Below are 56,104 nucleotides of genomic sequence, written 5' to 3' on the forward strand. Positions count from 1 at the left end.
CCCCTTCCTGATCCATCTGGCCCAAGTCCGCGGCGTCTTTTGATCCACCACGGATTATTCAAGCGGTACAGCAAGTTCCCATATTGACACTCTATGGCATCCCATAGACCAATTGGTTCAGGGAGGGACGAGCCATGCCGTACAGCACCGTGACACCCGAGACCGTATTTCGCGTAAGGCCAACCTCGCCAGCGGCCTCGGCCTTCAGCTTTGGAGAGCCTGCGCCTCGCCTTTCCGAGCAGGAGCAGTACAAGCGCCTGATCGATGCTGAAGCCGCGAAACAGGGACTGGCGCTGGCCCATCTCGCCGATCGCATCGGCGTGGCACGGCCGCGCCTCCACAAAATCGTCCGCAAGAATGTCATGCTCCGCGATGATTTGCGCGACCGGTTGTTCGAGGCCCTCGAGATTGACTGCGTGCGTGCCAAGTTCTGCGTCGCCTTCCTCCACGATCACATAGCCTACGATGACCCCGAGGTTTTCCTCATCTGCGAAGCGATGAAGGGGTTCTACTGCGAGATCATCACCCGCCGGCGCGGCGAGATCCAGGTGAGCCTGCGTCCGCCGATCATCCACGAGGCGCTCGGCCGGGCTTATGACATGCTTCTCTCCCATCAGGAACGGGTGATGGAACACGAACGGACTTTGCAGGCGTGATGTGCATCGAAGCATGCCATGCGCCCTGAGGCGATCGCTGCCTGGATGCAGCTTTATGCTGCCGTTGGCTTGCTGGCCGGGATATGCGCGGCTTGTGCCCTTCTTCGGACCATTATTGAATTGCGGTCAGGCCTCATCGACCTGCCCGCAGGGACGAGAAAGCAGAGAATTCTCTGGCATCCACGTTTGTGGCTTCGGTTTCAGCTCAGCTACTTGAGCGGTTTTCCGTGCATCATGAGCATTGCCCTGCTCTACGCGCACTACATCGGGTTTGAGGCGTTCGACCCGTCGTAGCGGATGAGTTCGACGCCGCGGTAGCCTGAGGCGCGGACGGCCAGCATCGCCAGCTCGCCGCGGTTCGGTTCGCGCTCATTGGCGCGATCCAGATCGATCAGGCGGTCCCAGTTGGTGAGGATCGTGCGGACGTAGTGTTGGGTTTCCGGGATGGCGGGGATGCGTCCCTGTCGTAGCGAGCGGCGTTCGGGGCCGGCATTGTAAGCGGCAAGAGCGAGGTCTATTCTGCCGAAGCGGTCGATCTGCTGACGCAGATAGCGCGCTCCGGCGTGCATGTTGGAGATTGGATCAAAGGGATTGCTAAGTCCGAGGGAGCGGGCGGTGCCGGGCATGATCTGCATCATGCCCATAGCCCCGGCTTTGGAAACGCTGCCCGAGGCGAAGCCTGATTCCTGGGCGATCAGTGCGTCGAGCAGCCGGGCAGGAAGCCCATGCTGGCAGGCGATATCTTTCAATATTCGATGATAGGAAGCGCGGCGCGCCTCGGCCGCGCGGGGGAGCCACCATGTGGGCTGGTAACTTGCAGCATCGCATCCAAAGTTGGATGGCATCGGCCCATTGAGACGACTTTCCGCAAAAGTGTCTCTGCCCGAAGCAAACTGGAATTGCTCCAGCAACGGTTGCGTGACGCGGTTGGGGTGAGCGAATTCTGTCAGTCCTAGAAGCGATGGCCCGCCCCGCTCCGAGTTAGCTGGGATCTCGAACTGAAGTCTTTCGACGTCTCTGGCGATTGATTGGGAGTTGATCCCAAGAATTGTGAGAGTGATGGACAGAAGTTTGGCAAAATGCATTTCACGCACCATGAGGCACGTGCCGGTGGAGTGAACTGCGCTCAATCAATGGAGCGGATTCGGTTGTGAAGGTCAAGGTCGGCGCGATCGCTGCGGATTGCGACGACCTCACCCTATGGTGGCGTCTATCCGCGAGGGGCAGTCGCTTCATCAGGGTCGCGTCCGTCAACGTGGTGTAATTTCGGCGGTGGTCTTGGGTCATCGTCATGCGCCCTTTGCGGTAATGTGTAGGGGCTGATTTTCCTCCTCGATCATGATGGTTTAGTTGATTTCGGCCATACCTTCGATCTGCAAGTTGCAGTGCTGGAACTGCCACTCGTCGTTCTGTTCGAGGAGCACGGCGCCGACGAGGCGCACGATGCTGTCTTCGTTGGCTGCGACGTCAGCGCGTCGCTTGACCTCCTTGTTCAGCCGCTCGAGCGGATTGATCGAGTGTAACTTCGTGCGGTGCTGGGTGGGGAAACCGGTGTAGGCGAGCACGTCGGTTTCGGCTTCGTCCATGTCCTTGCACAGTTTGGAGACCGTGGACTTCGAGATGCCCGTCATGCCCATGGCCTAGATCAGTTCATCGACCCGGCCCGCAACTTGGGGATCTTGAGGTTGAGCGTGCCGACTTGGGTATCCAGCGAACGGTCACGATAGCCGTTGCGCCAGGTGGCCCGGTCACCGCTGCGTTCGTGCCGTCCGGCGCCGATCAGGCCATCGACATCGGCCTCCCGGATCAGCTGCAGGACGCTCTCGGTGATGCTACGCAAAAAATTCAGTTGGCCGCTCTTCGCAGCCAGCTCTTCGACCAGTAATCTGTCCTCGGCCATCGGGAACTCATCTTCGTCACGGTCGAAGTATGCAAATTCGTTCATAATAATGAGGCCGGTGGCAACAGATGGGGACTGTCAGGATTTCCGTGTGTGGGCGGGCGGTTAAACATTACGCCGCCATGGCCTTGATGAAGCGTTCGCCGAACAGGACGGCGAACTGGGCCTTGGCCATGGACCACTCACGCGGCGGCATCTTCCACGTTTTCTCGGACCGGTTCAAGATCAGGTACAGCAGCTTGGTCGCGGCATCGTCACTGGGGAAGTGCCCCCTGGCCCTGACCGCCCGCCGGAGCTGAGCATTCAGGGCCTCGATGGCATTCGTGGTGTAGACGATCCTGCGGACCTCGTCGGGGAACGCGAAGAAGGGGATGACCTCACTCCACGCCCGCCGCCAGCTCTGACCGATTGCAGGGTAGCGCCGCCCCCATTCGCTGTTCTCGAAGGCCGTGAGCGCCTCCTCGGCAGCCTTGGCATCGACGGCGCGGTAGATGCTCTTCAAGGCGCTCGCCAGTGGCTTACGGTCCTTCCAGGAGACGAAGTCCATCGAGTTGCGCAGCAGATGGACGATGCAGGTCTGGACGATCGCTTCCGGGAACACGGCGGTAATCGCGTCCGGGAAGCCCTTGAGGCCATCGACGACGGCTAGCATGATATCTTCCACGCCCCGGTTCTTGAGCTCGTTCATGACGCGCAGCCAGAACTTGGCACCTTCGTTCTGCTCGATCCACAGGCCCAGGACGACCTTGGTGCCATCGGCCAGCACACCCAGCGCGATGTGAATCGCCTTGTTGCGGACCATGCCTTCGTCGCGGATCTTGACCCGGATCGCGTCAAAGAAAACCAGCGGATAGGCTGGATCGAGCGGCCGGGCCTGCCAGGCGGCGACCTCCTCGAGCACGGCGTCGGTGACGGTCGATATCAGGTCTGGCGAGACGTCGATGCCATACAGCTCGCGCAGATGCCCGGTGATCTCCCGGGTGCTCATGCCGCGTGCGTACATCGACACGATCTTGTCGTCGAAGCCGGGGAAACGACGCTGGTATTTGGCGATCAGTTGCGGATCAAAGCTGCCTTGGCGATCCCGGGGCACCTCGATCTCGATCTTGCCGGTGTCGGTAACGACGGTCTTGCGGCCATAGCCATTGCGGTTGTTGCCAGCCTGGTCGTCATGCCCGAGATGATGGTCCATCTCCGCATTAAGCGCACGTTCGGCCAGTGCCTTCTTCAGCGAATCCAGCAGGCCACCCTGCTGAAGGGCCGCAGCAGCATCGCCGCCAGCCAGAAGTTGATCGAGTAAATCAGCCGGTATCACCGGTTCCTTGCGTCGGGACATAGTGGGACTCCTTCTTGCCCATTATGCCCGCCCACACACGGAAATCCTGACAGTCCCCAACAGATGATGCCCCACCCCGGAATGCACCACCACCTACACCGGACATTACACCCCGAGCGCGGAAGCTATGGTTACCCGACGCACCGCGCGAATGCATGGCGACGGCGCAATGCGCTTCGCAACGCTGTTAACGAGGCAGGTAAATGCATTGCGGCGCAAGTTCTCCCAGCGGCGCGCAAATTTGATGGAGATCAATACATCGGTACCAATGGTACCGTAAGCGATGGCCACAAGCCACGGCGGTGGGGCGAAGTACTGCCGCCGCGGTCGACCGGCAAGGTGTAAGGCAAGGCTACAGCTGAAAGCAGACATGCCCCGAGCACCCGCCAGTGCCGCACAGAGGATTTCCTTATGCCTGTTGACTATGACCCTTATTCCGACGCCGCCATGACCGATGCGACCGGGCTCTACCGCGATCTTCGCGCCGAAGGCTGCCCGCACTACATGGAAAAGTACGATGCATGGGCGCTGGCCCGCTATGCCGATGTCAAGGCAGTCAGCCTAAAGGGGCAGTGCCTTGACTTCACGCATGGGCAGACGCCGGGGCAGGTCCTGCTGGGCGAGGCCGTGCTGGAAAGCTTTTCGACCAAGAATGGCAAGGAGCATCGCCAGTGGCGCGGACTGATTGCCAATGACTTCACCCTTGCCGCGGTGGAAGCCCAGAAGCCCCGCTACCGCGAACTTGCCCGTCGCCTTTGGAGCGAACTGCGGCCCAGCGGGCGGATGGACGTCTATGGCGATCTTGCCAATCGCTTCTTCTGCATCAATGCCGGCCACAAGCTGGGCCTGCCAGCCGACGAGGCTGAAAAGTACCGTGGATTGATCGACAACCTGCTGCACCGCGAAAAAGGCCAAGTCGGTGCCACTTCGGAGCGCAACCAGCAGGCCTTCGCCCAGCTGACCCAGGAACTGGCTGCCTACATCCAGAAGATACGTGCCGATCCGTCCCTCGCCAGCGGCTATACCCGGATCTACATGGAGGCGGAAATCGACGGGCGGAAGCTGACCGACGACGAACTACTCATGTACCTGATCACCTTGATGGTGGTGGGGTCGGAGACGACGCCGATGGTAATTGCCGCCTTCTTCTATTACCTTGATCACCACCCCGCGCAGAAGCAGGCAGTGCTGGCGGATCACGGGCTGATCCGGCAGGCCTTTCTCGAGGCCGCGCGGTTCAAGCAGCCATCGAACATGCTGGCGCGCAAGGCGCTGACCGACTTTGAGGTGGGGGGGCGCCAGATCAGGCAGGGACAGGGCATCCTGTTCCTCTACGCCTCGGCCAACCGCGACGAAACGCAGTTCGAGAATGCCGACAGTTTCGACATCTTCCGCCAGGACGCCGAACCGAACATGACTTTCGGCCTAGGCTCCCACGTGTGCCTTGGCAAGCATGTCGGCATCGAGGCCGGGGTGATCATCATCGAGGAAATCCTGAAGGACATCAGCGATTACCAGATCATCCACGAAGAGGTTGTCCCGGCCTACGGCGAACACCTCGCGGGCTTCATCAGCATGCCGATGACATTCACCCTGAAAGCCTAGGTGCGGGCTCCGCCCCATTTCTGCAGGAAACCATCATGGCCATTTCATCGCTTGGATACATGGGCATAACGTCCCGCGATCCCCAGGCCTGGCTGCGGCTGGGCGTTGATCTGCTGGGCATGGTACCGGCCCATGCCCTGCCCGGCGAATACCGGGGCCTGCCGGGTGATCCCGGCAGCCCCGGCCCGGCCAGCTGCGCCAGCGGCAGCGGCCCGGACGGCTCGGTCTATCTCAAGCTGGATGACTGGGCGTGGCGCGTGGCAGTGCACCGCACGGACGGCCCCGAGGGCCTCGCCTACCTGGGCTTCGATACGAAAAACGCCCGCGGCTTCGCGCAAACCGTCGCCGCGCTGCGGGCCGAAGGCATCGCCGTTGAGATTTCAGACCGAGCCGGTGCCCGCGCCCGCTCGGTAACGCAGCTGGCGCGCCTGCAAGACCCGTCTGGCAATGCCATCGAACTGTTCTGGGGTCCGACCATTGACCGCCGGTTCCAATCGCCGCTCGGCGCCCGGTTCGTCACTGGCCCGCTGGGCTGCGGACACATCAACCTGTTCGTCGCCCAGATCGCGCCGTGCCTTGATTTCTACACGCAGGTGCTGGGCTTCGCCATTTCCGATTACCTCAACATCGACGAGGACGGCGATCTTTCCGCCAATTTCCTCTACTGCAATCCGCGCCATCACTCCGTGGCGCTGACGCGAGTGGGCGAAACGCGCGGCGTGCACCACATCATGTTCCAGCTGGAAACCATCGACCTGGTGGGTCAGGCCATGGACCGCATCCAGAAGGACGGGTGGCGCATCACAAGTTCGCTGGGCAGGCACGTCAACGACGGCATGCTGTCGTTCTATTTCCGCGGGCCTTCGGGCTTCGACATCGAGATCGGCTGCGACGGCCTGCTGATTGACGAGAACTGGACTCCGAACCAGTTCTGCGGCGGTGACGTCTGGGGCCATCACGGGCTGACCCCGCAGGCGATCGTCGCAATGGCAGACGAGATGCCGGGACGCTAGCGGCCCGGCATCTCCGCCAGAGCGGGCCTAGTCACCGCTCAGGATCAGCCCGCCGGTCGGCACGCCGGTGCCTGCCGTAACCACCACATTGCGGGTATCGGCCACCTGGTTGACCGAAGTGCCCCTGACCAGGCGAACGGCTTCGCAAACGCCGTTCATGCCGTGGATATAGCCTTCACCCAGCTGGCCGCCGTGGGTGTTGATCGGCAGGCGCCCGCCGATCTCTATAGCACCGTCGCGGATGAAGTGCCTGGCCTGCCCCGGCGCGCAGAATCCGAAAGCCTCGATCTGCGGCAGGACGAACGGGGTGAAGTGATCATAGAAGATCGCCGCCGAAACCTGGTCCGGGCCGATCCCGGCCTGGGCGTAAAGCTGATCGGCTACCAGCCGCATCTCGGGCAGGGCCGAAATATCGTCGCGGTAATAGCTGGTCATCATGTGCTGGTCCGCCGCCGCGCCCTGCGCCGCGGCCCGGATCACTGCCGGGCGCTGCTTCAGCTTGCGCGCGCGTTCCAGCGAAGTGACCACCACGGCCGCCCCGCCATCGGTTTCCTGGCAGCAGTCGAGCAGGCGCAGCGGCTCGACGATCCAGCGTGAGGCCTGGTGTTCTTCCAGCGTGATCGGCTTCTGGTAGAACCAGGCGTTGGGATTGTTGGCAGCATGCTTGCGGCAGGCCACGGTGATGCGGCCGAAATCCTCGGACGTGGCGCCATGCTCGTGCATGTAACGCTGGGCCGCGATCGCCACCCACGATGCGGGCGATACCAGGCCATAGGGCATGTACCAGGCATAGAGCGCCGCTTCGGCCGGCGTGACGGAGGGGGGCGGCGTGCCGCTGCCCAGCCGATAGGACGAACGGCAGTTGAGCGCGCGATAACAGACTACCACGTCAGCCACTCCGGCGGCCACGGCCATGGCCGCCTGCATCACCGGACCACAGGCCGCCCCCCCGCCGAAGTGGACGCGGCTGAAGAACTTCAGGTTACGCCCGCCGATGTTGCGGAACACCTCGGTCTCGTTGTTGTGGTCCATGGTGTAAGTGCTCAGGCCGTCAACCTCACCGGGATCGATCCCGGCATCGGCCAGCGCCGCAGTGACTGCCTCGACCGCAAGGCTCATTTCGGAACGGCCCGAGGCCTTGGAAAACTCGGTGGCGCCGATCCCGGCGATTGCGGCCTTGCCGCCCAGCTGGTTGCTCATCGTCCGGTCTCCTCGAATGCGATGCGCATCGTAGCGGACACGTGTTCGCCGATGCCGTTCGTGCCCTTGACGGAAATTTCCGCCTCCCGCGTTTCAGGGGAAAGCGAGGCCACTTCGCCGGTCAAGGTCATGGTATCACCGACGAAATTGGGCGCACCTAGGCGGATGCCGATCTTGCGCACGCGCGCCGCTGGGCCGGCCCATTCGGTAACGAACCGCTGGACCAGGCCATTGGTCGTCAGGATGTTCATGAAGATGCTGGGCACGCCCGATGCGGCGGCAGCGGCCGGATCGTGGTGCACCTTGGCGAAATCGTTGGTCGCGATGGCTCCCGCGATGATCGCCGAAGCCGTGACGGGGAACGTCAGGGGCGGCAGCTGCTGGCCGGGGCTGAGGTCGTCGAAAGTCATCGTCATACTCCCGAAAGGGGGCTGGATTGTCCAGAGGCAAGGGCCTGGCCGATTGCCGCTGCCATTAGGCTGGCGCCGCCAAGCGCGGATTCGATCTGCCGGGCGCGCAGGAAATAGCGGTGCAACGGATAGGTGATATCAGCGCCGATCCCCCCGTGCAGGTGCTGCGCGGTGTGGGTGATGCGGTGCCCGGCGGTGGCCGCCCAGTACTTGGCTGCGCCGATCCCGGCGTCATCGGCGCAGCCGTTGTCCAGCGCCCAGGCGGCATGCATGGTGCTGGAACGCAGTGCCTCAAGGTCGATGTAGCCGTCCGCCGCGCGCTGCTGCACCGCCTGCATCGAACCGATCGGCCGACCGAACTGGATTCGCTCGCTGGTGTAGGCGGCGGTGCGGTGCAGGGCTGATCCGGTCACCCCAAGCTGCATAGCGGCAAGGCCCACCCGGCCATGCCGGATGACCGTGCGCACCACGTCCGCCCCCTGCCCCGGCCGCCCCAGAACATCCTCGGCGTGGAGTTCCACCCCGAAAAAGGTCACCTCGGCATGGGGTTCGGCGCCGGTGGTCTTCTGTTCGCCCACGCTGATGCCAGCGCGGTTCGGGGACAGCAGAACCGCGCTCGGCCCGCGCCCCTCAAGCTCCACGATGACTAGGATCAGCCCGGCCTGCGCGCCATAGGGAACAGCGGTCTTGCTGCCGTCCAGCAGCCAGCCATCGCCTTGGGCCCGGCCCTTTACCGCAGGGCATTCGGGCCAGGCATTGGCCGTCTCCTCTATAGCTGCCGTGGCGATCAGGTCGCCGCTAGCGATGCGCGGCAGCCAGAGCTGGCGCTGCGCATCGGTGCCCCACAACGCCAGCGGCCGGGCGACGAGCGCGAGCGTGGCATGGAGCGGCACCGGGGCCAGGAAGCGCCCCTGTTCTTCCATCAGCAGGCCGATCTCGGCCATGCCGAAGCCGGTGCCGCCATCGGCCTCGGCAATGCCAAGCCCCAGCAGGCCCGCCTCCGCCAACAGCGCCCACAGTGCCGGATCGTGCGATTGGCCGGATTCGGCGAACTGGCGAATGCTTTCGTCAGAACAGGTATCGGCAAAGATCTGCGCGGCAAGGCCCTGCAGGCTCTGCTGGTCTTCACTCCAGGAAAAGTCCATCACTGCCCCCCATCGTCAAGGCGGAAGACGGGCAGCACGAAGTCGGGGGTGATCTCCCGGAAATCGAGCACGACCTTGCGGCCGACCGCGACCTCGGCATTGTCCGCCACGACCAGGTTGGCGAGCAGCCGAACCCCCTCTTCCAGGTCGACCAGCACAACCGGCAGCGGATATTCGAAACCGGGCAGCTTCGGCTGATGGATCAGGGCAAAGCTGTGAATAACGCCGCGCCCTACCGCCGGGAGGGTGTGCCATTTCATCGAACGGCAATGCGGGCACATCGGAGTGGGCGGATGGCGCAATTCGTTGCAGTCGGAGCATTGCTGGATCAGCACCTGACGATCAATCAGGCCCTTCCAGAAGTGCTTGGTATCGGGCGTGGTGATCGGTCGGGGCGGTTCGGCGGGGGGCTGTTCCGGCTTTTCTTCGCGCGGCTGCCCGGCACCGGCGACGCGCGGCTTGAACTTGAGCAGGCGGAAACTCATCCGGCCCACCGGGGCGCCGTGCTGATCGGTGAATTCATACCACAGCGTAACGAAGTGCCCATCGCCCAGCCCGGTGCGCTTTTCGTCCGAAACATCGGCCACGCGCACGGTCATCGAAACCAGGTCGCCAGGGGCGAGATAGCGATCATATTCCTGTTCGACGTTGGTCGCGACGATCCTGGTGAAGCCGTATTCCTCCAGCACGGCGAAGACCGGATGATCGCCCACCCGCTCGACCAGGGGGTTGTAGGGCTCCATCGTCCAGACATCGAGCATGGCCGGCGGCGAGACGACATCGTCGAGGCCGGCCTGCTGCGCAGCTTCGCGGTGCTGGTAAAGCGGGTTCGCATCGCCCATCGCCTCGCACCAGCGCCGGATCATGGGCTGGTTTACGGGGTCGCGGGCGGTAACCACGGGGCTGGGGCCGGCGGCCACGAAGGCCCGCGCCCTGGCCAGGGCTTCCTGTTGAACAGTCATCCTGTGTCCTCTCTTAACGTAGGGCCCGGGGCATCCCGAGGCCGACCTGCGCCACCATGTCGCGCAGGACTTCCGCGGTACCGCCCCCGAAGGTGTTGATCTGGCATTTGCGGAATTCGTGCTCGGTACGCCCGGCAAGGACCGCGCCCGGCGAACCTTCCTGGAGCAGGCCGACCGGCCCCATGACATCGAGCAGCAGGCGCATCACCTTGATCACGCCTTCTGTGCCGAAAACCTTCATCGCGCTGGCAAGATCGGGGCGGGTCAGGCCGTTGGAAACTTCCCAGGCCACCCGGTCACCCATCAGGGTGATGCTGTGCAGCAGGGCATAGCATTCCCCCAGCGCCGACTGGACCCAGCCTTGATCGATGACCCGCGCGCCTTCTGGGGTGCGGGTATCGCGCGCCCAGTCCACCACCAGGTCGAAACAGACGTTGCCGCCATAGGCCATGGCCGCCAGCCCGATGCGCTCGTGGTTGAGCTGTTCGGTGATCATCTTCCACCCGCCGTTGAGCGGGCCGATCAGCATCGAGGCCGGAACGCGGACATTGTCGTAATAGGTCACGTTGGTGCGCATGCCGCCAACCGTCCAGATCGGACTGACCGAGAAGCCCGGCAGGCTGGTATCCACCATGAGGATGGAAATGCCCTTGTGCGCCGGCGCGTCAGGATCGGTCCTAACCGCAAGGAACACGTAGTCAGCCCCTTCCGCCCCGCTGGTGAATATCTTCTGTCCATTGATCACGAAGTCGTCACCATCGCGATCGGCGCGGGTTTTCAACGCCGCCAGATCGGTACCGGCGCCCGGTTCGGAATAGCCGATGGCGAAGATCAGGTCCCCGCGCGAGATCGGCTCGAGGATCGCTTTCTTCTGCTCCTCGCTACCCAGCTTGATCAGCGCCGGACCGACCGTATTGACGGTTACGAAGGGGAACGGAGCCTCGGCCCGGATAAGTTCTTCCAGCAGGATCTTCTGCAGGACGGGGTCAAGCCCCTGCCCGCCGTATTCAACCGGCCAGCCCGGCGTCAGCCAGCCATCACTGCCGAACTGACGGATGACACGGCGGTACACCTCGCCGCTTTCGGCATGGCGCGTGTTTTCGCGCACATCCGGTGTGATCAGATCATCTAGGTAGGCGCGAAAGCGCGCCCGGAAATCCTTGGCCTCTCGGGAATGGTCAACGTACACGGGGGTTGCCTCCAGCATCGGGACGCAGGAACGGCGCGATCCCCAGTCGTCGCAGCGACGCATCGGTCAGCGGCACGTAGGTTTCCTGTTCCTGGTCAAGCACATACAGCGCGTCGGTACCGACGGCCGCGGGATCGTAGCCTTCGCGCTGCAGATCGATCTTGCGCAGCTTGAAGGTGGTGGTGATTTCGGAAGCCGTCGAAACCCGGACGAACACGGGCACTGCGTAGTGCGGCAACCTTTCGCGGGCATAGGCGTGGAAGGCCGCGGGATCGAACTGGGCCAGCTGGCCGTAGGTCAGGGCAACCATGCCCGCACGCCCTTCGGCGCCGGGAATCTCCACGCCATAGACGTTGACCAGCTCTGGCCCAGCAAAGCCCCCGAGTACCAGCGCGACCTCCTCAGTCGACACGTTCTCGCTCTTCCAGCGGAACGTGTCGCCGACGCGGTCGACGAAGTAGAAATAGTCATCCTCGTCAAACCGGACGAGATCGCCCGAACGGAACCAGATGTCACCGGGTTCGAACAGGTCGCGCAGCAGCTTGGCCTCGCTGGCGGCGGGATCGGTATAGCCTTCGAAGAAGCCCGCGCCGTCCGGCCCGGGAAGAACCTGGGCCACCAGTTCGCCCACTTCGCCGGCCACGGCCAGGCGCGGCGCGCCCGAGGGGGTGGCGAAGTAGCCCTGGCTGTCGAAATCATAGGCGAGCACGCGCACCGTCGACTGTTCGGGATAGGGCAGCCGCCCCACCGATCCGATCCGGCCATCAACATTGAGCAGGCTGTAATTGCACTCGGTGCCGCCCAGCCCCTCGAATATCTCGGTCACGCCGAAGCGTTCGCTGAAGCGTCGCCAGATATCGGCCTTCAGGCCCGCGCCGATCAGGCGGCGCAGCGGATGGTTGCGGTCATCGGGCGAAGGCGGGGCATTGAGCAGATAACGGCACACCTCGCCGATGTATTGGACCGTCGTAATCCCGTGTTCACGCACATCATCCCAGAAGGCGCTGACGCTGAAGCGGCGGCGCAGGACAAAGGGAATGGCGAAGGCCAGCGCCACGGAAACCACCGCCATGCCGCCCGCGCCATGATAGACCGGCAGGACGCAGTAATGGACATCGTCCGGGCCGATACCCATCAGGCCGCCCTGGGTTTCCCCTGCCCCGACAAACCGCAGGTGGCTCATCCGGGCGGCCTTGGGCAGGCCGGTCGTGCCCGATGTGAAGATGAGGTAGAGCGGATCGCCCATGACGATTCCGGCGCGCGCGGCAGGATCAGGATCGGCGGCAGGGGCCCGGTCGCACGCGGCGTAGAAATCCAGCGCACCGTGCACAGCCGCAGCTGCCCCATGTTCGGCATCGCAGAGCAGCAAGGGCGGCAGGGCTTCGCGCGGCAGATCGGCTACCGAATCGCGCAGGGCGTCGTCAAGGATCAACGCCGCAGGGGCGATCTGGGCTAGCGCGTGAACCAAGGCCGTCCCCGTGGCGCTGGTGTTCAGCAGCCCGGTGACGATCCCAACCTTGGCAAGACCCAGCCATATCAGCACGAAATCGGGCCGGTTGCTCATCAGCAGGGCAACAACATCGCCGCGCTTCAGGCCCATGGCCAGGGCTGCATGCGCAATACGGTTGGCCCGCGCGTTCGCTTCGGCGAAGGTCAGCGTGCGACCCTCGAAAATGATGAAAGACCTGTCGCCGCTGTCGCGCGCGCGCTCTTCCAGACGGTCTGCCACGGTATACGGCGTGTCGCGACGAAACGCGGCTACCCGGCTATAACCGCGCATCAGCCGGCTCATCGATTCCTCTCGACTGGGCACTTGCTCAGACACCTTTTTCTGCACCTTCTGCACGTGTGGGCAGCCATGCTATGCAGCTGCCAGATCGTTCATGACGGCACTTTGCATGAACATGATATCAGTGTCAAGTTGACTCATGCAAGGCGTGGCGTAATGAAAGTCGGCCTTTCTTAGAAAATCTTACACCCCGTCGGCGGCAAACGCGGGATAATCCGCGGGAAATCACGAAGGGAACCGGGGGCTAAATCCACTGCCAATCTTTACAAAGCTCGATCATGCCATAATTGAGCGTTCAACCGCACGCTGTCTCATCGGCCCGATCGACGGTCGGCGCTGCCTGTCGCTATTCCGGTCTGACCGCGTTTGCCCACCCAGGAGGTGACCATCAACAAGTCTCGCGCGCATAAGGGGATCGTCACCGAACCAGCCACCGAGCGGGGCCGCGCGGCGCGACAGCGGTTGGTGGCGGCGGCGGAAACCCTGCTCAATCGCGTGCCCTACGGAAAAGTCCGGGTGGCAGATATCACCGGCGAGGCCGGATCGGCATTCGGCCTGTTCTACCGCTATTTCCCCGACATCAAGTCTCTGGTGATCGAGATCAGCGTGAAGATGATGCGCCGCTTCGATCCCATTCTTGAATTGCCCACCGATGCCTCTGACGAAGCCCTGCTGCAGCGGATCAGGGCCTACCAGCGGATCAACGTCCAGAACCACATCGATCATCCCGGCCTGATCCGCGCCGCGCCGGAACTGGCCATGGAAGACGCGGCCTTCCGTAAGCTGGTGCGATCGCTGCACATGCAGTTCATCGAACACATGATCGGCGAAAGCCTGGATGGCTGGGCGGCAGACTCGGATGAACCGGCTAAGGCCTATCGCCGGATGCAGGTGCTGGCCGTGCAGGGTGTTTCGCTAACCTCGCTGCAGGATTACTACGTCTGGAAAACATCGGGCCTGCGCAATCTCAAGATCTCGCCCGATGAGATGACCGACTGGCTCAGCATCCTCTGCTTCCGCATCCTGACGGGCAAGAACCCCGAGCTGACCCAGTTCGCGACCTTCGAGCGCATCAGGGCGTTGATTCGCCTTTGACAGACAAAAAAGCCCCGCTTCGGCGGGGCTTTTCCGTTTCGCTTGTGTGTGCGCTTCAAAGCTTGCCAGTCAGCTCCGGCACGGCGCTGAACAGGTCGGCGACGAGGCCGATGTCGGCGACCTGGAAGATCGGCGCGTCTTCGTCCTTGTTGATGGCGATGATGGTCTTGGAGTCCTTCATGCCGGCCAGATGCTGGATGGCGCCCGAGATGCCGACCGCGATGTAGACTTCGGGCGCCACGATCTTGCCGGTCTGGCCGACCTGGTAATCGTTTGGCACGTAACCGGCGTCGACTGCGGCGCGGCTGGCGCCGACGGCGGCGCCCAGCTTGTCGGCCAGCGGGAAGATGACCTGCTGGAACGTGTCCGCATCCTTGAGCGCGCGACCGCCCGAGACGATGATCTTGGCCGAGGTCAGTTCCGGACGCTCCGACTTGGCGATTTCCGCGCCGACGAAGCTGGAGAGGCCAGCATCGGCCGCGCCTGCAGCGGCTTCCACCGCACCCGAACCGCCTTCCGTGGCCGCCTTGGCAAAGGCGGTGCCGCGCACGGTGATCACCAGCTTGGCGTCGGAACTTTCCACCGTGGCGATGGCGTTGCCCGCGTAAGTGGGCCGGGTGAAGGTCTTCGGACCTTCGATCGAGAGGATATCCGATACCTGCATCACGTCGAGCAGGGCAGCGACGCGCGGCGCGATGTTCTTACCATTCGACGTGGCGGGCGCGACGAAGGCGTCGTGGCTGGCCATCAGCGAGGCCACCAGCGGCGCGACGTTTTCGGCCAGCGCATTGGCATAGGCGGCGTCATCAGCCAGGTGCACCTTGCCGACGCCCGCGATCTTCGCGGCCTGTTCGGCCACTGCCGCACAGCCGGACCCGGCGACGAGCAGGTGAACCTCGCCCAGCTGCGAAGCGGCGGTCACGGCAGCGAGAGTCGCGTCCTTGACCGAGGTGTTGTCGTGTTCGACCCAGACGAGCGTCTTCATCAGGCGACTCCCATTTCCTTGAGCTTGGCGACCAGCGTGTCGACATCGGGCACCTTGATGCCCGCCGAACGCACCGGCGGTTCGGCAACCTTGAGCGTCTTGAGCCGCGGCGTGGTATCGACGCCGTAGTCAGCCGGAGCCTTGGTGGCGAGCGGCTTGGACTTGGCCTTCATGATGTTGGGCAGCGAGGCATAGCGCGGCTCGTTGAGGCGCAGGTCCGTGGTGACGATGGCTGGCAGGACCAGCTTTACCGTTTCCAGGCCGCCATCGACTTCGCGGGTGACGGTGACCGTATCGCCCTCGACCGTGACGGCCGAGGCGAAGGTACCCTGCGGACGGCCGAGGAGCGCTGCCAGCATCTGGCCGGTCTGGTTACAGTCATTGTCGATCGCCTGCTTGCCGAGGATCACAAGGCCCGGCGTTTCTTCCTCGACGATGCCCTTGAGGATCTTGGCGACGGCCAGCGGTTCGACCTCATCGTCGGTCATCACCAAAATGGCGCGGTCCGCGCCCATGGCCAGCGCGGTGCGCAGGGTTTCCTGCGCCTTCTGCGGGCCGACGGAGACGGCCACGATCTCGGCCGCCACACCCTTTTCCTTGAGACGGATGGCTTCTTCTACCGCGATCTCGTCGAACGGGTTCATGCTCATCTTGACGTTGGCAAGGTCAACTCCCGTGCCGTCCGCCTTCACCCGCGGTTTCACGTTATAGTCGATCACCCGCTTCACGGGCACCAGGATCTTCATAGCTCAATCACTTCCTGCCGGTTGGTTGTCTTCATCGCGATCCGCCGTCACGGGCCGGCGCGGGGCACCAGGCGGGCTTCCTGCCTTGGTGCAGGCCGCTTGATGTCCCGGCTTTCCCGGCCCTTTGCCAGGCCCGGTGCCGCCTGCCTTAGCAGAAGAAGGCGCCGCCGTTGACAGTGACGATGCTGCCGGTGGCATAGCTGGCGTCCTCGCTAGCCAGGAAGGCGATCGCGCTGGCCACTTCCTCGGGATGGCCGAGGCGCTTTAACAGCGAATTGTCGGCGATCGCCTGCTTGGGTCCTTCCGGGATGCCATCAAACAGTGGGGTGTCGGTGGCACCGGGGTGAACCGCGTTGACGCGGATACCCCGTGCCGCCAGCTCGACCGCCATGGCGCGCGTCATGCCCATGATTCCGGCCTTGGCGGTGCAATAGGGCACCGGACCGTTCCCCTGGATCGCTGCGGTGGAAGCAACGTTGACGATCGCCCCGCCCTTGCCGTGAGCTGCCATCAGCCGCACCGCAGCGCGGCTGCAGCGGAAGGCGCCGTCCAGCGTCACGCCGATCACCGTTGCCCAGCCAGCATCGGTGCAGTGGATCGTCTGGTCGGCAAAGACCGTGGGGGCCTGGCCCGCGGCGATGAGCGCTTCGCGTTCGGCCATGCCGGCATAGTAACGGTCCATGCCATCGCCAGCTGCCGAACCGATCCCGGCGTTGTTCACCAGGATGTCGATCCCGCCCAGCGCGGCTTCGACCTCGGCAAAGGCGTTTTCGACCGACTGACTGTCGGCAATGTTGCAGTGCAGGCCGATATGCGGGGTGGGAAGCAGGGCCTTGGCCGCTTCGGCGTTCAGGTCCAGCACAGCCACGATCGCTCCTTCGGCGGCCAGCCGGCGCGCGGTGGCCGCGCCTATGCCCTGTGCGCCACCGGTGACGACGGCCCGTTTGCCTTTCAGGCGCTCATTGAATGCGTTCACGGTCATCTCCTCGCTCAATCCTCGACTTCCGGCCGCCAGGCTACGCCGTTGATATGGCCGCCGCCATCGACCTGCAGGCTGTTCCCAGTCACATAGCCGCCGCCATCACTGGCCAGGAACACCGCGACGGGGCCGATGTCATCCTCGGCATCGCCGAAGCGGTTGACCGGGATCTGCGACAGGATCTGCCGCGCCATTTCGGGGTTGGCTTCGAAATAGTCCCTCGCCTGCGGGCTCATCGCTGCCGGGCAGATGGCGTTACAGGTAATCCCGTGCATGCCCCATTCGACCGCCGCGGTGCGTGTCAGCGTGCGGACAGCTTCCTTGCTGGCGTTGTAGGCGGCGGTGAACATGTGAGCGTTGATGCCATTGAGCGAGCAGATGTTGATGATCCGCCCGAACTTCTGCGCCTTCATGATCGGCAGGGCCGCGCGCATGGCGCGGAAGGCGGACCAGTAATTCAGGTCGAAGGCGCTCGCCATGTCTTCATCGGTGTGGTTCTCAAGCCGCTTAGCGAAGCTGCCGCCGGCATTGTTTACAAGGATTTCCAGCTTCCCCAGTTGCTCGTGCGCCTGGCGGATCATGGCGTTGACAGCTTCGCCATCAGTGACGTCGACACTGAGCGCGAAGGCGCGCACGCCGGTGTTCTCGCGGATCCAGGTGGCTTCGCGCTCTGCCTCCTCGCCGCGGCGCTGCGCGATGACGATGTCAGCACCGGCCTTGGCCATGGCACGGGCAATGCCCTGCCCCACGCCTTGCCCGCCGCCCGTAACCAGAGCGGTGCGTCCTTTTAGTAGTCCTGTCATGTCGTCTCTCCACTTTCCAACGTGTTTTCGTTCTCGACAGCGGGCGCGGCGGGGTAATCGGTATAGCCCCTGCTATCGTCGCCGTAGCCGGTGTAAAAGGTGGCTCGATCAGCCTTGGCCAGCGGCGTTCCCGTGCGAAACCGCTCGACCAGATCGGGGTTGGCAATAAACGGATAGCCGAACGAAACAGCATCGGCCGCGCCCGCGGCAATGATGGCTTGCGCCTTCTCCAAGGTCAGTCCGCCATTCTCGATCACCGGACCCGACCAGTTGGCGCGCACCAGTTCAAGCGAATCGAAGCCCTTGTTGGGAATGTGGATCAGGTGGCAGTAGGCTAGGCCCCGCCCGTCCACCGCGCGCAGCAGCTCTGCATAGGTTTCCGCCGGATCGGCATCGGCCATGCCGTTGAACGGCACGCCGGGGCAGATGCGGAAACCCACGCGGTCCGCGCCGATCGCGCCGGCCAGTGCTTCCAGCGCTTCCACCACAAAGCGGATGCGGTTTTTCGCCGAGCCGCCATAAGCATCGGTCCGCTGGTTGGAGTTGGAGGAAAGGAACTGCATCGGCAGATAGCCGCTGGCGCAGTGCAGCTCGACCGCATCCATGCCCGCTTTGCGGGCATTGCGCGCAGCAGCGGCATATTCCGCAATCACGCCCGGGATTTCGCCCGTTTCCAGCGCACGCGGCATTTCCGTTGGTACGGGCACGCCGTCAGGACCGGGAATCGGATCAGGGGATGGGATCGCGCTGGGGGCCACCGTATCGGCATCAAGCGCCTTGTTGGAGCGCACGCTGGCCCGGCCGACGTGCATCAGTTGCATCGAAAGCAAGCCGCCCTCGGCATGCACCGCCTCGGCGACCTTGCGCCAGCCCGCAACCTGCTCGGCCGAGTGGATACCGGGCGTACGCCAATAGCCCTTTCCGGCTGGCGAAGGCTGAGTTCCCTCGGTCACAATCAGCCCCGCCGAGGCCCGCTGCCGGTAGTATTCGACCATCAGGTCAGTCGGTTCATCGCGCGGGCCCGCCCTATCGCGGGTCATCGGAGCCATGACGATCCGGTTGCGCAAGGCAAGCGCCCCGAGGCCGACGGACGAGAAGACATCGATCATGATGATCAGCTCCGGACACGAGGGCGGGGCAGCGGCGCACCGCGACGCATCGTCTCGATGAACTTCTCCAGCGGCGCGGCCGGTTCGACCGGGCCATCGTGCGGCTGACCGTTGCGGGCCCAGTAGGTCTTCCAGCTCGGGAACAGGTCATGGAAGCTGCCGTGATAGGGCGGCACCCCCGGCCAGCGCATCTTGCGGTCACCCACCGGCGGCTTGTTGAGGTCGCTGGCGTACCAGTACAGCGGCAGGCGGCGACGAAAATACCAGCGCCCGCCGATCCGTTCATACTGATCGAAATACATCATCTGCATGATGACCCATTCAGGGCCACACTCATGCTCGTTTTTGGAATACACGACGCCCTGCGCTTGATTGGGATCGTCGAAGTCGATGATATGACCGCCAATATGATGGCTGGTTCCATCAAACTGCATAGAATGGGTTTCGTCGAACCAGTCGCGCAGCGCTTTGCGGCCGCTTTTCCCGCCGCCAACCCGGACGTCTTCGGGAAACAGGTTCACCCAGGCATCGCCGTCACGCATGTCGAGGGCGAGCGAATATTTGGCAGGGAGCTGCCTGATCTGGTCAAGCGACTCAAGCCGTTCGATACGGCTCGCAAGGTCAGCATAATCCGACATGTTCAACCCTACTCCATTGCCTGTAAATCAGGGGCAGCTGACGGATGCGATAGTCTGCCGCAAGACAAGACTGCCGACGCTCAGCCCGTATGCGATTAAGTCCCGCAAACATCAGCTTGGCGCCTGGGCGTTTTTCAAGAAAAACGGGCTGGGTTCCCAGGTGGTCAGGCCTACCGCCGCATCGGCAATCGATGCTTCAGGCTGATGAAGCACAACCTTCATTGTTGAGCAGATTTCCCCCTGCCCCGTGATAGCAAGGTCCAGCCATAGCCAATTCCCGCCCTTGGCCGCTGCCTGGTTAGCGATCACGGTGCCACTAAGAGTCACGGTCATGCCCGGGCAGATCGGCCGCAGCATTGAGAGCTTCCAACGGCCAATCCGCGCATTGCGACCCGCCCATTCCAGTAAGTAGCCATGAAACCAGCCTGTCTGCGTCGGCGTATTCATGATGATACCGGGCAAGTTCATCGCGCGGGCATGGTCGGCATCGTGGTGCTGGGGCTGCCAGTCCCGGCTGGCGGCAGCACCCATGACGATGTCGCGCGCGGTAACCATCCGCGTCGCATCTGGTAGGGTCTGACGCGCGGCGCTCATGCTGTAGCTCCATAGGCGAAGAACCGCAGGATCTCGGCACCAAGGAACAGGTCGGAGGCGACGCAGCGGTAATCGACCCGCAAGGTCCAGTCACGCCCGCTGCCCAGCCGGTTGGTACGCAGCGGCCCGATCCCGACCAGCGTCTGGGTGCTACCCAGCCGCATGCCCGGGCGGCAAGGAGCGCCAATTTCAGTTTCGCTGTCCGCCACCACGGCCAGCGGCAAGCCCAACATGTCCTTCAGCTGGAAATGCAGCGCCAAACCCTGGGCGCTATCTTGCGCGCCGCTGCAGGGCTGCCACATCAGTGGCCGGTTCCAGGCCGAAAGCAGTGCGGGCGGGCACTCGGGTTCATCCATCCACCACGCGGGATGTGCGTCACCGATAGCGGCGGCGAACAGGCGGATCGCGCCTGTTTCCACCGGATCGCTGACCTGCCGGTAGAGCGGCTGGCCTAGCAGCTCCTGCAGCTCGCAGCGGAGCGTTCCGGTGATGTCAGGCGCGATAGTCACGCCAGCGGCAGCCCCAGGTGCCGGCGGGCGATGATGTTCTTCTGCACTTCTGACGTGCCGCCGCCAATCGTGTCGAGCGGAGTCGTCTGGTAGAAATGTTCCCACACTCCTCCATCGACCGCGCCGGGTGCGCCCTTGCGGAGCAAGCCCGTAGGCCCCAGGTGATCGAGCACGAAATCGGTCACGACCTGTTGCAGGCGGGTGGCGAAGACCTTGTACATGGCCGCCTCGATCGCCGGCACACCGCCCTTCGCCGCCGAATCGACAACACGGCGCTGCAGCATCTTGGCGGTCTCGATCTCCGCCGCCAGCTTGCCGACCGCGCGGCGCACACCGATGTCTTCCGACAGCGGATGCCCGTTGCGGGTGCGCCCGCGCAGTGCTTCCAGCGCGCGTTCGAACTTCTGCAGCAGCGGGTTAACCGTGTAGAAGGTGAAGCGTTCGAAATCGAGCGCCTCGCAGACATAGGTCCAACCCTTGTTCAATTCGCCCACTAGCGCACCGGGGCCGACGCGCACGTTGTCGAAGAACACCTCGTTGGTCAGGTGGTGGCCCAGCGTGTCGATTTTGCGGACGGTCAGCCCCGGCGTGTTCATCGGCAGCAAGAACACGCTGATGCCCTTGTGCTTGGGCGCATCGGGATCGGTCCGCGCGGCTACCCAGTACCATTCGGCGAAGTTGGCCGAAGTTGTCCACACCTTCTGCCCATTGAGCACCCAACCATCGCCATCCGGTTCGGCCCGCAGCTTCAGGCTGGCCAGATCCGAACCGGCGCCGGGTTCCGAATAGCCAAGGGCGAATTCCGTCTCCGCATCGAGTATCATGGGCAGGAACTGACGCTTCATCTCTTCGCTGCCGTGGCGAATGATGGTCTTGCCGATGCACCCCACGCCCTTGCCGATAAGTGGCGCGCCGCGTAGGGCCAGTTCCTCGTTCAGCAGGTATTCGTAGATTCCCGGGATTTCTTGGCCGCCATAGCTTTTGGGCCAGGACATGCCCAAGTAGCCGCGCTTGGCCATGCGGCGGCAGAACGCCCGTCGTTCGGGGCTGTTGGCCAGCTGCGAGTGGCAATCGCGATCCGGATCCATGAAATCATGTGCGTCGGGGTGCTGCGCTTCCTCTTCAAGGAAAGCACGGACGCCGCGGGCGAAGGAGATCTCGTCGGGTGAAAGCTTGAAGTCCATTGGGTTTTCCTATGCTTCTTCAAGGGCAGCAAGGCCCCTTGCAACCTGCTCGCGCACGGTAGCCAGCTTGTTTTCCTTGACCACGCCGTAGCCTTTGACGTTCTCGTAGGCGGCAGCGATCTTCGCGGCGGCGGCCAGGTTGCCAGCATTGAGGCGGGCGATCAGCTTTTCGGTCAGATCGGCATATTCTGACCCCAGCGCCCGTTCGGTGCGGCGGTGCGCGTTCATCCCGAAGATGTCGAAGGCCGTTCCTCGCAGCGGCTTCAGCCTGGCCAGCAGTCGGAACAGCGGCAGCACCCACGGCCCAAATTCGCGCTTCTGTTCGCGCCCGTCCGGCCCGCGCCGCGACAGCAGCGGCGGTGCCAGGTTAAAACGCAAGCGCAGAGCGCCGTCGAAGTTCTCGCGCAGGCGGCGCTCCAGCGTGCCATCGGTGAACAGGCGCGCAACTTCGTACTCATCCTTATAATACAAAGCCTTGAAGTAGCCACGCGCCACAGCGTCCGTAAAGTCGCCCGGATTGCCGGAAAGCGCAGTTTCAGCCGAGGAAGCCTTGGTTACCAGCGCACGATAGCGTTCCGCCAGCTGCGGCCCATCAAAGGCTGTAAGTAACGCGGCGCGAGCCTCAATCTTTTCATCAAGGGTCTGCGTGACTGCGTCGATCGTACGGTCCTTAGTCCAGCGAGCCTGGGCATCGGGATCAATCGCCGCCAGCCGGCCAAGGCGGAATGCGGTGAGATTCAGTTGGACCGCCGCACCGTTGAGCTGGATTGCCTGTTCCAGCGATTCCAACTTCAGCGGGATCAGCCCCTTTTGCCAAGCGTAGCCGACCAGCAGCATGTTCGCGCCAATCGCGTCGCCCAGCCGTGCCAGGGCAATGCGTGTAGCATCGATGCCGGACAGCGCATCTTCACCCACCTTGCCGGCAATCACTGCCGCCAACCGGCTATCCCCGAAATCGAGATCAGGATTGGTAGCAAAGGCCGAAGTGGGAGCGACAAAGCGGTTATAGATGACGCGGGTGCGGTCCCTGGTCATCCGCGAAACGGATTCACCACCGGCTGATACGACCAAGTCGCAAGCGATCACTAAGTCGGCGCCACCTTCAGGGATGCGCGCGGCATGGCTGCCGCTTTCGCGCCCCATCAGGCGAACGTGGCTCGTGACCGGACCATTGCGCTGGGCCAGACCCGAAATGTCGAGCACCGAAACGCCCACGCCTTCGATATGCGCGGCCATGCCTAGAATCGCACCAACCGTGACAACCCCGTTGCCGCCGATGCCGGCGATCATGATCGAGCAGGTATCGTTGATGGCAGGAATTTGGGGCAGCGGCAGGGCGTGGCCTTCATCCTCATCAGTGGCGCCGACCCGGCCCGCCTTGCGCGGGGTGGCGCCCTCGACCGTAATGAAGCTGGGGCACAGCCCTTTGACGCAGGAGAAATCCTTATTGCAGACCGACTGGTTGATGCGCCGCTTGCGGCCCAGCGGGGTTTCTTCCGGCTCGATCGCCACGCAGTTCGATTGCACACCGCAATCGCCGCAACCCTCGCAGACTTCTGGCATGATGAACATGCGGCGATCGGGATCGGCCACCTTGCCGCGCTTGCGCAGCCGGCGCCGTTCTGTGGCGCAGGCCTGATCATAGACTATGGCGGTGACCCCTTCGACTTCGCGCATCGTCTTCTGCACCGAGTCCAGTTCGTCACGGTGGTGGAAGGAAACACTGGCCGGGAAGGCACTGCGATCATGGCGCGCCGGATCGTCCGAGACGACCGCGATCTTCTTGACCCCTTCGGCATGAAGCTGGTTGACGACGTGGGGTGCCGAAACGCTCCCGTCGAAGCTTTCACCCTCGATCGGCTGGCCGCCGGTCATGGCGATAGCCCCGTTCAGCAGAATCTTGTAAGTGATGTTGACGTTTGCCGTTACGCAGGCGCGGATCGCCAGCAGGCCGGAATGGAAGTACGTACCATCGCCCAGGTTCTGGAAGATGTGGTCAATGTCCGAGAACGGTGCCTGGCCGATCCATGCCGCACCTTCGCCGCCCATGTGGTACAGCGTGATCGTGCGGCGCTCCGGCAGCCAGGTGGCAAGACCATGGCAGCCGATGCCGCCCATCGCGACCGAGCCTTCGGGTACATTGGTCGAGGTATTATGCGGGCACCCAGCGCAGAAGCTAGGCGCGCGCATCAGCCCGGCTGCCGATGCGATGACCTCGGCTGCGGCAGAGGTGGCCTCCGCACGCTCGATCCGGGCACGGAAGGCAGCATCCAGATCGGATGCCAGCAGGCGGGCGCGGATGGCGCGCATCACGCTGGCCGGCGCCAGTTCGCCAACCTGCGAGACCAGTGGCGCGCCCGAAGGGTCGCGCTTGCCCGATAGCACCGGGCGTTGCGAGGCGGGCAGGTTGAACAGCAGGTGGGCCAGCTGTTCCTCGATCAGGCCACGTTTTTCCTCGATCACCAGCACTTCGCGGCAGCCTTCGACGAAGGCGCGCATGCCAACCGGTTCGACCGGCCAGCTCATCCCTAGCTTGTAGACTGCAATCCCGGCGGCTTCCGCCGCGGCAGCATCCAGGCCCAGCAGGCGCAGGGCCTCCATCACGTCAAGCGTAGCCTTGCCGCTGGTGACAATGCCCAGCCGCCGCGCGCCGCGGCCGCCCAGCACCTGCTGGTCAATGCCGTTGGCGCGGGCAAAGGCCTTGGCCGCCTCAAGCCGCAGATCATATTGGCGGGCTTCTGCCGCCAACGGGATCACCCCCATGCGGATGTTTAGCCCTTCGGGCGGCATGACGAAATCGTCGGGCCGGCGGAACACCAAGCGGTGCGGATCGGCATTGACCCGGGCCGAAGTTTCCACCGTGTCGGTGATGCATTTGAAGCCGATCCAGGTCCCAGCGTAGCGTGACATGGCAAACCCGGCGAGGCCGAGGTCAAGGTAATCCTGCAGGTGGGCCGGATTAAACACCGGCATGCCGAAATGGACCAGCGCATGATCGCTCTGGTGCGCGACCGTGGACGAGCGCGCGCCATGGTCATCACCGCACAGGGCAAGAACGCCGCCATATTCCGACGCACCGGCATAGCTGCCATGCTTGAGCGCGTCGCCCGAACGGTCAACGCCCGGCCCCTTGCCGTACCACATGCCGAACACACCGTCGTAGGACGTCGGGCCAATCAGTCCGGTCTGCTGGCTACCCCAGATGGCCGTGGCGGCGAGATCCTCGTTAACGCCCGGCTGGAACCGGATATCATGCTGTTCAAGGAACGGCATGGCCTGCCACAGCGCCAGGTCATAGATCCCCAGCGGCGAACCGCGATAGCCGGAAATGAACCCGGCGGTGCGCAGGTTGTTTGCCGCGTCGCGCATGCGCTGCATGATCGGGAGGCGCACCAGTGCCTGGCTGCCGTTCAAGTAGACGTGGCCGCTGGTGGCGGCATACTTGTCGCTCAGTGAAACGGGCGCGTTCATGCCTGCACCGTCTCGAACAGTTCAACGGTCACGCCCTGCCCGTCCTGGATCTGGGCAGTGCGATGACCTGGCCGCGTCTCACGCGGGGGATAGGGCACCGGATAGCCGGCTGCTCCTGCCTCAGCGACCACGGCATCCAGGTTACGCACGCCAATCGTCAGATAGCGCAGGCCGGTTTCGACATCAAAGTCGCCAGTTGCGGCCTTCTGCGTCACTTCAGCATCGGGAATGCACAGGCGCAGGATCGCCGCGCCGACCTTCAGGCGCACAATGGTCAGGCCTGGGAAGGACACTTCCCCTTCGACCGTGAATCCGAGTAGGCCGTTCCAGAAGGCCAGAGCTCCGGCGCGATCGTTGGTAACAATGCCGGCATCGAAATGCGGATTGGCGAGTTCTGCGGGCATCAGTTGGTGCTCCGTTCGTGTTGGGATCCGGTTTCGGCAATGGCTTCGGCCGTCAGGCCGTGGTGGCCCCAGATGTCGCCGGGCGCACGGTAGCAGGGGGTCCAGTCCGGCCCCACTGTCAGCGCGTCCCAGCCGATCTCGACTTCGACACCCGAAGGCGACTGCATGTAAAATGAAACAATCCGGTCGTTCGAATGACGGCCTAGCGAGACGGTAATCTTACAGCCCGCCGCCTTGGCACGGTCGTAGGCGAGGCCAACCATGTCAAGTTCCCGCATTTCGAACATCAGGTGATGGATCGCGTCGATCGGGGCTACGTTCATCAGCCCGACAGTGTGGTGCCGCGGATTGACGTGGAAGAAGCTGACCACCTGGTCAGGTCCGACCGCATAATAGTCCGTCAGGCGGAAGCCCATGACTTCGCACCAGAATGCGCGGCTTGCCTCATAATTGCTGGCGAACAGGTTGATGTGACCCATGCCCAGCGCGCCGGTCAGGAAATCCATGCCGCGCGAATTGCGGTAGCCGTGATCTTTCTGGGGGCCATAGAACAACTCAACCACATGGCCGCCCGGATCGCGGGTGAAGCCAATCCCGGTGACTGCGCGGGCCCGGCAATCGGCAGCACTGCCACGACGGGCCTCGAAACCGGCGGCAGCCAGTTCAGCCAGGGCTTCGCCAAGCTCCTCAGCTCCGGCCACCTCGAGCCCGACATAGGCCAGCCCGGGCGTTCCACCATCAGCGATGGGATGTACCGCCAGGCGCCAAGCGTATTCATCAATCCGGAAATAGGCCGACGAATCGTCGGAAGGGCCCTCAGTCAGCGGCACCCAAGGCTCTGCGCGCGGCGCGATGCCCCGATCAAGGCCGATTACGTCATTGGCAAAGGCCGCCCAAGCCGCAACATCAGGCACATAAAGACCAAGATAACCAAGACCGACAATGTTCATTTCCATCTCCCCGGCACATTTGCGATACTAGCCGTACTCATATACCTGTCAACAGCAGATTTGGGTATGGACAGCAGCACCCTTTATGGGTACGTCTGGTATCGTTAATGGCGGAATCGGCCGAAAGCCCGGGATATTCGCCGCCAGACCAAAGAGGGGAAGCGAATGGATCTCGCGCTCAGCGAAGAACAAGTCGCCTTGCAGGATAGCGTGCGGGCACTGTTGGCCGACAGTCACACCACAGCGCAGGTGAGAGCCTGTGAAAACGATCCCGCCACAGCGCGCGCCATTTACGCCCAGCTCGACGCGCTCGGGCTCGGCGGGCTGCTCATCCCGGTAGATCAGGGTGGGGTGGGCTTGGGTGCCGCCGAAATGGTCGTGGTGCAAATGGAGCTAGGTCGGGCTCTGGTACCCGCGCTTTACACCTGCAGCACAGTTGGTGCTGCCAGTGCGCTGACCATCGCCGCCAATCCCGCGGCCGAAGGCGCTTTGGCGGCGATTGCCGAAGGCTCGGCAGCAGTGGCCTATGCTCCGGCTGTTCCGGACAGCCCCCAGCCAGTGGTGACCGTGGAAGCAAACGGTGCTGTACTGAACGGCACGGCCTGTTTCGTGCCGGAAGCAGCCCTTGCTGACTGGTTGCTGGTAGCCGTAACTGACGCTGCCGGCCAGCCAGCCCTGTGCCTGATAGCGCGCGATGCGGCAGGCCTGGAGCTTGCCCCACTCGGCAACTTGGCCGAACAAGACATGGCTGAGGTGTCTTTCAACCAGACGCCGGTCGCGCAACTGGTCGCTACCGGCGATCAGGCTGCGCAGGCCCGGGCCCGGGCAGACAGTGCGATGAAGCTGGCCATTGCGGCCCAGGCTATCGGCGGGGCCGAGCAGATCTTTGCCATGACCCGCGACTATTCGTGCACCCGCAAGCAGTTTGGCCAGCCAATTGGCGGGTTCCAGGCGATTGCCCACATGCTGGCGGAAGGCGCGGTCAACATCGCGGGGGCGTCTGTGCTGGTGCACCGCGCTGCTGCCGCGCTCGACGAAGGCGAACCGCAGGCCGCATCGTGGGGCGACATGGCCAAGCTGAAGGCCTGCCAGATGTTCCGCGACGTTTCAGCCATGGCGATTCAGGTCCACGGCGGCATCGGCTTCACGCTTGAAGCGGATCCCCAGCTATTTTTCCGCCGCGCGAAACATCTCCAACTCATGCACGGCGAACCGCTTGAGCTGATGGAAGCAATCGGCGCAGCCGTGTTTGACGGTAACCACAGGGTTCTAGAAAACGTATGACAGACGCAATTTCATCCGATCGCCTGCTGGCGGGCCGTCCGGCCATCGTTACAGGCGCAGCCGGCGGCATTGGCCGCGGTCACGTGCAGTACCTGGCCGCGGCCGGTGCGCCGGTCGTGGTCAACGACCTCAACGAAGCCGCGGCGCGCGAATTGGCTGCTAGTGTGATCGCCCAAGGCGGTCAGGCCGTGGTATCCAGCCACGACATCGGCTCGCGCGAAGGCTGCGAAGCACTGGTGCAAAGCTGCATCGACGCGTTCGGCAGCGTGCGCATTATGGTGAACAACGCCGGTAACCTGCGCGACAGGACCCTGCTGAAGATGTCCGATGACGATCTAGACAGCGTGCTGACGGTCCATGTCAAGGGCACATTCTGGTGCACTCAGGCCGCCGTTCGCGCCATGGTCGAACAGGGGCTGGGCGGCGCGGTGATCAACACTACGTCGGGCGCGCACTTTGGCAGTTTCGGGCAGACGGCCTACTCCGCCGCAAAGGGCGCGATCGCCTCGATGACCTATACCTGGGCGACCGAGCTGGCGCGCTATGGCATACGGGTCAACGCGATCGGGCCGCTGGGCACCACGGCCATGTCGAAAACCTATCGCGATGCCGATGGCAAGCCGGGGCAGGACTTCGACCCCACCCTCAACGGCCCGGCTGTCGTTTACCTTTGCTCGGACGAGGCTGCAGGCGTCTCCGGGCAGATCTTTGGCACGGGCGGTGAGCGGCTGTCGCACATGGTGCAGCCACATTACGGCAAGACCCTGGTCATGCCTGGCGGCTGGACGGTCGAGGCGATCCGTCGCCACTTCCCCAATGCCATGCCCGGACAATTCGGACCGTTCGGCATTCTGGGCAAACCCTACCCCTTCCATGACGGCGTCGGCACATCCGGCGGAAAGGCAGCATCATGAGCGCTGGCATCACCGCATGGGGCGCATATATCCCCCGTCACCGCATCGCTCCAGCCGTACTCGCCGGTCGCAAGCCCGCTGAAGGTGCACCCGAACGGTCGGTTGCCTGGGCCGACGAAGACAGCATAACCATGGCCGTAGAAGCCGCCCGGCGTTGTCTGGCGGGCAAGGGCCGAGATGGCATCGGCCTGGTCGCATTTGCCAGTACCACCCACCCTTTTGAGGAAAAGCAGGCAGCGGCACTGGTCTCAGCCGTGCTGGGCTTGCCAGCAGCCGTGCGCAGCGTCGACATCGCCCATAGCTTGCGCGCAGGTGCTCAGGCGCTAGCCCTCGCCAGCGATGCCGTGCGTTCAGGCAGCGTCGATCAGGCGCTGGTGATCGTGGCCGATTGCCGACAAGGCGCCCCAGGTTCCGAACTGGAACGCAGCGGCGGCGATGCAGCGGTCGCCTTCCTGCTTGGGCGTGATGGCGTGGTAGCCGAACTGATCGCCACCAGCCAGCAGACCAACGAGATCATCGAAACCTGGCGCCGCGCCGGCGACCGGTTCACCCATGGCTGGGAAGATCGTTTTGCCACGCAATACGGGCAGCTTTCGCCGATCATTGCGGCAGCCAAGGCCCTGCCCGAAGCACAGTCCGATCGCGTCTGGGCGTTCAGCGCCAGCAATTCGCGGTCGCTTGGAACGGTAACAAAGTCGCTTCGCGCCTCGCCGGTCCAGGCCAGTTCGCAGATCCTGGCCAAGGTCGGGTTCTGCGGCGCCGCACACGCACCACTGCTGCTCGCAGCAGCGCTCGATTCGGCCGAGGCCCCCGGAGAGATCGCCCTGTCGGTCCATGGCGACGGTGCCGAAGCGCAGGTATGGCGAGTGATCGCGCCGCGCCCGGCCACGAGCGTTGCGGATACGCTGGCCGATCGCGAACCAATCGCCAGTGCCGCGATCTGGCGTGCCGCGCGCAAGCTGGACATCACCGAATATCCCGCAGCCGATGACCAGGGCATTGCCGCCACGATCCACTTCCGCGAGCGCGCGGAGAACAACCGGCTCCAGGGCCAGCGCTGCACCTGCGGTGAACCCCAGTTTCCCAAGGGCCGGGTCTGCATCCGCTGCGGTGGCAAGGACCAGTTCACGGCTGAGGATTTCGCCGAAACCGGCGGTCACTTGGTGACCTATACGCTCGACGCCTTCTTCCCCTCGCCCACGCCGCCCACGGCCGTCGGCATCGTTCAAGTTGCAGGCGGACCACGGATCTACATGCAGGTCACGGACCTGAGCGGTGCCACGCCGCAGCTGGGCATGCCGCTGCGTTTTGTCTTTCGCCGCATCCACACGGTTGGTCTGCGACCCAATTACTTCTGGAAAGCCGTGCCTGCAGTGGCGCGCGAAGGAGCCCAGGCATGAGCGCGAAACACGGCATCAGGGACAAGACGGCCATCGTCGGCGCAGGTTGCTCGACCTTTGCCGAACACTGGGAAAAGGGTGCCGAACACCTCATCGTCGAGGCCGTCTTCGAAGCCTATGCTGATGCCGGGATCGAGGATCCCGCGCGGCAGATCGACGCGGTTTTCTGCGGCTCGCTCTATTCCGCGATGGGCCCGGTCGATGTTTCGGAGGCGCTGAAGCTCTACAAGCCGCTGGCCTCGGTCTACAACTACTGCGCCACCGGGACCGAGGTTGTCCGTTCGGCCTGCATGGCGATCGCCGCCGGGCTTTATGACACCGTTCTGGCCGTAGGTTACGACAAGCCCAAGGATCGCGGCGTCTCCGGCCCCTCGGTCACCTATCGCGGCGTGCGCGACCTCCCGGCCACCCCGGCCGGCTGGTTCTCGCTGGCGGCAGCGCCCTACTTCGCCAAGTACGACGCCGGGCGCGAAGATCTTGCCCGAATCGCGGTGAAAAATCACCACAACGGCACCTTGGCGCCGAAGTCCTTCCTCAAGAAGGAAATCACGGTTGAGGACGCCCTGTCAGCTCGCATGATTGCCTGGCCCTTCGGCCTGTATGACTGCGCGGCGCAAACTGACGGCGCAGCTGCCGTGATCGTCACGCGGGCCGATCTGGCGCGCAATTACCCGGGGCAGCCGGTGTACGTGAAGGCCATCTCATCGCACTGTGCTCCTAACCCGCATACCGATCCCGATCATGACTTCCTGCGCTGGAAGGCCACCGAGTTGGCCGCGGCCGACGCCTACCGGATGGCCGGACTTGACGATCCGCTGCGCCAGATCGACGTGGCGCAGGTGCACGATTGCTTCACCATGACCGAGCTGCTGTCCTACGAGGACTTGGGCTTCATCCCCAAGGGCGCCGCGAAGGAACATATCGCCAGCGGCACGTTTGCGCTGGGTGGGGAACTGCCGATCAACACCGACGGCGGGCTGAAGAGCTTCGGTCATCCCACCGGGGCTACCGGCGTGCGGATGATCGTGGAAAACGTCCTGCAATTGCGCGGCCAAGCCGGCGCGCGCCAGGTGCCGGGGGCAAAGCTTGCGCTCAGCCACAATATCGGGGGCTATCCCACGGGCTGCGCCATCAGCATCCTGGGGGTGGAATGAGCCGCCGCTTCGAAACCCTGTCGCTTGAGGTCGCCGATGGCATCGCCACGCTGACGCTCGACAGGCCGGATCGGCGCAATGCCGTGAACAAGGCGATGAACCGCGAATTGCCGCTGGCCTGGGCGGCGATCGAGGCCGATCCCGCCGTGCGCGCAGTGATCGTCACGGGGGCTGGCGACAAGGCGTTTTGCACCGGGGCCGACCTTGCCGATCAGCCGATCCCCAACGATCCCGAGCTGGCCCGGTCGATCCGGTCCATCTCGTGGACCGGACGGCAGAACGGCTGCACCAAGCCTTTCATCGCCGCGGTGAACGGCATGACCGTCGGCGGCGGGATCCACTTCATTGCCGATGCCGACATCGTCATCGCCTCCGACCAGGCCCGTCTGATCGACACCCATGTCGCGGTCGGCTTTGTCGCGGGGCTCGAACCGGTCAGCCTGGTCCACAGGATGCCGCTGGGAGCCGTGATGAAACTGGCCTTGACCGGAGGGGATGAACGGCTCGATGCGGCGGAAGCGCACCGCCTTGGACTGTTCGATGAAGTTCTGCCAGCCGCGCAGGTCATGCCCCGCTGCCGCGCCCTGGCGGCAAATATCGCCCGCCATTCGCCGACGGCGGTAGCGCGCAGCCGCGCGGCAATCTGGAACGCGCTGGAACAACCGCTCTCGCAGGCGCTGGAAGAAGCCTGGCGCCTGATCATGCGCCAGAACGATCACCCCGACGCCAGCGAAGGCGTGCAGGCTTTTCTCGATAAGCGCGCGCCGGTCTGGCAGGAACGCACGCCGGGAGATCTGGCGTGAGTTACGGGACAATCGCCACCGCGCAGCACGGCGCGGTCCTGCTGATCGAACTGGTCAGCGAAGACGGCATGAATTGCTACACGCCGGAAATGGGCGAGGATCTGGTTGACGCCCTGCGCGCCGGGGCGGCCGATCCGGATGTCGCCGCGATCGTCCTGACCGGCCGGGGCCGCGCGTTTTGCGCAGGCGCACATAAGGACGTTCTGACCGGCCGCGTCGGCCCCTCAGGTCTGCGCATTGGCGAGGAACACTTCATCACGGGCTTCGCGCCGGAATTCGCGCAATTGCCCAAGCTTACCATCGCGGCGTTCAATGGCGCGGCTGTCGGAATCGCCGTGACGATGAGCTTGCTGTGCGATCTGCGCATTGCCGCACCGCAGGCAAAGTTGCGGACGAATTTTGCCGAACTGGGGATCATCCCGGGCCTTGGCTCAACCAAGCTGCTACCGTCCCTGATCGGACGCGCGAACGCGCGAAAGCTGCTGCTCAGCGAGCGGACTGTCGAAGCCCCGGAAGCGCTACGGATTGGGCTGGTCGACGAAGTTGTCGATGCCGAACGCCTGCTCGAGCGCGCATTTGCGCTGGGCGAAGGGGCGGCGCGGTGCAAGCCCGGCACGCTGAATGCCATCAAGCGATGCCTTGAAGCCGGACCGACCGGCACCATCGCCGAAGCGCTGGATCGCGAGGCGGCCACCGCGGCGGCGCTCAGGGCCCGGTAATGGACCGCCTGATCCCCCATGACGATCTGTCCGCCCTTGCCGGGATCAGTGCGGAAGGTTTCGCGCCCTGGGGCGAGCTGGTCACGATCGGGCCGCAGCAGGCCGAACGCTTTGCCCGCGTTTGCGGCACGGCGGCCAACGCCGGGGATGCCCTGCCCGGCTTCCTGATCCTGTCCCTTGTCCCCCGCCTCGTCCCTGCGCCGGACTGGTCGATCACCGGCCATTCCGGCGTGCTCAACCTCGGTTGCCCCTCGATCCGGTTCCCCGCTATTGCCCGAGCCGGAGCCGCGCTGCAAGGCCGCCGACAGCTCTCGGCGGTCCGCAAGCATCCCCGGGGCACCCTGATCACGCTGGAATTCGAAGTCCGCGAAGCAGGCATGGAACAATCTTGCATGATTGCCCTGAACGAGTTGCTATACCTTTCGGGACGCTCGACATGATCGGATCAGCTATTGCCGGGCAAGTCGCCATAGCCGGGATCGGTCAGACGGAATTCGGCAAGGGGCTGGGCCCTTCCGAACGTGAACTGGCCTGCATGGCGGTGGATGCGGCACTGGCGGACGCGGACATCGAACCGGGTGAGATCGATGGCCTTGCCTGCTACACGATGGAAGCCACGCCGGACTTCGAACTGCTCAGGTCGATGGGGTTCGGTCCCCTGCACTGGTTTGCCCAAGTTGCCCATGGCGGCGGCGCCGGTCCGGGAACGGTCGGGCAGGCCGCCATGGCCGTGGCGACAGGCCAGTGCCGCGCGGCGGTGATATGGCGCGCCCGCAAGCGGTCTGCCGCGGCTTCGCGGGTTTGGGCGCAGACCAGCCCGGTGCTGTCCGATCACTGGAAATGGTCGCGCCCGTCGGGCCTGCTGCGCCCGGCTGACGAGGTGGCCATGCTGACGCGCCGCTATATGCACGAACATGGCGACGTTTCCGACGCGCTGTGCGAAATCGCCTTGGCCCTGCGCGCCTATGCCTGCCGCAATCCGCTGGCAACGATGCATGGCAAGCCGATGACGCGGGACGATTACTACGCCTCGCGCATGATTGCCGATCCGCTGCGCCTGTTCGACAACTGCCTTGAGACCGATGGCGCCGTAGCTCTGGTGCTGGTGCCGGCTCAGCGGGCAAAGGCGGCGGGACAGTGCCCGGTGGTGATCGAGGCTTTCGCCCAGGGGATGGCGCCGGGGCATCAGCAGATGGCCGATTTCCACCGCGCCGACCCGCTATCATCCTGCGGGCGGGTGGCTGCCGAGAAGCTGTGGAGCATGACCCCGCTTGGCCCCGGCGATGTAGATGTGGCGCAGATCTACGATGCCTTTTCCCCGCTGCTGCTGTTCTCGCTAGAAGCCTACGGCTTCACCCCGAAGGGGACTGCCGCGCAATTCATCACCGAGGGCGGAATCCGGCTTGACGGAAAGCTGCCGTGCAATACCGCCGGGGGCAGCCTTTCCGAAGCCTATCTCCACGGGCTCAACCACGTGACCGAGGCTGTCCGCCAATTGCGCGGTAGCGCCGCCACCCAGGTTGCAGATGCGCGGGTGGCACTGGTCACAGGCTGCGACGTGACGCCGAACGGCGCGCTTCTGCTGCGGAGGGACGCATGATCGAAGGCATCCCCCTGCCCGACCGCGAAGGGCCTTTCGAGGAAGGCTTCTGGGCCACGCTGGACCGGGGCGAACTGGCCCACCAACACTGTACCGCCTGCGGAGCCTGGCACTTCCCGGCCCGCTGGCGCTGTTCCTGCAAAGGCCAGCTGGAATACCGCACGGTCAGCGGCGAAGCGGAGCTGTGGTCATGGACCCTGGTCCACGCCCCCGTCCTCCCCGCCTTCGCACCTTTCACGCCCTATGTGGTGGGGATCGCCCAGCTGGCCGAGGCTGCAAACCTGCGCATGGTGGGTCCAGTGTTGCGCACCCCTGGCGACCCGATCAACGCAGTGCGCCTGGAAGAATTGCGAATCGGCATGCCCTTGCGCGCGGCGATCATCCCCATTGCCTCAGACATTGCCTGGCCCGCCTGGCTCATCGCCTGACGCGCAGGACCGGCCCATGGAGTTTCCACAGTGAAGACCGATTACGATCCCTTTTCAACCGAAGCGATGACCGACCCGCATGAACTTTACCGGCAGTTGCGGGCGGAAGGCTGCCCCCACTTTGTGGAAAAGCGCAAAGCCTGGGCGCTGACCCGCTTCGATGACCTGCGCACCGCAAGCCTGAGAAGCAAGTGGCTGGATTTCACCGCCGGCCAGACCCCGGCGCAGCTGATGCTGGGCGAACCAACGCCCCACACTTTCATGACGATGAACGTGCCGGAAAACCGCAAGTGGCGCGGTGTGCTGGAACCGTTCTACTCGGCAGGCGCGATCAGCCATGAAGTTCCGCGTCTCACCGCCCTAATCGAGAAGGAATTCGCTGACCTGCGCGGCAAGCCGACGTTCGACGTCTATGGCGAATTCGCCAACCAGGTGATGTGCATCAACGCCGGCTACAACCTGGGCATGGACGAAGGCGAAGCGCGCCGCGCCCGCGACCTGATCGACCAGATCATCCTCAACCGCCTGCCCGGGCAGGAAGGGGCTTCAACGCCGGAAAGCCAGCAAGCGGTTGGCGAACTGGCCGCCTCTCTCATGGCCCACGTTGGCACGCTGCGCGCGGACCCGCAGGCGGGCGGACCGCACGGGCGCGCGCTGCGCGATGCGGTGATTGACGGGCAGCGGCTGTCCGATACCGATCTGTTCAACTATCTGTTCAGCCTGCTGGTGGTCGGCTCGGAAACCACGCCGATGTCGGTGGCCGCAACCATGTATTACCTGGCCCGCCACCCCGAACAAAAAGCCCGCGTGCTGGCCGATCGTTCGCTGGTGATGCCCGCCTTTCGCGAGGCGCTGCGCTTTGACCAGCCCACCAACATGCTGGCGCGGCGCGCGGCGATGGATTTTGAACTGAACGGCTGCACCGTGAAGCGGGGAGACAACCTGCTGTTCGTCTATGCTTCGGCCAACCGTGACGAAACGCGCTTCGAACAGGCGGACCGGTTCGATATCGCCCGCGACAATCCCGGCGACATGAGCTTCGGCGTGGGCGCGCACTTCTGTCTGGGTGCGCAGCTGGCGCTGAAAGCGGCGGAAATCATGCTGCACCTGATGCTGGACGCTATGGATGACTGGGAAGTCATCGAGGATGAGTGCGAGCGCGCCTTCAGCGAGCATCTCAACGGTTTCACGAAGATGGTGATCCGGCCCGCTTGGAAATGACGGGCCGCCCTGCCTGCCTCGGCCCCGTCCGGGTCAGACAGGGGCGCTCTGCGCCTTGAGACCGGCCACGACGATGCGCGCCAAGGTGCGGAAATCGGCCAGGTCGAAATTCTGGGGGAAGAAGAAAGTGCGGTTCACCAGCGGGCCGATGAACAGCTCCTGCGCCAGGACCGGATCGGTTGATGCCGACAGTTCCCCGCGCGCGATCGCCGCTTCCACCAAGGCAATGCCGGACTCGCGCCGGCGCATTACGGTCTGCTGCAGCTTTTCGGCCAGAACAGGGTTCTGGCAAGCCTCGCTCACCAGAGCCGGCAGCACGCTACGCAGCGTTGTCGTCTGCATGAAGCGGCTATACTGCTCGATATAGCGCAGGATGTCTTCTTCAAGATCGCCGCAGCTTTCGATCTCGATCAGCGGCAGCAGGTCGAAGGCGGCAACTGCCAGTTCCTCCTTGGTCGCCCAGCGGCGATAGACCGTCGCCTTGCTCGCCCGCGCCCGCGCGACGACGGCGTCCACTGTCAGCCGGGCAAAGCCGACTTCACCCAGCAGTTGCAGGGTCTCCTCAAGGATCTTCGCCTCGCGCGTCTTGTCCCGCGGGCGCCCCGGCGATCGGACAGGAAGCGGTTTGAGCTGTGGAGTGGGCAAAAGCGATTTTCCCTGTGCGAACAAGCTGGCTTTCAGGATCGAGACCTAGCAATGAAAGCGCTTCGTTTGAAGGCCGGGGCCAGCGCCTTCCGCCGTTGAGGGCCTCGTATCGGCGCCGCAACACCGGCGGTGGACATGCCGCTAGGCCACACTGTCATCGCGCAATTCGGTCTTGAGCACCTTGCCGCTGGCGTTGCGGGGCAGGTCGGCAACAAAGGCCACGCTGCGCGGGACCTTGTAATTGGCCATGTTCTCGCGGCTCCAGCCGATCAGCTCGGCCTCGCTCGCGCTGGCGCCGGGGCGCAGCACGACATAGGCCTTGCCGACCTCGCCCATGCGTTCGTCCGGCACGCCGACCACCGCAACCATCGCGATCGCCGGGTGGACCGAGAGCAGCTTTTCGACCTCGGCCGGATAGACGTTGAACCCGCCCGAAATGTACAGGTCCTTCTTGCGGTCGGTGATCCGGACATAGCCCAGTTCGTCCATCGTCCCGACATCGCCGGTGTGGAGCCAGCCCTGCGCATCAATTGCTTCGGCGGTGGCCTCGGGATCGTCGAGGTAGCCCAGCATCACCCCCTGCCCGCGCACCAGAATCTCGCCGGTTTCGCCGCGCGGCACTTCATTGCCGGCATCGTCGGCCACGATCACTTCATTACCGGGGATCGCCGCGCCGCAGGTCTGCGCGATCGTTTCCGCCGGATCGCCCGGGCGGCACGACGTGATGTTGACGCATTCGGTCATGCCATAGGCGGTGATGATGTTCTTCATCCCCAGGTCGTCGCGGATGCGCTGGACCAGCACCGGCGGCACGGTGGCCGCGCCCGTGGTTCCGCCGCGCAGCGACGAAGTATCGATCGGCCGCTTGTCCTTTTCCGCCAGGATCATCTGGAACACGGTGGGCGGGCCAGGGAAGAAACTGATCTTGAGCTTCTCGATCAGCGTAATCGCCTCGGCCACGTCGAACTGCGACATCGGCACGGCGACCGCGCCCGACAGCAGGCAGGCGACCCAGCCAACCTTCATCCCGAACGAATGGAAGAACGGATTGGCGATGAGATAGCGATCGCCGAACGACAGGCCGGTGTTGCCGATCCACACCCCGCATTGCGGCAGGACGCGGCCATGGGTCATCAGCACGCCCTTTGGGCTGCCGGTGGTGCCGCTGGTGAACAGGATGTCGCTGATCGTGTCAGCGTCGATAGCCGCCAGCGCCGCATCGACCGCTGCATCGCCCGCGCCCTTGCCGCTGGCGAGGAACGCATCGAACCCGACATCGAGCATCAGCACTTCGCGCAGATCAGGCAGGTCTTCATCCGCCAGCAGCGCCTGGTAATCGATCCCGAGGAAGTCGGTGACAGTGAACAGCAGCCGGGCATGGGTGCGGCGCAGGATGTCCCCCGCCTCGCGCCCCTTCAGCCGGGTGTTGAGCGTGACCACGGCCGCGCCCAGGCTCATCGTCGCCACCGCCGCAACGATCCATTCGCGCCGGTTGGGCGCCCAGATCGCCACGCGGTCGCCCGCCTTCACTCCGCGCGCCAGCAGCGCCGATGCGGCGGCGCGGCTGTGCTGCCACAACTCGGCAAAGGTCCAGGTCACCTCGCCCTCGATCACGGCGGGGGCGTCGGGCCAGGCCTTGGCCGCAGCCTGGGCCGCGTGCGGGATGGTCAGCGGCAGCGGATCAAGCATCAGGCGACCTCGAACAGACCCGCCGCGCCCATGCCGCCGGCAACGCACATCGACACGACGACATATTTCACCCCGCGGCGCTTGCCTTCGATCAGCGCGTGGCCGACCAGGCGGCTGCCGGTCATGCCAAAGGGATGGCCCAGCGCGATCCCGCCGCCGTTGACGTTCAGCTTGTCAGGATCGATCCCCAGCTTGCGCTGGCAATAGATCGCCTGGCTGGCGAAGGCTTCGTTGATTTCAAACAGGCCGATATCGTCAATCGTCAGCCCAGCGCGCTTCAGCAGCTTGGGAATGGCGAAAACCGGGCCGATGCCCATTTCATCGGGCTCGCAGCCCGCGACCTGGAAGCCGCGATAGAGCCCCAGCACCGGCAGGCCTTCCTTCTGCGCGGTCGCCAGATCCATCACCACCTGCGCCGACGCGCCATCCGACAGCTGCGAGGCGTTACCAGCCGTGATGTGGCGGCCTTCCTTGATGACCATGCCGTCCTTGAACACCGGGCGCAGGCCCGACAGGCCTTCGGCCGTGGTATCACCGCGCACGCCTTCATCGGCGGTCAGGGTCACGCTTTCGCGGCCCGTTTCGTTGCCTTCCTTGTCCTTCAGCGACTTTTCGACGGTGATCGCCACGATTTCATCGTCGAACCGCCCCGCGGCCTGGGCCGCCCCGGCGCGCTGCTGGCTGAGCGCGGAAAAGGCGTCCTGGTCATCGCGGCTGATGCCATAGCGTTCGGCGACCACTTCGGCGGTTTCGATCATCGCCATGTAGGCATAGGGATCAGCCGCGATCACCGCCTGCGAGCGGTTGCGCCACGCGGGCGCGAACTTGTTGAGCGTCATCGAGATCGTCTCGACCCCGCCCGCCACGGCCACATCGACCTCGTCGCAGATGATCGAACGCGCGGCGAGTGCAATGGCGTTGAGGCCCGACGAGCACTTGCGGTCCAGCGTGAAGCCGCTGGTGGTGTTGGGCAGCTTCGACGCATGGACCGTCAGGCGGCCCAGGTTGTAGCTCTGCGTGTTCCAGTGGTTCCCGCAACCCAGGTACACGTCATCCACGCGGGCCGGATCGATGCCCGCGCGCTCCAGCGCGGCATCGACCACGTGGGCCGACAGCACGGGCGCCTCGGTATCGTTGAACGCCCCGCGATAGGCCTTGCCGATGCCGGTGCGGGCGGTGGAAATGATGGCGGCTTCACGCATGCTGGGACTTCCTTCTAAAGTTTCGCAACCAAATTGCTGGGGCCGTGATAGGCCCGCATTTCCCGCACCTTGCCCTCGGCATCGAAGGCAAAGACATCAATCCCGTAATAGACCATGTCCTGGCCATCGATGCACATCGGAACGCGCATGGGAAAGGCCGCGTGATCTTCGGTAAGGCAGATCGGACCATCGAGGACCGGCTTGCACCCCATCTCCATGGCTCCGCGGAAAAAAGCGCGAATTTCCTCGTGCCCACGCTTTGGCGGAGTGCCGACGGGATCCTCGATCACCGCATCTTCGGCAAACAGAATAACGACGCTTTCCTCGTCTGCCGCTTCATAGGCCGCAACATAGGCATGGACCGTCGCCGTCATGGCTTCTACTCCGGGCATGGTCAGGCCTCCGGAAAATAGCGGCTGATAGTATCGACCACGCAGGCCGGCTTGTCGCTGCCTTCGATCTCCACGGTGACGCGCACGACCGACTGGACCGCGCCTGTCACTTCTTCCGCCGACATCACTTCGCCAATCCCGCGAATGCGGCTGCCGACCTTGACCGGACTGAGGAAGCGAAGCCGATCAGCCCCGATGTTCACCGCGTGGGTGAAACCGCGCACCTCAATCAGGTCGGGCAGGAAGAAGTTGACCAGGCTCATCGTCAGGTAACCGTGGGCGATAGTCCCGCCGAATGGCCCGTCCTTGGCGCGTTCCACATCAACGTGGATCCACTGGTGGTCGCCGGTAACCTCGGCGAAACCGTTGACCCGGTCCTGATCGATGCACAACCAGTCGGTTGGGCCAAGACTGGTCCCTTCCTGTCCGAGCAGCTCTCTGGGATTGTTGTAGATCTTGGCCATGTTCGTACTTTCACAAGGGTCTTATTACCGCCAGAGCGGGTCTGCTGCCCAAGGGGTTTCAGGCCCTCTGGCTGGAAACGGAGATGACCTCTCCGGTCATATAGCTCGACAGATTGGAGGCGAGGAACAGCATGACGTTCGCCACTTCCCAGACCTCTGCGGGGCGGCCGAAGGCCTCGCGAGCGGAAAGCTGGGCCAGCAGGTCATCGGTGGTCACCTTGGCCAGGAACGCGTGCATCGCGATCGACGGAGCAACCGCGTTGATCCGCACATTGTGCTCGGCCGCCTCCACCGCCGAGCAGCGGGTGAACGCCATCACGCCCGCCTTCGCGGCAGCATAATGGGCCTGCCCCTTTTGCGCGCGCCAGCCAAGCACCGAGGCGTTGTTGACGACCACCCCGGTCTTGCGCGCATACATCGCGGGAAGGAACGCGCGGCTCATCCGGAACACGCTGTTGAGCGTGACGTCGAGCACGCGGAACCATTGCTCGTCGGTCATGTCGATCACATCGACTTCGCCGCCAAGGCCCGCGTTGTTGATCAGCACGTCGACGTGGCCCAGTTCGGCAAGCGCCGCCGCGTGGAGCGCATCGACCTGGTCCTGGCTGGTCACGTCGCACACGAAGGTCGCCGGGCGCTGGCCGCATTCGGCGGCGATCCGGTCGGCAGCTTCGCCCAGCCGGCGCTCATGGAAGTCGCTCATCAGCACGGTCGCGCCTTCTTCCACCGCGCGCTTGGCAGCGGAGAAGCCGATGCCGGTGCCAGCCGAGGCGGTCACAACCACAGTCTTGCCGGCCAGCAGATTGCGGCCCTGCGGATAAGTCGGGATCGGAGCAGCCATCAGACGTCACCCCGCGGTTCGCGCGGCATGCCCAGACCGCGCTCGGCGATCAGGTTGCGCTGGATCTGGTTGGTCCCGCCATAGATCGTGTCGGCGCGGCTGTAGAGGAACAGATTGGGCAGAGTGTCCCATTCATACTCTGCCCCTTCGGCCACTTCGGCAGCCTGCCCCAGCACGTCCATCGCCAGTTCGCCCAGGTTGCGCCGCCAGCTAGCCCACTGGATCTTGTAGGTCAGCGCCGCGCCGTCGATCTTGGAATGATCGGTCTGCGATAGCATCCGCAGCGCGCCATAGCGCATCAGGTTGAGGCCGATTTCCGCCTTGGCGATACGCTGACGGATCAGCGGATCCTTGGCCGCGCCATTCGCCTTGGCCGCCGCGATGATTTCGTCCAGCTCGTTGCGGAAGCCCATCTGCTGACCCAGCGTGGAAACGCCGCGTTCGAACGCCAGCAGGCCCATCGCGATCTTCCAGCCTTCACCCGGCGCGCCAATCAGGCTGTCCGCCGGGCAGCGCGCATCGGTGAAGAAGGTTTCGTTGAATTCGGCATCGCCGTTGATCTGCTTGATCCCGCGGATCTCGATCCCCGGCTGGTCGATTTCCATCATCAGGAAGGTCAGGCCCTTGGGCCCCTTCGACCCTTCCTCGCTACGGGAAACGACGAAGATCCAGTCGGAAATGTGCGCCAGACTGGTCCAGATCTTCTGGCCGTTGACGACCCATTCCCCGCCCTCAAGCCGCGCCTTGGTGCGGACCGAAGCGAGGTCGGACCCGGCACCCGGTTCCGAAAAGCCCTGGCAGAAGATGGTCTTGCCCGCCGCGATATCAGGCAGGAAGCGCTGCTTCTGCGCTTCGGTGCCGAATGCCAGAATGGTCGGACCGGCCAGTTCGACGCCGATGTGATTGACGCGGCCCGGAACCCCGGCGCGCGCATATTCCTCGGCAAAGATCACCTGATGGGCCAGGCTGGCGTTGCGGCCACCCCATTCCTCGGGCCAGCCGATGCACGACCACTTGTAAGCGGCCAGTTGCTGTTCCCATTCCTTGCGCCGTTCCGCCTTGGCGGTCAGCGTGGTGATGCCCTTGATGTCCTTGAATTCGCCCGCCATCTGGCCCTGCAGCCAGTCGGCGCATTCGGCGCGGAATTCCTCTTCCGCGGGGGAAAAGCCCAGCTTCATGCCGCTGCTCCCAAAATCATCGTTGCAACCTGCTCGCGGTGCCAGTCACCGGCTCCGAGCATCGACTGAAGCGCGCGCGCCCGCTTGAAATAAAGGTGCGCGTCGTGCTCCCAGGTGAACCCGATCCCGCCGTGCAGCTGGATCATGTTGCCGGCGCACATGAAGGCGGTATCGGCGGCAAAGCTCTTGGCCGAATGCAGCGCGATTGCCGCTTCGTCCGATTGCTCGTCCACCGCGCAGGCTGCCCAGTAAACGGCGCTGCGGGCCTGTTCGATTTCGATCACCATATCGGCCAGGCGGTGCTTGTAGGCCTGGAACGAACCGATCGGGCGGCCGAACTGGACGCGTTCCTTGGCATAGGCGACCGTGCGCTCGAGCGAGGCCTGGGCCACGCCCAGCCCTTCGGCGGCGGCGATTACCCAACCGGCCTGACGCGCGGCGGCCAGAGCGGCCGCGCCATCGGCCAGCGCGTCACCGGCCACACCGGCCAGAGTGACGGTGGCCATCGGCCGGGTCTGGTCCATGGTGGTGTGGGTGGTCACGCTGACGCCCGCGGCATCGGCGCGCACCAGCCAGGCGCTGTCGCCGCTGCCCAGCACGAACAGGTCGGCCACGCCGCCATGCATCACGAAGGAAACGCTGCCCGACAGCTTGCCATCGGCAAGGTCCAGCGCATCGGCACTGGCGTAAACGGCAATCGCCTCGCCGGAAACCAGCTTGCCCAGCCATTCGCCCTGCTGCGCCGCGCTGCCACCGGAGGCAATCGCCTGCGCCGCCATGGCCTGGCCTAACAGCGGCAATGCCGCCACCTGGCTGCCCGCGGCTTCGGCCACGATTGCCAGTTCGACCATGCCCAGTCCGGCCCCGCCCAGGTCTTCGGCAATGCCGATCCCGGCCAGGCCCAGTTCGGCGCAGAAAGCGCTCCACAGGTCACGGTCGATCCCGTCGGCGGCCATCGCCTTGCGGGTGCGTTCGCTGGTGGCGTGTTCGGCAAAGAAACCCTTCACGGTTTCCGCGATCATCGCCTGTTCTTCGGTAAAGACAAATTCCATTATGCGGTCCCCCACACCTTGCGCGGCGGCACGCGGGTGGCGATCAGCTGTTCGACCGCCGCGCCGACTTCTGCCGGTTCCCACTTGGCGCCCTTGTCCACCACCGGACCTTCGCGCCAGCCATCCTCCAGCATGATCTTGCCGCCTTCGAGTTCGAAGACGCAGCCGGTCACGTCGGCGCTCTGGCTGGAACCCAGCCAGACCACGGTGGGGGCCATGTTCGCCGGGTCCATCACGTCGAAGGTCTGACCTTCGGTCGCCATCTTTTCGGCAAAGGCCTGCTCGGTCATGCGGGTGCGGGCCGACGGGGCCAGCGCATTGGCAGTGATGCCATAGCGCCCCAGTTCCGCCGCCTGGACCAGCGTGAGCGAGGCGATCCCGCCCTTGGCCGTCGAATAGGCCGCCTGCGCGATGCTGCCCTGCAGCCCCGCGCCGGACGAGGTATTGATGATCCGCGCGTCGGGATTTTCGCCGCGCTTCTGCTTTTCGCGCCAGTAGTTCACCGCGTGGCGGGCGATGCAGAAATGCCCGCGCAGGTGGACGTGCATGGTCGCGTCCCATTCTTCCAGCGTGGCCGAAACGAACATCCGGTCGCGCACGATCCCGGCATTGTTGACCACCACGTGCAGGTCACCAAATGCAGCCACCGCGGCATCGACGATCCGCTTGGCCGCGTCCCAGTCGGTGATGTCTTCATAGTTGGCGATGGCCTTGCCGCCAGCGGCAATGATTTCAGCCACAACGCCATCGGCGGCGCTGGTATCGCGCCCTTCGCCGTTCAGCGACGTGCCGATGTCGTTGACCACCACGTTCGCGCCCTCAGCGGCGAAGGCCAGCGCATAGGCCCGGCCCAGGCCGCGTGCGGCGCCAGTGATGATGACAGTGCGGTTTTCGCAAATACCCATTACAGCCTCTCGATAATCGTGACGTTGGCCTGCCCGCCGCCTTCGCACATGGTCTGCAGACCATAGCGCCCGCCGGTACGCTCCAGCGCGTTGAGCAGCGTGGTCATCAGTCGCGCGCCGGTGGCGCCCAGCGGATGACCCAGCGCAATCGCGCCGCCGTGAATGTTGACCTTCTCGTGCGGGATGCCGAGCTGCTTCATCCACGCCATCGGCACGGATGCGAACGCTTCGTTGCATTCGAACAAGTCGATATCAGCGACGGTCATGCCAGCCTTCTTCAGCGCGTACTCGGTCGCCGGGATCGGCGCAGTCAGCATCCACACCGGATCGTCCGCACGGACGGAGATGTGGTGAATGCGCGCGCGCGGCTTGAGCCCGTGTTCCTTCACCGCGCGTTCGCTGGCGACCAGCATCGCGGCGGCGCCGTCGCAGTTCTGGCTGGAAATCCCGGCGGTAACGATCCCGCCTTCCTGCACGGTGCGCAGGCCCGCCAGCCCTTCGAGCGAAGTGGTGGGGCGGATGGTTTCGTCAGCGGCGAGTTCGGCCATCGGCGCGATTTCATTGGCAAACCAGCCATTGTCAGCCGCCGCCTGCGCACGCTGGTGGCTGGTGACCGCGAACGCCTCCATCTCGGCGCGGGTCAGGCCCCATTTCGCGGCGATCATTTCCGCCGAATTGATCTGGTTCAGGATGCCGTCGCCATAGCGCGCGACCCAGCCCGGCGAGGTGTTGAACGGGTTGGAAAAGCCATAAGGCTCTGCCGCCAGCATCGCCGCCGAAATCGGAATCGCGTTCATCGCCTGGCTGCCGCCCGCGACGACCAGATCCTGCGTCCCGCTCATCACGCCTTGGGCAGCGAAGTGGACGGCCTGCTGGCTCGATCCGCACTGGCGGTCAATCGTAGTGCCGGGCACGTGCTGCGGCAGGCCCGCGACCAGCCACACGGTGCGGCCAATGTCACCGGCCTGCGGCCCGATGGTGTCACAGCAGCCCCAGACGACATCGTCGACCAGATTGGCGTCGATGCCGGTGCGTTCCACCAGTGCCTTGATCGGATGCGCGCCAAGGTCTGCCGGATGCACTCCGGCCAGGCTGCCTTTCTTGCGCCCGATGGGGGTGCGGACAGCGTCGATGATATATGCTTCAGCCATGGTGATCCTCAGGCAAAGGTGTGTTCGGGGCCAATCGGCAAGCTGCCGCCCAGCACGGCTTCGTCGATCCGTTTCAGATGAAACGCGCGGTCGCCCCAGGCGCCGCACAGCGCCCAGCTGCGCTTCATCCAGAAGTGCAGGTCCACTTCGTAAGTGTAGCCCATCGCGCCGTGGACCTGGATCGCGGTTTCGGCAGTCAGCATCGCTGCGTCGCTCGCCGCCAGCTTGGCGTGGCTGACGTGGGCAGTGGCGCTGCCGAGGCCATCCTGCAGTGCCGCCGCCGCGCGCCAGACCACCGGCTTGGCAAATTCAATCGCCACCGAGCAACTCGCCAGCTGGTGCTTGATCCCCTGAAACGCGCCAATCGGCTGACCAAACTGGGTGCGGATCTTGGCGTATTCGACCGCCTGATGCAGCATCGCATCGGCCAGCCCGACCAGCTGCGCCGCGCTCATCAGTGCGCCCAGATTGAGCAGGTGCGGATCATCGCTGACCGTCGAAGGCCGCGTGGTCAGCTGGCGCAAGGGATCGACGGACACGAGCGCGTCCCCTTCCCCGTCTGCCACCCACGGATTGATCACGTGCGCGGGCGCCAGTTTGCGCGTGCCGGCCACCACATCGGCCAGACCATCGGCCTGTCCTTGCGAGAGCAGCCACGGCACGCCGACGAATGCGGTATCGACCAGCGGTTCGGCCAGACAGGCCCGCCCGCATTCCGCCGCGATCAGCGCGGCTTCGATCAGGCCCATGCCCAGCCCGCCGTGCTTTTCCGGCACCAGCAGCCCGGTCAGGCCCATGTCGACCAGCCCCTGCCAGATTTCGGAATCGCGCGGGCCTGCTTCATCCAGCCGCCGCAGCACTTCGGGACCATGCGTGCCGGTAAGGTAATCGCGCACACCATCTGCCAGCGTCAGCTGGTCTTCGGAAAACCGGAAATCCATCAGCCCGCTCCCACGCGAGGAAGGCCGAGCAGGCGTTCGGCCGTGATGTTGCGTTGCACCTCGTTCGAGCCGGCATAGATCGGGCCGGAGAGCGAGAAGATGTAGCCTTCAAGCCACTGGTTGATGCGGCCATCGTCAAACCGCTTCAGCTCTGCCGCCGCGCCCAGCAGCTGCATGGCCGTGCGGTGCATCGACCGGTCCAGTTCGGACCAGAAGATCTTGTTGAGGCTGGCCTCGGCGCCGATCTTGCCCCCGGCCATGATCTTCGCGGCGACGGCATACGTGTTGTAGGCATAGGCCTGCGCCGCGCCCCACGCCTGCACCACGGCTTCGCGTGCTGAGGGTGCGGCATGATCCGCGTGCTGGCGATAGAGTTCGACCAGCCGCTTGGCCGTCGCCTGAAACCGTCCGGGTGAGCGCAGCATCAGCCCGCGCTCGAACCCGGCAGTGGCCATCGCCACGTTCCAGCCCTGCCCTTCGCCCGCCAGGCAATTTTCAACCGGCACGCGCACTTCATCGAAGAACAGTTCGGCAAAGCCGGTATCGCCGTGCAGCTGGCGGATCGGGCGGCGGGTGATGCCGGGGCTGTTCATGTCGAACAGGATGAACGTCAGCCCCTTGTGGCGCTTGCTGTCCGGGTCGGTGCGGAAAATGCCAAAGCCCCAGTCGGCAAAGGCCGCGCGGCTCGACCAGGTTTTCTGCCCGGTGATGACGTAATGATCGCCGTCCCGCACCGCCTTGGACTGGATCGCCGCCATGTCGCTGCCCGCGCCGGGTTCGGACCAGGCCTGCGCCCAGATCACTTCGCCCTTGGCCATCGGGGTCAGGAACCGGGCCTTCTGCTCCTCGGTGCCGAATTCCATGATGGTCGGGCCGAGTAGGAAGATGCCATTCTGGTTGGCCCGGTTGGGACCACCAGCGCGGAAATACTCTTCCTCGAAGATCAGCCACTGGATCAGGTCCAGCCCGCGCCCGCCATAAGCTTCGGGCCAGGTGACCATGCCCCAGTTGCCGCTGGCCAAGGTGCGTTCCCACTCGACGTGCTGGTCATAGCCTTCGCGGCATTCCAGCGTGACGAGCGGTTCCTTGGGAACGTGGGCTTCCATCCAGGCGCGCACTTCGGCCCGGAACGCCTGCTGTTCGGGGGTATATTCCAGCTGCATCAGAACGCATCCATCAGAATTGGGCCGCCTTGCCGGTTTCAACAAAGGCATCGCGCGCCTTCTGGCTGTCTTCGTGCATGTACATTTCCAGCGTGAAGCCCTGTTCCCAGCGATAGCCGCGATCGACGTCGCGCGGTTCCAGCCCGTTCAGCGCTTCCTTGGCGATGACCAGCGCCTTGCGGCTCTTGCTGGCGACGATCGCGCAGAACGCGCGCGCCTCGGCCACGAGGTCGGCCCGCGGCACGACCTTCTCGACCGCGCCAAGCCGATAGGCTTCCTCGGCCGGGATATTGCCGCCCGTGAAAAAGGCCGCGCGGACCTTGTGCAGCGGCAGCATCCGCGACAGGTGGCTAGCCCCGCCCATTGCCCCGCGATCGACCTCCGGCAGCGAGAAGAACGCATCGTCTGCCGCGATGATCGTATCGGCCGCGCCGCAAATTCCGATCCCGCCGCCGATCACGAACTTGTGCGCGGCGACCACCACCGGCACTTCGGCATCGCGAATGGCCTTGAAGGTCAGGTAATTGCCGCGGTTCAGCACGGTGATGCGCTCCGGGTGGGCCTGCATCTCCTTGATGTCGACCCCGCCGCAGAACCCGCGCGATTCCTCTGCCGCGCGGATCAGCACGCAGTTGACGTCCGGATTGCTGGCGGCCGCCGTGATGATCGCAGGCAACGACATCCAGGTCTGGCTGTCGAACGCGTTGACCGGCGGAACATCGAACACGATTTCCGCGATCCGGTCCTTGATGGTGGTGGTAATGCCCATGTCTTACTCCTGGGTGCCAAGGCCGCGCAGCGCGGTCAGCCGCGCTTCCGCCTCGGTCATGATGCTGTCGATCAGCGCGGCGCAGGTCGGCAGGTCGGCCAGCCGCCCGCCCACCACGCCAGTGGCCATCAGGCCGTCCGCGTCGGCGCCATCGACCACGGCGCGCTGGATCATCATCGGCGCGGCCGCGGCCATCATTGCCTGCATCAGCGAAAGCCCGCCGTGCGAGGTCATGCCCTTGGCCGCGTGGTAAAGGTCGATGAACGAAGCGCCGGTCTGGCGCTTCATCGCCAGCCCTGCCTCGACCGCGCGCAGCCACATGCCGATCCGGCCGGACTGCTCGATGCGGGCAAGCGCCGGGTTCAGGATCATCCGCTGCGGGATCCCGTCGACCTTGGTGGTCACGACAATGTCATTGGTTCCCGCCTTGACGTAGCGCCCCTTGGTGCTGGCCGGCACTGGGCTTTCCGCCGTCATCAGGAAGCGCGTGCCCATCGCGATGCCGCAAGCGCCATAAGCCAGCGCCGCCGCCAGCCCGCGCCCGTCGCCAAAGCCACCCGCCGCGACGACCGGCACGTTCACTGCGTCCAGCACTTGCGGCAGCAGCACGGTGGAAGGGACCGAACCGGTATGCCCGCCACCCTCGCCGCCCTGCACCACGACCATGTCGCAGCCCAGCTGGACCATCTTCTCGGCGTGCTTCACCGCCCCGACCGTGGGGATGCACAGGATGCCCGCATCCTTGAACCGAGCGATCATCTTGGCATCCGGCCCGCGTCCGAAACTAACGGCCCGCACGCGATCGCGGTTGGCCAGGATCACTTCGACGATTTCCGCAGCACCCGGTTGGAAGCTGTGGAAATTGATGCCGAAATTGTGCGGTGTCAGGTCACGCAGCCGCGCCACCTCCTCGCGCGCCTCGGCCGGAGTCATCACCGCGCAGGCCAGAAAGCCGAATGCTCCGGCATTGCTGGACGCGGCGACGAGTTCGGGCGTCGCCACCCAGCCCATTGCGGTCTGGATCACGGGAACGCGGCAGCCAAGCGCCTCGGTGAGCGGGGTGCAGATCACTTGGCTCAGCCTTCCTTGGCCTGCTGCTTGTTCTGTGCGGCCATCGCCTTGCCATCAAGGCCGCCGATGGAATTGCCCAGCACCAGATCGTTCTGCGCATGGGCGAAGTGGTGCATGTGGAACACCGCATCCATCGCGCTGCGCTTGCCGCGCAGTTCCTCGACGTGATTGATCGCCTGCTTGGTCAGCCAGTTGCCAAGGCGCGGCTGGGCAACCAGCTTCGCCGCCATCGCTGCGACGGTATCGCGCAGCTCGGCGCGGCTGACGATCTTGTTCACCATGCCGAACTGTTCCGCACGCTGCGCGCTCATGCGTTCACCCAGCAGCAGGAACTCCTTGGCCACGCGCGGCGGCAGTTCGAATGCGTGGGCGAAGTATTCCACGCCGGGAATGCCCATGCGGTTGACCGGGTCCTGGAAGAACGCGTCATCGGTCGCCACGATCAGGTCGCAGACCCATGCCAGCATCAGCCCGCCCGCGATGCAGGCGCCCTGCACCATCGCGATGGTCGGCTTGGCAATGTCGCGCCAGCGGCGGCACATGCCGAGATACTGTTCCTGCTCACGCGTATAGAGCAGTTCGGCACCGGGACGCGTCACGTGCGGCGGCACCATCAGGCGGTTTTCGAACTGCGTGTAAAGGTCGCGCCCCGGCGTGCCGATGTCGTGGCCCGCGCTGAAGTGCTTGCCATTCCCGGCCAGCACGATGCACTTGACCGCATCGTCGTTGGTCGCGCGCATGAACGCGTCGTCCAGCGCATAGGTCATCTGCCCGTTCTGCGCATTGTTGAAATCCGGGCGGTTCATCGTCACCCAGGCCACGCCGTCGATCACTTCGTACAGCACCGGCTGATCGGTTTCGTAAACGACGTCCACCTGTTTCGGCTCGACAAGATCGCTCATGGTTCTCTCTCCCCTTCAGGCCTGCCCGGGACGGGCGGGCGGGTTATCCTTGATCACGCTGGCGCGGATATTGTGCGGATCGAGCTGCGCGATGATCGCCAGTTCCTCGGCTCCCGGCAGCGGGGTTTCGGTCAGCGCGCCGCGCTCCAGTTCAAACCCGGTCGCTTCCTGCACCTGTTCGAACGTCACGCCGGGATGCAGCGACACCACGCGGACCGCGTTGTCCGTGCCGCCAAAGTCCATCACGCACAGGTTGGTGACGATCACACGCAAGTCGACTGCGGAATAGTTCCCGCCCGGCACGCGCTTGGCGGGGTTGTAGCCGACACCCGAAACCATATCGACTTCACCGGCCACGAACACGCGAGGCGTGTGGCTGGGGAAGAAGAAGCTGTTGGGGTGGTAGATCGTGTTGCCGGGGAACCCGCGCACGCCCAGCATCTGCGTCTTGGGCTGCTGATGCGTGCCGCCCAGCTGCGACAGGTTGATCTGCCCGAACCGGTCGATCTGCGTCGGCGTGACCATCGCATGACGCCGTCCGCTCCACACCGCGCTGTCGAAAAAGCGCGAGAACGGCAAGTGACCGGCGAACTTCGGCTTATAGTCACCGCGCGGGCCGATCGGCACCGGCTGCTCGACCAGATAGGCTTCGCCATCGGTCATCATCAGTTCCGGCGTGTGCGTCAGCTTGGCCAGGCTCGCGCCCAGCCGCGGGACCGGGCCAACGCCGGTTGCGACGACTTCACCATTGCCCCGGAACGCTTCCGAAGCTGCGAAAATGCAGAGTTCTGCCAGGGTCACTTCGCTCATCAGAACACCGGCAGCGGCAGAGCCGCGACCGCCTCCTTTCCGCCAACGGATTCCAGATATGCGGCTTCGTCCGCGCCGACGAAACGGTCCTTGACCGCGTTCCAGTCGCCCGGATCCTTCGCCGCGTCGGTGTAGGCCTTGAACGCCTTCATGTCCCAGCCATAAGCCGGCGGCATCGAGCTGGGATGCGCGCCGCACGGGATATGCGTGACGCCGCTGACAAAGCAGCGTTCGAACACGTTGGCCTGCGCGGTGTCGGGATAGTGGTCCTCCATCCGGTCGACCAGTTCCTCGCAGCTGACATAAGTCCTGGCCGCCGCCTTCGCGAACCATTCGTCGTAGTAGACGTCAGGCCCGAACAGCTGGACGTTACCGCGCCAGTCGCTGCGGTTCACATGCAGCAGCGCCGCATCCAGCTTCAGCGCGGGCATCGCGATCAGCACTTCGCCATCGTCATAGGGCGACTGGACGTGCTTCAGCCCGCCAAGGTCAGCGAGGTCGGTACCCAGGCCGACGCGGGTCGGCAGGAACGGCAGGCCGAACGCGGAGGCCTTGAGGCCCCACTGGAACATGCCTTCGTCGAGTTCGAGCACTTCGATCTGCCCGGCTTCGCGCGCCTTACGGAACCACGGCTCCAGCGGAATTGCATCGAGGCTGACGAACGCGAAGATCAGCTTCTTCACCTTGCCCGCCGCGCAGAGCATGCCGACGTCGGCGCCGCCATAAGCGACAATCGTCAAATCCTTCAGGTCCGAACGCAGGATTTCGCGCACCAGCGCCATCGGCTTGCGCCGCGGCCCCCAGCCGCCGATGCCGATGGTCATGCCATCCCTCAATTGCGCAACGATCTCCGCCGCGCTCATCCGCTTGTCGAGTTGGGTTTTCATCATTTTCGCTTTACCGCCTGCACTCGGCACCAATTTACGAAACCATTAGTACCGTAGCTTGACGGAGACTGCCAGTGCTTTTTTGAACGGCCCGCGCGCCGCGCGCAAATGGCGGCCGGGCGGACCTTCGGCGATCACGACCCCTTGCTCGATTATATCGAAACGTCTAGTATCGTAATGAAGATGGATGGACAAACAGACAAGGGGCACATTGCAATGAATGACACCCGGATAGGTCTTGACGGCAAGGTGGCCATTGTCACCGGCGGAACGCGCGGAATCGGCGCCTGCATTGCCGCCGCCCTCCTGCAGGCAGGCGCCACCGTGATCGTCTGCGGCCGCAGCGCGCCGGAAGCCCTCTCCGAGGGCCTGCTCTTCCATGCGGCAGACATCCGCGATCCCGATCAGGCTTCGGAACTGGTCAATTCGACTGTCCGCCAGCACGGTCGCCTGGATATTCTGGTAAACAATGCCGGTGGATCGCCCCATGTCGCAGCGGCAGAGGCAAGCCCACGCTTCTTCGATGCCATCCTCCGCCTGAACCTGCACGCCGCGATGTACCTAGCGCAGGCGGCCTATGGTCCGTTCAAGGCCGGGGGAGCAGGCAGCATCGTCAACATTGCCAGCGTTTCCGGCATCCGGCCTTCACCGGGAACTGCAGCATACGGAGCAGCCAAGGCCGGGCTGCTCAACCTGACGCAAAGCCTTGCCCAGGAATGGGGACCGGACGGAATCCGCGTCAACGCGCTGATCGTGGGCCTTGTCCAGACGGAAACCTCGGCGGAAACCTATGGCGGCGAGCAGGAGCAGCAAGCGGTGGCACATAGCCTGCCGCTGCGGCGCATGGGCAATGGCGATGACATTGCCAGCGCCGTTCTGTGGCTGTGCTCCGATCTGGCAAGCTGGGTGAGCGGTGCGCGCATCAATGTCGATGGCGGCGGCGAGCGCCCTTACTTTCTAGACCTGGTAAAAACCGAAAAGCCCTGAAGCTTCGGCCCGGCCGCCGGTCTTCGCGCCCACTTGCACCTGAAAAAGCAGAACCGGCGCACCCTTGCCATCAAGGGTGCGCCGGTCTGTGTCATGGCTTAGCCGCCGCGATCGGCAGGCGGACCGGATCAGGCTGCCCTGACAAGTCCCCCCGGAAGCACGCCGGTCGGCTCGCCATTGCGGTAGACGATCTCGCCGCCGACCATGGTGACCTCATAGCCATCAGCCCGCTGCAAGAGGCGGCGATCGCCTGATGGCAGGTCGTAGACAACTTCGGGCGCCTTCAGTGCCAGTTTATCAAAATCGATGATGTTGATATCGGCCCGAAGCCCGGCCCGGATCAGGCCGCGATCGGTCAGCCCCATGACCCGCGCGGTGGCCTGGGTCATGCGGTGCACCATGTCTTCCACCGTCTTGCGGCCCGTCTGGCGATCGCGCGCCCAATAGGCCAGAGCGAACGTCGAATAGCTGGCGTCGCAAATAGTGCCGAGGTGCGCCCCGCCATCGCCCAACCCCAGGACCACATCCGGGTGCGAAAGAATTTCGCCAACCGCATCCAGCTTGCCATCAGAGTAATTGGCCATGGCCAGATAGAGCTTGCCTCCCGAGTCCCCCTCGATCAGGATGTCGTAGGCGATCTCCTCGGGTGTCACCCCAGCAGCGCGGGCACGGCCCGCGATGCTTCGTTCCGGCGGCTGTTCGTAATCCGGCTCATCCCCCAGCACGAACATATATTCGAATTGGCGCACCGCCCGCCCGAGGGCGGAGGCCGGATCGGGATCGACCGGCTCGGCGATTATCGCGCTGCGGATTTCGGGTTCGCGCAGGCGCTTCAGGCGTTCCTTCAGCGGCAGTCCAGCCAGGCTCCGATAGGTCGCGGTGGTGTAGAACGGGTTGAGCGCCATTTCGAAGCCCAAGATCATCCCGATTCCACGCGGGATAAGCTGCGCCTTCAGGTCAAGACCCTGACGGTTCGCCTCGGCCAGTTCTTCGAGCAAATGCGGGTATTCGTAAGGCGCGGCATTAGCCGTGCCGATGGAAAAGGTCAGCGGACGCCCGGAAGCCGCAGCCAACTCGCGCATGGCATTGAGATTGGCGCCCGGCAGATTCAGATCCTCGACGATTTGGAAAACACCCTTCCCCTTTTCGCGCAGAACCCCGGCGAGCGCGAGCAGTTCCAGCTGCGAGACTTCGAAGGTCGGGATCGGCTTGCCGTCGCTCGAGCGGTGAAAAAGGCTGCGGGACGTCGCGATACCGGCAGCGCCCTTGTCCAGCGCCTCCCCGAGTAGCCGGCACATCTCAGCAATATCTTCCGGCGTTGCCGGCTCGCGGTTGGCCCCACGTTCACCCATCACGTAAACCCGCAGGGGCGCGTGTGGGACATAAGCGAGGATATCCATGTCGTAAGGTCGGGAGGCCAGGAAATCGAGATATTCCGGGAAAGTCTCCCAAGTCCACGGCAGTCCTTCCATCAGCACAGGGTGGGGAATGTCTTCCACCCCCTCCATAAGCCGGGCCAGCGCTTCGCGCGTGGCGTCATCCGTACGGCAAGGCGCAAAGCCCACGCCGCAATTGCCGATGACCGCCGTGGTGATGCCATGGAACGACGACGGCGCCAGCCGATTGTCCCACGTGACCTGCCCATCGTAATGGGTGTGGATATCGACGAACCCCGGCGTCACCAGCTTACCGGTCGCGTCGATTTCCTCTCGTCCGGCAGGCAGGCCGGTGCCGACAGCGGCGATGCTCCCTTTGGCGATGGCAACATCTGCGACATAGGGTGCGCCGCCCGTACCATCAACGACGGTACCGCCACGAATAACCAGATCGAAAGCAGTCATGCCGACACCTCGGCGAGATTGCCCTCTTCGTAAATTCGGCCCATCGCTACTCCACCCTTGATAGTCGTGCGATGGACGATTCGGATTTGATCCACAGGATGGCCAAAGGCTGCGTGCATGGCACGGCGGTTGTCCCACAGGACCATATCGTTCTCTTCCCAGTCGTGAATATACTGGAAGCGCGGATCGAGGGCGTGTTCAATCAGGCGGCGAAGAAGTGCATCACCTCGCTCATTCTTCTGACCGACAATATGGTCGATATTCATGGTGCTTACGTTGAGCACCTTCCTACCGGTTTCAGGGTGCGTCCAGACCAAGGGATGCGCTACCGTCGGGAATTCTGGAAAAGTTCCGAAGGGCGACACGCGCTTTACGTTCTGCTTGTTGAAGCGCATTTCCTCAAGGCCGTTGCGCCATAGGTGAATGGCTTCCAGTTCGGCAATCTCGTCCTTGGTCGCGTCGTCCAGCGCATCGTAGGCACCGGCCGTGTCAAGGAATCCGGTCAAACCACCGTCCTGAGGCTTACGCACCATGCGCAACAGCGCACCCGCGTTAGGAGTAACGGTAAAGCTCAGGTCCACATGCCAAGGAATGCACTGTGTCTGGTTGATTCCGTTCACTTCGTAGATAGGGCTGATCGGACCGTTCTCGTTGCTTAGCGAGATGAGCTCGGGATAGCCGGGCAGGCGCAGCTTTTCGATCGGGTGCAGGTCAAGTTCGCCAAAGCACCGGCTCAGCTCGAGCTGAACTTCCGAAGAGGTGCCCGCCCGGCGAAAAACCAGCACGCCATGTTCAAGCCAAGCTGCGTTCAGGGCTGCTGCGGTGGCCGCGTCGATGCCTTTTTCGAGATCGAGACCGACGACTTCTTGACCGATTCCCCCGCTGAGGGGCTTGCATTCAAAGCTCATAGCTTGCCTTTCCATCCTTGTCCCAGTCCGATCAGAATATGCGAGCCCGAGCGCGCTAACATCGCCCATATGAGTGAGCGCAGCGGCCATTTTTGCCCTCGCCCGGGGGCA

The 56,104-nt window shown here is 64.2% G+C and carries 55 protein-coding genes and 1 pseudogene (1 of these 56 running past the window's edge); 16 read left to right on the top strand and 40 right to left on the bottom strand.

What is annotated here, in order from left to right:
• Positions 1-43, top strand: partial view of a hypothetical protein gene (locus IM701_RS20215; RefSeq protein ID WP_230487964.1) — the final stretch only. 494 nt of this gene lie to the left of the window's left edge; only the last 43 of its 537 coding nucleotides appear in the window; the start codon falls outside the window, past its left edge; the stop codon is at positions 41-43.
• A gap of 91 nt (positions 44-134) precedes the next feature.
• Complete coding sequence (locus tag IM701_RS20220) at positions 135-656, top strand: helix-turn-helix transcriptional regulator (protein WP_193829035.1); 522 nt, start codon at positions 135-137, stop codon at positions 654-656.
• A gap of 260 nt (positions 657-916) precedes the next feature.
• Here IM701_RS20220 and IM701_RS20225 read toward each other — a convergent pair whose 3' ends face one another.
• The 3 genes and pseudogenes from IM701_RS20225 to IM701_RS20235 form a co-directional block, all read right to left on the bottom strand.
• On the bottom strand, positions 917-1,753 hold the full coding sequence (locus IM701_RS20225; RefSeq protein WP_230487965.1) for a lytic transglycosylase domain-containing protein: 837 nt from the start codon (positions 1,751-1,753) through the stop codon (positions 917-919).
• A 249-nt stretch (positions 1,754-2,002) separates the two neighbouring features.
• Positions 2,003-2,556, bottom strand: a pseudogene (locus tag IM701_RS20230) (transposase).
• 112 nt (positions 2,557-2,668) lie between these two features.
• Positions 2,669-3,892 carry an IS256 family transposase gene (locus IM701_RS20235; protein WP_193829036.1) on the bottom strand — a complete coding sequence of 408 codons (1,224 nt, stop codon included), beginning with the start codon at positions 3,890-3,892 and terminating at the stop codon, positions 2,669-2,671.
• A 411-nt stretch (positions 3,893-4,303) separates the two neighbouring features.
• Here IM701_RS20235 and IM701_RS20240 point away from each other — a divergent pair, with 411 nt between their 5' ends.
• Complete coding sequence (locus IM701_RS20240) at positions 4,304-5,497, top strand: cytochrome P450 (RefSeq protein WP_193829037.1); 1,194 nt, start codon at positions 4,304-4,306, stop codon at positions 5,495-5,497.
• Positions 5,498-5,532: 35 nt separating this feature from the next.
• Positions 5,533-6,510 (top strand): VOC family protein, encoded by a 978-nt coding sequence (locus IM701_RS20245; protein WP_193829038.1) that lies wholly within the window; start codon positions 5,533-5,535, stop codon positions 6,508-6,510.
• A 27-nt stretch (positions 6,511-6,537) separates the two neighbouring features.
• Here the strand turns inward: IM701_RS20245 and IM701_RS20250 are convergent, their stop codons facing one another.
• Genes IM701_RS20250 through IM701_RS20275 form a run of 6 tightly spaced genes read right to left on the bottom strand, consistent with a single transcriptional unit; the run spans position 6,538 to position 13,208 of the window.
• A complete protein-coding gene (locus tag IM701_RS20250) occupies positions 6,538-7,710 on the bottom strand; it encodes a lipid-transfer protein (RefSeq protein ID WP_193829039.1) in 1,173 nt (390 codons plus the stop codon).
• Positions 7,707-8,120 (bottom strand): MaoC/PaaZ C-terminal domain-containing protein, encoded by a 414-nt coding sequence (locus tag IM701_RS20255; RefSeq protein WP_193829040.1) that lies wholly within the window; start codon positions 8,118-8,120, stop codon positions 7,707-7,709. The genes IM701_RS20250 and IM701_RS20255 overlap by 4 nt, the downstream gene beginning before the upstream one ends.
• Positions 8,121-8,122: 2 nt before the next feature.
• On the bottom strand, positions 8,123-9,265 hold the full coding sequence (locus tag IM701_RS20260) for an acyl-CoA dehydrogenase family protein (protein WP_193829041.1): 1,143 nt from the start codon (positions 9,263-9,265) through the stop codon (positions 8,123-8,125).
• On the bottom strand, positions 9,265-10,227 hold the full coding sequence (locus tag IM701_RS20265) for a bifunctional MaoC family dehydratase N-terminal/OB-fold nucleic acid binding domain-containing protein (protein WP_193829042.1): 963 nt from the start codon (positions 10,225-10,227) through the stop codon (positions 9,265-9,267). The genes IM701_RS20260 and IM701_RS20265 overlap by 1 nt, the downstream gene beginning before the upstream one ends.
• Positions 10,228-10,240: 13 nt before the next feature.
• Entirely contained in the window at positions 10,241-11,416 is a 1,176-nt protein-coding gene (locus IM701_RS20270) for an acyl-CoA dehydrogenase family protein (RefSeq protein ID WP_193829043.1), read from the bottom strand.
• Positions 11,406-13,208: a long-chain-acyl-CoA synthetase gene (locus tag IM701_RS20275; protein WP_193829044.1), complete on the bottom strand. Its 1,803-nt coding sequence runs from the start codon at positions 13,206-13,208 to the stop codon at positions 11,406-11,408. The genes IM701_RS20270 and IM701_RS20275 overlap by 11 nt, the downstream gene beginning before the upstream one ends.
• A gap of 378 nt (positions 13,209-13,586) precedes the next feature.
• On the opposite strand from IM701_RS20275, the gene IM701_RS20280 reads away from it, so the two are divergent.
• A complete protein-coding gene (locus tag IM701_RS20280) occupies positions 13,587-14,300 on the top strand; it encodes a TetR/AcrR family transcriptional regulator (RefSeq protein ID WP_193829045.1) in 714 nt (237 codons plus the stop codon).
• A 55-nt stretch (positions 14,301-14,355) separates the two neighbouring features.
• Here IM701_RS20280 and IM701_RS20285 read toward each other — a convergent pair whose 3' ends face one another.
• From IM701_RS20285 to IM701_RS20340, 12 genes are all read right to left on the bottom strand, one after another.
• Positions 14,356-15,285: an electron transfer flavoprotein subunit alpha/FixB family protein gene (locus IM701_RS20285; RefSeq protein WP_193829046.1), complete on the bottom strand. Its 930-nt coding sequence runs from the start codon at positions 15,283-15,285 to the stop codon at positions 14,356-14,358.
• Positions 15,285-16,031 (bottom strand): electron transfer flavoprotein subunit beta/FixA family protein, encoded by a 747-nt coding sequence (locus IM701_RS20290; RefSeq protein WP_193829047.1) that lies wholly within the window; start codon positions 16,029-16,031, stop codon positions 15,285-15,287. The genes IM701_RS20285 and IM701_RS20290 overlap by 1 nt, the downstream gene beginning before the upstream one ends.
• Positions 16,032-16,179: 148 nt before the next feature.
• Positions 16,180-17,007, bottom strand: a complete 828-nt coding sequence (locus tag IM701_RS20295; RefSeq protein ID WP_230487966.1) for an SDR family NAD(P)-dependent oxidoreductase — start codon at positions 17,005-17,007, stop codon at positions 16,180-16,182.
• Between the two features lie 14 nt (positions 17,008-17,021).
• The gene (locus IM701_RS20300) at positions 17,022-17,813 is read right to left on the bottom strand and encodes an SDR family NAD(P)-dependent oxidoreductase (protein WP_193829049.1); all 792 of its coding nucleotides are present in this window, start codon (positions 17,811-17,813) and stop codon (positions 17,022-17,024) included.
• Entirely contained in the window at positions 17,810-18,922 is a 1,113-nt protein-coding gene (locus IM701_RS20305; protein WP_193829050.1) for an alkene reductase, read from the bottom strand. The genes IM701_RS20300 and IM701_RS20305 overlap by 4 nt, the downstream gene beginning before the upstream one ends.
• Before the next feature lie 5 nt (positions 18,923-18,927).
• Positions 18,928-19,560: a nuclear transport factor 2 family protein gene (locus tag IM701_RS20310; protein ID WP_193829051.1), complete on the bottom strand. Its 633-nt coding sequence runs from the start codon at positions 19,558-19,560 to the stop codon at positions 18,928-18,930.
• 111 nt (positions 19,561-19,671) lie between these two features.
• The gene (locus IM701_RS20315; RefSeq protein WP_193829052.1) at positions 19,672-20,154 is read right to left on the bottom strand and encodes a MaoC/PaaZ C-terminal domain-containing protein; all 483 of its coding nucleotides are present in this window, start codon (positions 20,152-20,154) and stop codon (positions 19,672-19,674) included.
• Positions 20,151-20,663: a MaoC family dehydratase N-terminal domain-containing protein gene (locus IM701_RS20320; RefSeq protein ID WP_193829053.1), complete on the bottom strand. Its 513-nt coding sequence runs from the start codon at positions 20,661-20,663 to the stop codon at positions 20,151-20,153. The genes IM701_RS20315 and IM701_RS20320 overlap by 4 nt, the downstream gene beginning before the upstream one ends.
• The gene (locus tag IM701_RS20325; RefSeq protein WP_193829054.1) at positions 20,660-21,847 is read right to left on the bottom strand and encodes an acyl-CoA dehydrogenase family protein; all 1,188 of its coding nucleotides are present in this window, start codon (positions 21,845-21,847) and stop codon (positions 20,660-20,662) included. The genes IM701_RS20320 and IM701_RS20325 overlap by 4 nt, the downstream gene beginning before the upstream one ends.
• 9 nt (positions 21,848-21,856) lie before the next feature.
• The gene (locus IM701_RS20330) at positions 21,857-25,318 is read right to left on the bottom strand and encodes an indolepyruvate ferredoxin oxidoreductase family protein (protein ID WP_193829055.1); all 3,462 of its coding nucleotides are present in this window, start codon (positions 25,316-25,318) and stop codon (positions 21,857-21,859) included.
• The gene (locus tag IM701_RS20335; protein WP_193829056.1) at positions 25,315-25,722 is read right to left on the bottom strand and encodes a VOC family protein; all 408 of its coding nucleotides are present in this window, start codon (positions 25,720-25,722) and stop codon (positions 25,315-25,317) included. The genes IM701_RS20330 and IM701_RS20335 overlap by 4 nt, the downstream gene beginning before the upstream one ends.
• Positions 25,722-26,672, bottom strand: a complete 951-nt coding sequence (locus tag IM701_RS20340; protein WP_193829057.1) for a VOC family protein — start codon at positions 26,670-26,672, stop codon at positions 25,722-25,724. Before IM701_RS20340 ends, IM701_RS20335 begins: the two co-directional genes overlap by 1 nt.
• A gap of 165 nt (positions 26,673-26,837) precedes the next feature.
• On the opposite strand from IM701_RS20340, the gene IM701_RS20345 reads away from it, so the two are divergent.
• From IM701_RS20345 to IM701_RS20390, 10 genes are read left to right on the top strand one after another with little or no spacing between them, the layout of a single operon-like run.
• On the top strand, positions 26,838-27,956 hold the full coding sequence (locus tag IM701_RS20345; protein WP_193829058.1) for an acyl-CoA dehydrogenase family protein: 1,119 nt from the start codon (positions 26,838-26,840) through the stop codon (positions 27,954-27,956).
• Positions 27,953-28,870: an SDR family NAD(P)-dependent oxidoreductase gene (locus tag IM701_RS20350; protein ID WP_193829059.1), complete on the top strand. Its 918-nt coding sequence runs from the start codon at positions 27,953-27,955 to the stop codon at positions 28,868-28,870. Before IM701_RS20345 ends, IM701_RS20350 begins: the two co-directional genes overlap by 4 nt.
• Positions 28,867-30,270: an OB-fold domain-containing protein gene (locus tag IM701_RS20355; RefSeq protein ID WP_193829060.1), complete on the top strand. Its 1,404-nt coding sequence runs from the start codon at positions 28,867-28,869 to the stop codon at positions 30,268-30,270. The genes IM701_RS20350 and IM701_RS20355 overlap by 4 nt, the downstream gene beginning before the upstream one ends.
• Positions 30,267-31,424, top strand: a complete 1,158-nt coding sequence (locus tag IM701_RS20360; RefSeq protein ID WP_193829062.1) for an acetyl-CoA acetyltransferase — start codon at positions 30,267-30,269, stop codon at positions 31,422-31,424. Before IM701_RS20355 ends, IM701_RS20360 begins: the two co-directional genes overlap by 4 nt.
• On the top strand, positions 31,421-32,227 hold the full coding sequence (locus IM701_RS20365; protein WP_193829063.1) for an enoyl-CoA hydratase/isomerase family protein: 807 nt from the start codon (positions 31,421-31,423) through the stop codon (positions 32,225-32,227). Before IM701_RS20360 ends, IM701_RS20365 begins: the two co-directional genes overlap by 4 nt.
• The gene (locus tag IM701_RS20370; protein ID WP_193829067.1) at positions 32,224-32,946 is read left to right on the top strand and encodes an enoyl-CoA hydratase/isomerase family protein; all 723 of its coding nucleotides are present in this window, start codon (positions 32,224-32,226) and stop codon (positions 32,944-32,946) included. Before IM701_RS20365 ends, IM701_RS20370 begins: the two co-directional genes overlap by 4 nt.
• Entirely contained in the window at positions 32,946-33,386 is a 441-nt protein-coding gene (locus IM701_RS20375) for a hypothetical protein (protein ID WP_193829068.1), read from the top strand. Before IM701_RS20370 ends, IM701_RS20375 begins: the two co-directional genes overlap by 1 nt.
• Positions 33,383-34,546, top strand: a complete 1,164-nt coding sequence (locus IM701_RS20380; RefSeq protein ID WP_193829069.1) for a lipid-transfer protein — start codon at positions 33,383-33,385, stop codon at positions 34,544-34,546. The genes IM701_RS20375 and IM701_RS20380 overlap by 4 nt, the downstream gene beginning before the upstream one ends.
• On the top strand, positions 34,543-34,974 hold the full coding sequence (locus IM701_RS20385; protein WP_193829070.1) for a Zn-ribbon domain-containing OB-fold protein: 432 nt from the start codon (positions 34,543-34,545) through the stop codon (positions 34,972-34,974). Before IM701_RS20380 ends, IM701_RS20385 begins: the two co-directional genes overlap by 4 nt.
• Before the next feature lie 30 nt (positions 34,975-35,004).
• Complete coding sequence (locus IM701_RS20390; protein WP_193829071.1) at positions 35,005-36,195, top strand: cytochrome P450; 1,191 nt, start codon at positions 35,005-35,007, stop codon at positions 36,193-36,195.
• A gap of 33 nt (positions 36,196-36,228) precedes the next feature.
• Here the strand turns inward: IM701_RS20390 and IM701_RS20395 are convergent, their stop codons facing one another.
• The 17 genes from IM701_RS20395 to IM701_RS20475 all read right to left on the bottom strand — a co-directional run bounded on the left by IM701_RS20395 (position 36,229) and on the right by IM701_RS20475 (position 52,257).
• Positions 36,229-36,840: a TetR/AcrR family transcriptional regulator gene (locus tag IM701_RS20395; RefSeq protein ID WP_193829072.1), complete on the bottom strand. Its 612-nt coding sequence runs from the start codon at positions 36,838-36,840 to the stop codon at positions 36,229-36,231.
• Between the two features lie 141 nt (positions 36,841-36,981).
• On the bottom strand, positions 36,982-38,529 hold the full coding sequence (locus IM701_RS20400) for a FadD3 family acyl-CoA ligase (protein WP_193829073.1): 1,548 nt from the start codon (positions 38,527-38,529) through the stop codon (positions 36,982-36,984).
• Entirely contained in the window at positions 38,529-39,731 is a 1,203-nt protein-coding gene (locus IM701_RS20405) for an acetyl-CoA C-acyltransferase (RefSeq protein ID WP_193829074.1), read from the bottom strand. Before IM701_RS20405 ends, IM701_RS20400 begins: the two co-directional genes overlap by 1 nt.
• A 14-nt stretch (positions 39,732-39,745) precedes the next feature.
• A complete protein-coding gene (locus IM701_RS20410; RefSeq protein WP_193829075.1) occupies positions 39,746-40,123 on the bottom strand; it encodes a nuclear transport factor 2 family protein in 378 nt (125 codons plus the stop codon).
• A 2-nt stretch (positions 40,124-40,125) separates the two neighbouring features.
• Positions 40,126-40,587, bottom strand: a complete 462-nt coding sequence (locus IM701_RS20415; protein WP_193829076.1) for a MaoC family dehydratase — start codon at positions 40,585-40,587, stop codon at positions 40,126-40,128.
• Positions 40,588-40,645: 58 nt separating this feature from the next.
• Positions 40,646-41,428: an SDR family oxidoreductase gene (locus IM701_RS20420; RefSeq protein ID WP_193829077.1), complete on the bottom strand. Its 783-nt coding sequence runs from the start codon at positions 41,426-41,428 to the stop codon at positions 40,646-40,648.
• Positions 41,428-42,606: an acyl-CoA dehydrogenase family protein gene (locus IM701_RS20425; protein ID WP_193829078.1), complete on the bottom strand. Its 1,179-nt coding sequence runs from the start codon at positions 42,604-42,606 to the stop codon at positions 41,428-41,430. Before IM701_RS20425 ends, IM701_RS20420 begins: the two co-directional genes overlap by 1 nt.
• The gene (locus IM701_RS20430; RefSeq protein ID WP_193829079.1) at positions 42,603-43,658 is read right to left on the bottom strand and encodes an acyl-CoA dehydrogenase family protein; all 1,056 of its coding nucleotides are present in this window, start codon (positions 43,656-43,658) and stop codon (positions 42,603-42,605) included. The genes IM701_RS20425 and IM701_RS20430 overlap by 4 nt, the downstream gene beginning before the upstream one ends.
• Positions 43,658-44,563: an SDR family oxidoreductase gene (locus IM701_RS20435; RefSeq protein ID WP_193829080.1), complete on the bottom strand. Its 906-nt coding sequence runs from the start codon at positions 44,561-44,563 to the stop codon at positions 43,658-43,660. The genes IM701_RS20430 and IM701_RS20435 overlap by 1 nt, the downstream gene beginning before the upstream one ends.
• On the bottom strand, positions 44,563-45,714 hold the full coding sequence (locus IM701_RS20440; RefSeq protein WP_193829081.1) for an acetyl-CoA C-acetyltransferase: 1,152 nt from the start codon (positions 45,712-45,714) through the stop codon (positions 44,563-44,565). The genes IM701_RS20435 and IM701_RS20440 overlap by 1 nt, the downstream gene beginning before the upstream one ends.
• 8 nt (positions 45,715-45,722) lie before the next feature.
• Complete coding sequence (locus IM701_RS20445) at positions 45,723-46,655, bottom strand: acyl-CoA dehydrogenase family protein (protein ID WP_193829082.1); 933 nt, start codon at positions 46,653-46,655, stop codon at positions 45,723-45,725.
• Positions 46,655-47,818 carry an acyl-CoA dehydrogenase family protein gene (locus IM701_RS20450; RefSeq protein WP_193829083.1) on the bottom strand — a complete coding sequence of 388 codons (1,164 nt, stop codon included), beginning with the start codon at positions 47,816-47,818 and terminating at the stop codon, positions 46,655-46,657. Before IM701_RS20450 ends, IM701_RS20445 begins: the two co-directional genes overlap by 1 nt.
• A gap of 13 nt (positions 47,819-47,831) precedes the next feature.
• A complete protein-coding gene (locus IM701_RS20455; protein WP_193829084.1) occupies positions 47,832-48,587 on the bottom strand; it encodes an enoyl-CoA hydratase family protein in 756 nt (251 codons plus the stop codon).
• A 3-nt stretch (positions 48,588-48,590) separates the two neighbouring features.
• Positions 48,591-49,598, bottom strand: coding sequence for an NAD(P)H-dependent flavin oxidoreductase (locus IM701_RS20460; RefSeq protein WP_370584392.1), 1,008 nt, complete (start codon positions 49,596-49,598; stop codon positions 48,591-48,593).
• 65 nt (positions 49,599-49,663) lie between these two features.
• Entirely contained in the window at positions 49,664-50,560 is an 897-nt protein-coding gene (locus IM701_RS20465) for an enoyl-CoA hydratase (RefSeq protein WP_189540523.1), read from the bottom strand.
• 15 nt (positions 50,561-50,575) lie between these two features.
• Entirely contained in the window at positions 50,576-51,370 is a 795-nt protein-coding gene (locus tag IM701_RS20470) for a CoA-transferase subunit beta (RefSeq protein ID WP_193829085.1), read from the bottom strand.
• On the bottom strand, positions 51,370-52,257 hold the full coding sequence (locus tag IM701_RS20475) for a CoA transferase subunit A (protein ID WP_370584390.1): 888 nt from the start codon (positions 52,255-52,257) through the stop codon (positions 51,370-51,372). Before IM701_RS20475 ends, IM701_RS20470 begins: the two co-directional genes overlap by 1 nt.
• Before the next feature lie 216 nt (positions 52,258-52,473).
• On the opposite strand from IM701_RS20475, the gene IM701_RS20480 reads away from it, so the two are divergent.
• Complete coding sequence (locus IM701_RS20480) at positions 52,474-53,244, top strand: SDR family oxidoreductase (RefSeq protein WP_193829087.1); 771 nt, start codon at positions 52,474-52,476, stop codon at positions 53,242-53,244.
• 128 nt (positions 53,245-53,372) lie between these two features.
• Here the strand turns inward: IM701_RS20480 and IM701_RS20485 are convergent, their stop codons facing one another.
• Positions 53,373-55,085 carry an amidohydrolase family protein gene (locus IM701_RS20485; RefSeq protein ID WP_193829088.1) on the bottom strand — a complete coding sequence of 571 codons (1,713 nt, stop codon included), beginning with the start codon at positions 55,083-55,085 and terminating at the stop codon, positions 53,373-53,375.
• Entirely contained in the window at positions 55,082-56,083 is a 1,002-nt protein-coding gene (locus tag IM701_RS20490; protein ID WP_193829089.1) for a TauD/TfdA family dioxygenase, read from the bottom strand. Before IM701_RS20490 ends, IM701_RS20485 begins: the two co-directional genes overlap by 4 nt.
• Positions 56,084-56,104: the final 21 nt, after the last annotated feature.

This window comes from Novosphingobium sp. ES2-1, assembly GCF_015169775.1.
Classification (GTDB): domain Bacteria; phylum Pseudomonadota; class Alphaproteobacteria; order Sphingomonadales; family Sphingomonadaceae; genus Novosphingobium; species Novosphingobium subterraneum.

Excerpts from the sequence above, each read along its gene's own strand:
- IM701_RS20430 (WP_193829079.1), bottom strand. The coding sequence starts at position 43,658 with ATGGAATTTGTCTTTACCGAAGAACAGGCGATGATCGCGGAAACCGTG.
- IM701_RS20285 (WP_193829046.1), bottom strand. The coding sequence starts at position 15,285 with ATGAAGACGCTCGTCTGGGTCGAACACGACAACACCTCGGTCAAGGAC.
- IM701_RS20420 (WP_193829077.1), bottom strand. The coding sequence starts at position 41,428 with ATGGCTGCTCCGATCCCGACTTATCCGCAGGGCCGCAATCTGCTGGCC.
- IM701_RS20325 (WP_193829054.1), bottom strand. The coding sequence starts at position 21,847 with ATGGACTTCAAGCTTTCACCCGACGAGATCTCCTTCGCCCGCGGCGTC.
- IM701_RS20220 (WP_193829035.1), top strand. The coding sequence starts at position 135 with ATGCCGTACAGCACCGTGACACCCGAGACCGTATTTCGCGTAAGGCCA.
- IM701_RS20305 (WP_193829050.1), bottom strand. The coding sequence starts at position 18,922 with ATGATCGATGTCTTCTCGTCCGTCGGCCTCGGGGCGCTTGCCTTGCGC.
- IM701_RS20445 (WP_193829082.1), bottom strand. The coding sequence starts at position 46,655 with ATGGATTTCCGGTTTTCCGAAGACCAGCTGACGCTGGCAGATGGTGTG.
- IM701_RS20380 (WP_193829069.1), top strand. The coding sequence starts at position 33,383 with ATGATCGGATCAGCTATTGCCGGGCAAGTCGCCATAGCCGGGATCGGT.
- IM701_RS20345 (WP_193829058.1), top strand. The coding sequence starts at position 26,838 with ATGGATCTCGCGCTCAGCGAAGAACAAGTCGCCTTGCAGGATAGCGTG.
- IM701_RS20340 (WP_193829057.1), bottom strand. The coding sequence starts at position 26,672 with ATGAACATTGTCGGTCTTGGTTATCTTGGTCTTTATGTGCCTGATGTT.
- IM701_RS20275 (WP_193829044.1), bottom strand. The coding sequence starts at position 13,208 with ATGAGCCGGCTGATGCGCGGTTATAGCCGGGTAGCCGCGTTTCGTCGC.
- IM701_RS20350 (WP_193829059.1), top strand. The coding sequence starts at position 27,953 with ATGACAGACGCAATTTCATCCGATCGCCTGCTGGCGGGCCGTCCGGCC.
- IM701_RS20310 (WP_193829051.1), bottom strand. The coding sequence starts at position 19,560 with ATGTCGGATTATGCTGACCTTGCGAGCCGTATCGAACGGCTTGAGTCG.
- IM701_RS20485 (WP_193829088.1), bottom strand. The coding sequence starts at position 55,085 with ATGACTGCTTTCGATCTGGTTATTCGTGGCGGTACCGTCGTTGATGGT.
- IM701_RS20250 (WP_193829039.1), bottom strand. The coding sequence starts at position 7,710 with ATGAGCAACCAGCTGGGCGGCAAGGCCGCAATCGCCGGGATCGGCGCC.
- IM701_RS20490 (WP_193829089.1), bottom strand. The coding sequence starts at position 56,083 with ATGGCCGCTGCGCTCACTCATATGGGCGATGTTAGCGCGCTCGGGCTC.
- IM701_RS20245 (WP_193829038.1), top strand. The coding sequence starts at position 5,533 with ATGGCCATTTCATCGCTTGGATACATGGGCATAACGTCCCGCGATCCC.
- IM701_RS20415 (WP_193829076.1), bottom strand. The coding sequence starts at position 40,587 with ATGGCCAAGATCTACAACAATCCCAGAGAGCTGCTCGGACAGGAAGGG.
- IM701_RS20455 (WP_193829084.1), bottom strand. The coding sequence starts at position 48,587 with ATGGGCATTACCACCACCATCAAGGACCGGATCGCGGAAATCGTGTTC.
- IM701_RS20300 (WP_193829049.1), bottom strand. The coding sequence starts at position 17,813 with ATGACAGGACTACTAAAAGGACGCACCGCTCTGGTTACGGGCGGCGGG.
- IM701_RS20365 (WP_193829063.1), top strand. The coding sequence starts at position 31,421 with ATGAGCCGCCGCTTCGAAACCCTGTCGCTTGAGGTCGCCGATGGCATC.
- IM701_RS20410 (WP_193829075.1), bottom strand. The coding sequence starts at position 40,123 with ATGCCCGGAGTAGAAGCCATGACGGCGACGGTCCATGCCTATGTTGCG.
- IM701_RS20330 (WP_193829055.1), bottom strand. The coding sequence starts at position 25,318 with ATGAACGCGCCCGTTTCACTGAGCGACAAGTATGCCGCCACCAGCGGC.
- IM701_RS20315 (WP_193829052.1), bottom strand. The coding sequence starts at position 20,154 with ATGAGCGCCGCGCGTCAGACCCTACCAGATGCGACGCGGATGGTTACC.
- IM701_RS20360 (WP_193829062.1), top strand. The coding sequence starts at position 30,267 with ATGAGCGCGAAACACGGCATCAGGGACAAGACGGCCATCGTCGGCGCA.
- IM701_RS20385 (WP_193829070.1), top strand. The coding sequence starts at position 34,543 with ATGATCGAAGGCATCCCCCTGCCCGACCGCGAAGGGCCTTTCGAGGAA.
- IM701_RS20465 (WP_189540523.1), bottom strand. The coding sequence starts at position 50,560 with ATGAGCGATCTTGTCGAGCCGAAACAGGTGGACGTCGTTTACGAAACC.
- IM701_RS20235 (WP_193829036.1), bottom strand. The coding sequence starts at position 3,892 with ATGTCCCGACGCAAGGAACCGGTGATACCGGCTGATTTACTCGATCAA.
- IM701_RS20290 (WP_193829047.1), bottom strand. The coding sequence starts at position 16,031 with ATGAAGATCCTGGTGCCCGTGAAGCGGGTGATCGACTATAACGTGAAA.
- IM701_RS20225 (WP_230487965.1), bottom strand. The coding sequence starts at position 1,753 with ATGGTGCGTGAAATGCATTTTGCCAAACTTCTGTCCATCACTCTCACA.
- IM701_RS20335 (WP_193829056.1), bottom strand. The coding sequence starts at position 25,722 with ATGCCCGCAGAACTCGCCAATCCGCATTTCGATGCCGGCATTGTTACC.
- IM701_RS20355 (WP_193829060.1), top strand. The coding sequence starts at position 28,867 with ATGAGCGCTGGCATCACCGCATGGGGCGCATATATCCCCCGTCACCGC.
- IM701_RS20440 (WP_193829081.1), bottom strand. The coding sequence starts at position 45,714 with ATGGCTGAAGCATATATCATCGACGCTGTCCGCACCCCCATCGGGCGC.
- IM701_RS20375 (WP_193829068.1), top strand. The coding sequence starts at position 32,946 with ATGGACCGCCTGATCCCCCATGACGATCTGTCCGCCCTTGCCGGGATC.
- IM701_RS20435 (WP_193829080.1), bottom strand. The coding sequence starts at position 44,563 with ATGGGTATTTGCGAAAACCGCACTGTCATCATCACTGGCGCCGCACGC.
- IM701_RS20460 (WP_370584392.1), bottom strand. The coding sequence starts at position 49,598 with ATGGGCTGGGTGGCGACGCCCGAACTCGTCGCCGCGTCCAGCAATGCC.
- IM701_RS20470 (WP_193829085.1), bottom strand. The coding sequence starts at position 51,370 with ATGAGCGAAGTGACCCTGGCAGAACTCTGCATTTTCGCAGCTTCGGAA.
- IM701_RS20255 (WP_193829040.1), bottom strand. The coding sequence starts at position 8,120 with ATGACTTTCGACGACCTCAGCCCCGGCCAGCAGCTGCCGCCCCTGACG.
- IM701_RS20425 (WP_193829078.1), bottom strand. The coding sequence starts at position 42,606 with ATGAAGCTGGGCTTTTCCCCCGCGGAAGAGGAATTCCGCGCCGAATGC.
- IM701_RS20265 (WP_193829042.1), bottom strand. The coding sequence starts at position 10,227 with ATGACTGTTCAACAGGAAGCCCTGGCCAGGGCGCGGGCCTTCGTGGCC.
- IM701_RS20475 (WP_370584390.1), bottom strand. The coding sequence starts at position 52,257 with ATGAAAACCCAACTCGACAAGCGGATGAGCGCGGCGGAGATCGTTGCG.
- IM701_RS20480 (WP_193829087.1), top strand. The coding sequence starts at position 52,474 with ATGAATGACACCCGGATAGGTCTTGACGGCAAGGTGGCCATTGTCACC.
- IM701_RS20450 (WP_193829083.1), bottom strand. The coding sequence starts at position 47,818 with ATGCAGCTGGAATATACCCCCGAACAGCAGGCGTTCCGGGCCGAAGTG.
- IM701_RS20260 (WP_193829041.1), bottom strand. The coding sequence starts at position 9,265 with ATGGACTTTTCCTGGAGTGAAGACCAGCAGAGCCTGCAGGGCCTTGCC.
- IM701_RS20400 (WP_193829073.1), bottom strand. The coding sequence starts at position 38,529 with ATGCTTGATCCGCTGCCGCTGACCATCCCGCACGCGGCCCAGGCTGCG.
- IM701_RS20240 (WP_193829037.1), top strand. The coding sequence starts at position 4,304 with ATGCCTGTTGACTATGACCCTTATTCCGACGCCGCCATGACCGATGCG.
- IM701_RS20405 (WP_193829074.1), bottom strand. The coding sequence starts at position 39,731 with ATGCGTGAAGCCGCCATCATTTCCACCGCCCGCACCGGCATCGGCAAG.